This window comes from Dietzia massiliensis (assembly GCF_018390595.1).
GTDB classification, from domain to species: Bacteria; Actinomycetota; Actinomycetes; order Mycobacteriales; family Mycobacteriaceae; genus Dietzia; species Dietzia massiliensis.
In genome coordinates this window covers 1-57671 of the sequence record NZ_JAHBAV010000004.1, presented here as the reverse complement: position 1 = coordinate 57671, position 57671 = coordinate 1, and the positions used below count along the sequence as shown (strand labels likewise).

Sequence of the window (57671 nt, the reverse complement as noted above, 5' to 3'; positions counted from 1 at the left end):
GGACCTCCATCATCAGGTCGACCCACTCCCGGCCGAGCCGCGCGTTGCGGGTGCTGCCGTAGTGGCGCTCGATGAGGTTCTGCGAGCCGATGAAGCCGTGGTGGCCGTCCACGATGAGCATCTTGCGGTGATTGCGCAGGTCAGGACGTCGGAAGCGGCCGCGGAACGGGTTGACCGGCAGCATGAGGTGGACCACCATGGGGGTCTTGCGGAGCTTCCGCCGCAGCCTGGTGAACCCCCGGTAGCGCAGGGACCCCAGGTGGTCCACCAGGACCCGCACCGCGACGCCCCGCTCCGCCGCCTCGACCGCGGCCGTGAAGAACTCGTCGGTCTCGCCGTCCCACGACTGCGCGTAGAACTCGATGTGCACGTGGTCGCGGGCCGCGCGCACCGCCTCCGTCATCGCCGCGAGCGACCGGCTGTAGTCCGAGTGCAGGGCCACGAAATCCCCGGACATCGCGGGGATCGCGGTGAGGGTCCGGTTCATTTCCAGGATGGTGCGCACGCCCGGCGCGACGCCCACGCCGTCGGGGACGGTGGGCCGCTGCCTCAGCGCGTCGGCGTACAGCCGGTTGGCCTCGGCCTGGATGACGTGACGCCGGCCGGTGATGTACGGGTTGCCCAGGAGCAGGAACAGCGGCACGCCGACGACCGGGATGAACAGGATCGCCAGCAGCCAGGCCTGCGACGAGGACGGCTGCCGGTTCTCCGGCACCATCCCCAGCGCGAGGATCTTGATGACGTACTCGGTGATGAGCAGCGCGGAGGTGACACCCTCGGGGAAGGGGAGGAACGCGAGGCGATCGACGGCGGGGTTCACGCCGTCGGACGGGTCAGGACCGTGCCGAACGCCAGGGCTCGGGGGTCGATGACCGCGCCCCCGCGCATCGTCCACCGCACCACGCCCGCCAACGCACGCTGCGCGTACACCGAGTCCGCGGAACCCAGCTCGCGGGCCCCGGGCAGCACGACGAACGCCTCGTCGTCGGCGACCGCGGCGAAGTCCGCCCGCAATCCCTCCCGGATCTCCCCGCGGTCGCGCAGCCCCACCACCTCCGCCGGGCTACCGGCCATCCAGCGCGCGACGTCCGCCAGATCGAACCCGCGGCGCCGCGCCTCGGTCCACACCACCGACAGCCCCAGCCGGGCCGAGGCCACCGCGTCGATGGTGCCGTCCCGCAACGCGCCCCACAGCAGCTCGCGGTTGGCGGCGTCGCGGATCGGCGGATCGAGCCGCGCCACCGCCGATCCGCCGTGGGTGACCTCCGAGACCAGCGCCAACATGTGGGGGCTCGTCGAGGCCGTGACGGCCAGGCCCTCCGCCCGGGCGTCCCGCAGCAGGGGCAGCTCCTCGTGATCGGCGACCGCGCGCACGTGCAGACGACCGCCGGTCCGGCGGCACACCTCCAGCAGCCCGGACAGATCGTCCACCCCGGCGTCCACCGCGAAGAGCCCGCCGTGTGCGGCGACCTCCTCCGCGGCCGCGACCAGCTGCGCGTGGTCCAGCGTCGGCGCGCCCTCCACGCCCTTCCCAGCGGCCACGGCGGACACCCCGAACGCCCCGCGGTCCAGCAGGTCGCCGAGCCGGCCCAGGTTGTCCGGCACCGCCGCGCCCCACAGCCCGACGTCGACGGTCGACTCTCCGGTGACCTCGTCGCGCCAGCGATCCACGTCCTCCGGGCGGATGGCGACCGGGTCGCCGTCGGTGCCGTAGTCCACGACCGTGGTGATCCCGCCCTGCGCCGCCGAGCGCGTGCCGACCGCGACGTCCTCGGTGCTCACGTGCGGGTCGACGAGACCCGGCATGAGGACGACGTCGTCTCCCAGGTCGATCGTGTGGTCACCGGCCAGGCCGATGTCCCGCGCCTCCGAGCCCGTCCGCACCGACGAGATGACGCCCCCGTCCACCGTCACCGCCGCCTGCTGGATGCGGCCGTCGACCACCGCGCGTCGGGCGTGGATCAGGAGTTCGTACTGGGCCACGGAAGGCTCCTTCCGGTTTCTCGGACGATGACGGGCACCCTTGATGTGACCATTGTCCCCCACCGGCACGCTCCCACGCGGCGGCGCGGCCGGATAGCGTTACCCCGACAGACCACCGCCCAGGAGGACCGCATGACCGACACCCCCGCCGGATTCATCCCCACCGCGGACCTCGTCGACGAGATCGGCGAGGACGTCCGCAGCTGCGACACCCAGTTCCGTGACCTCGGCGGACGCACGGAGTTCTCCGGCCCGATCTCGACCGTGCGCTGCTTCCAGGACAACGCACTGCTCAAGAGCGTCCTGGGCGAGCCCGGCGAGGGCCGGGTCCTCGTGATCGACGGCGGCGCGAGTGTGCACACCGCGCTGGTGGGCGACATCATCGCCGAGCTCGGCCGCTCGAACGGGTGGTCCGGCGTCGTGGTGAACGGCGCCATCCGCGACTCGGCGGTCATCGCCGGGATGGAGTTCGGCTGCAAGGCCCTGGGCACGAACCCGCGCAAGTCCACCAAGACCGGCGAGGGCGAGCGGGACGTGACCGTCAGCTTCGGCGGGGTCGACTTCGTCCCCGGCGAGATGCTCTACGCCGACTCCGACGGGATCGTGGTGCGCTGACCGCGGATCAGGAGGCGCCCGCGAGGCTCCCGATGGGGATCAGGAGGATCTCGCCCAGCGACGCCTCCGGTCCGTAGCTCCCGAGCGACCCCGGTGCGTACGAGCCCGTCGCGTTGGGCACGTCCACCGACAGGGCGACCGACCCGGTGTTGATGAGCCCGGAGAGCAGGTCCATGAGGGACCCCGTGCCCAGCGAGCCGTAACCGATGCTCCCGATCGCTTCACTCACGGCGGGCGACAGAAGCGCGCTGCGGATCGTTCCAGAGCCCTCTGAATCCTCGGGCTCCTGCGCCGTGGCGGCGCCCGCTCCCGTCAGCAGGGCTGCCGCGGCGAGCGCCGAAACGGTGGCGGCGAGGGTGGTGGCGCGCATGGGGTTCCTCCGAGGTCATCGCCCCGCCCTCGGCGGGTGCGTTCGCGGGTCATGATATCGGCGGTGACACCGACCGTGGCGCGCTCCGGGCGCATGCCGCGCTGTCCGCCGATCAGGCCTCGCGGCGGATCCAGCGCAGCAACGGCCCGAGCGAGACCCGATCGGTGAGGTCCAGACCGCCCAGTTCGAGCATGGCCTCCTCCTCCGGGGTGCGGTCGGTCTTGCGCCGCAGGGCGGCCAGCGCGGTCTTGATCCCGAGCCGCTGCCGGAAGCCGAGCTGGTCCGGCGTGACCACGCCGCGGAGCTGGAAGAGCTTGAGGTCGCGCAGCTGATCGGACGAGAACTCGCTCGACATCAGCTCGATCCGGGCGTCGTCGGTGACCGGGGTGGGCCCGACCATGACGACGGCGACGCGGCGTCCGGCCTCGACGAGGGCCTCCCAGTTGTCGCGGATGAACGCCGAACCGCCCAGCCCACCACCGGGGCGCATCCCCGTGACGAGGACGACCGTCCCGGCGACCACCAGCTCGGCCGGATCGGCCGCGTCGTGATGGGTCGCCCGGGTGTCGAACTCCTCGGCCAGCCACGTGGCGTACCGGGTGGCACCGGGGTCGTCGTCGTGCAGCACAACCGGGGCCTGCACGGGCCCCCGTGAATCCTCAGCCATCAGGTCGCGTCCCGTCCCTCGCGGGCGACGACGCGCGCCGCCCGGCCACCGATCTCCACCACGTCACCGTGAACCAGGCCGCGGCCGCGCCGGGTGTCGACCTCCCCGTTGACGCTCACCGCGCCGGAGGCGACCGCGTCCTTGGCCTCGGCCCCGGAGTCCAGCAGCGAGGCCAGTTTGAGGAACTGGCCGAGCGTCAGCTTGCTGCTCAGGTCACAGTCGACGTCGTCGACGGGCGGACCGGCCGGAGGAGGGGTCGCCCGGGCGACCCGTCCCCGTCCTGCGATGTGGCGACTCATACCGCCGAGCCTATCGGGCGCGGCGTCACGCCACCGGATCCGTCCTCGGTGGCTGCTCGTCGAGCGGTTCGCCACGGCCGCGGCGGGTGACCAACGCCAGTCCCGTCCCGCCCGCCACGAGCACCGACGCCGCCAACACGAGCGCGACCGTCTGCACCCCGGACATGCCGAAGACCCGGGTGCCCTCCGGCTCGTCCACGACGGGCTGCCCGCCCTCGGTGGGCAGCGGCGGCAACTCGCTGAGGACCGGCAGTTCCGTGACGACCCCCCGGACCGCCGGGCCCGGCGGCTGCGCCGACGCCGCCGGCACGCCGACCAGCGCGACCGTCGCGCTGAGCGCGGCGATGACACTGGCGGGGCGACGGCTGACCATTGGTGCCTTCCATGACGGAGGCCGGATGGCCTGGAGACATAGTAGACCTGATCTTAGGTTCCATTAAGGTCAGGCGCCACGGTTGACCTTCAGCGCTGGGCCACATCCGTCGGCCGGACCGGCGCCGGCAGGGCCGTCTCCCCCATGAGGAACCGGTCCACCGAGGCGGCGGCCGCACGTCCCTCCGCGATGGCCCACACGATGAGCGACTGGCCGCGCCCCATGTCGCCGGCGACGAACACGCCCTCGACGTTGGTGGCGAAGGCGTCGTCACGACCGACGTTGCCGCGGTCGGTGAACTCCACCCCGAGGTCCGAGCACAGCCCGGACTTCTGCGCGCCGGTGAAGCCCATCGCGAGCAGGACCAGGTCAGCCGGGTACTCGAAGTCCGTACCGGGCACGGGCTCGAAGCGGCCGTCGACCATCCGCACCTCGGAGCCCTTCAGCGCGGTGACGTGTCCGCCCTCGCCGACGAACTCCGCGGTGGACACGCCGTAGACGCGCTCGCCGTTCTCCTCGTGGGCCGAGGCCGTGCGGAACATCAGCGGGTACATCGGCCACGGAGTCGACGCCGCGCGGGTGGCCGGCGGCCGGGGCATGATCTCGAACGACTTGACCGATTTCGCGCCCTGACGGGTCGCGGTGCCGAGGCAGTCCGCACCCGTGTCGCCGCCGCCGATGATGATGACGTGCTTGTCGCGCGCGTGGATGGCGGGCAGGCCGTCGGCGTCCACGACCGGGTCGCCGACCGCGGCCTTGTTGGCCAGCGGCAGGTACTCCATGGCCTGGTGGATGCCGTCGAGCTCACGACCGGGCACCGGCAGGTCGCGCCGCATGGTCGCGCCACCGCACAGGACGACGGCGTCGAACTGGGCGCGCAGCTGCGACGCGGTGATGTCCTTGCCGACGTTGACGCCGGGACGGAAGACCGTCCCCTCCGCCTCCATCTGCGCCAGGCGACGATCGATGACCGCCTTCTCCATCTTGAACTCCGGGATGCCGTAACGCATGAGCCCGCCGATGCGGTCGTCGCGCTCGAAGACGGTGACGGAGTGCCCGGCGCGGGTGAGCTGCTGGGCCGCCGCGAGGCCCGCGGGGCCCGATCCCACGACCGCGACGGTCTGCCCGGTGCGGAACGACGGGATGACCGGCTCCATGCCGCCGTCGGCCCACGCGGCCTCGGCGATCTCCACCTCGACCTGCTTGATCGTCACCGGCGGCTGGTTGATGCCGAGGACACAGGACCCCTCGCAGGGGGCCGGGCAGAGCCGACCGGTGAACTCCGGGAAGTTGTTGGTCGCGTGGAGCCGGTCCACCGCGTCGTCCCACTTGCCCCGGTGCACCAGGTCGTTCCACTCGGGGATGATGTTGCCCAGCGGGCAGCCCTGGTGGCAGAACGGGATACCGCAGCCCATGCAGCGGGACGCCTGGGTGCGGATCGAATCCTCGGGCAGGACCGTGGACTCGTAGACCTCTTTCCAGTCCATGATCCGTAGGTCGACGGGGCGGCGCCTGGGCAGCTCCCGCTCGGTGTGCTTGAGAAAGCCCTTCGGGTCAGCCATTTGCGGCCTCCATGATCGCCTCGTCCACGTTGCGTCCGTCCTTCTCCGCCTGCTCGATGGCCAGCAGCACGCGCTTGTAGTCGCGCGGCATGACCTTGGCGAAGTGATTCACGTTCTGGGCCCAGCCACCGAGGATCTCCCGGCCCCGGGCCGAATCGGTCTCCTCCACGTGGCGCTCCACGATCCCGTGGAGGAACTCCACGTCCTCGCTGGTGAGTTCCTCGGTGTCGACGAGCTCGGCGTTGAGGTTCTCCGCGAGGACACCGCGGGGATCGTAGAAGTAGGCGACGCCACCGGACATCCCGGCCGCGACGTTGCGGCCGGTCGGGCCCAGCACGACCACCCGTCCACCGGTCATGTACTCGCAGGCGTGGTCGCCCACGCCCTCGACCACCGCGGTGACGCCGGAGTTGCGCACGCAGAAGCGCTCCCCCACCATCCCGCGCAGGAACACCTCACCGGCGGTCGCGCCGTAGCAGATCACGTTGCCGGCGATGATGTTGTCCTCGGCCACGAAGTCGGGGGCCGCGTCCTCGGCCGGACGCACCACGATGCGTCCACCGGACAGTCCCTTGCCCACGTAGTCGTTGGCGTCGCCGAACACGCGCACCGTGACGCCCCGGGCGAGGAACGCCCCGAGCGAGTTACCGGCGGACCCGGTGAAACTCAGGTCGATCGAGCCGTCCGGCAGGCCGGTGGCACCGTGCGCCTTGGAGATCTCGTGGCTGAGCATCGTGCCGACCGAGCGGTTGACGTTGCAGATCGGGTAGCTGCCCGTGAACGGTCCCGCCGCCGGATCAGCGATCACGGCGCGGACGTCCTCGATCAGCGTGCGGTCCACGACGCCCTCGAGCTTGTGGTCCTGCGACTTGGTGCGACGCAGGTCCTGGTGCATGAAGGGCGACTCGGCCTGCGCGAAGATCGGCTCCAGGTCGAGCTTGGCCACCCGCTTGTTGTGGGCGAAGGCCCGCGACTTGTCCAGGCACTCGGTGTGTCCGATCGCCTCGTCGAGCGAGCGGAAGCCCAGCTCGGCGAGGTACTCGCGCACCTCCTCGGCGATGAACTCCATGAAGTTCACGACGTACTCGGCCTTGCCGTTGAACCGCTCGCGCAGCACGGGGTTCTGGGTGGCCACGCCGACGGGGCAGGTGTCGAGGTGACACACGCGCATCATGACGCAGCCGGCCACGACGAGCGGCGCGGTGGCGAAGCCGAACTCCTCGCCGCCGAGCAGCGCGGCGACGATGACGTCACGTCCCGTCTTGAGCTGACCGTCGACCTGGACGACGATGCGGTCGCGCAGACCGTTGACGAGCAGCGTCTGCTGGGTCTCGGCCAGGCCGAGCTCCCACGGGCCACCCGCGTGCTTGAGCGAGGTCAGCGGCGACGCGCCGGTGCCGCCGTCGTGGCCCGAGATGAGGACGACGTCGGCGTGCGTCTTGGACACGCCCGTCGCGACCGTACCGACGCCCTGCTCGGCCACGAGCTTGACGTGGATCCGCGCGTCCGGGTTGGCGTTCTTCAGGTCGTAGATGAGCTGCGCCAGGTCCTCGATCGAGTAGATGTCGTGGTGCGGCGGGGGCGAGATGAGTCCGACGCCCGGCGTCGAGCCGCGGACCTCGGCCACCCACGGGTAGACCTTGCCCGGCGGGAGCTGCCCGCCCTCACCCGGCTTGGCGCCCTGCGCCATCTTGATCTGGATGTCGGTGCAGTTGGCCAGGTAGTGGCTGGTCACGCCGAACCGGCCGGAGGCCACCTGCTTGATGGCGGAGCGACGCCAGTCCCCGTTCGGGTCGGGGTCGAAGCGGTCGACGGCCTCCCCGCCCTCGCCGGAGTTCGAGCGCGCCTGCAGGCGGTTCATCGCGATCGCCAGCGTCTCGTGCGCCTCGGCCGAGATGGAGCCGTAGCTCATCGCGCCCGTGGAGAACCGCTTGACGATCTCGGAGACCGGCTCGACCTCCTCGATCGGCACGGGCGGACGGTTGCTCTTCAGGTCGAACAGCCCGCGCAGCGTCGCCAGCCGCTCCGACTGGTCGTCGACGAGGCGGGTGTACTCCTTGAAGATCTCGTAGCGGCCCGTGCGCGTGGAGTGCTGGAGCTTGAACACCGTGTCCGGGTTGAACAGGTGGTACTCGCCCTCCCGGCGCCACTGGTACTCGCCGCCGATCTCGAGCTCGCGGTGCGCGGCCTCCTCGGGCCGGGGCAGGAACGCGAAGCGGTGCCGAAGGGCCACGTCCTCGGCGATCTCGTCCAGGCCGATGCCGTCGATGGGGCTGACGGAGCCGGTGAAGTACTCGTCGCACAGCTCCTGCGACAGGCCGGTGACGTCGAACAACTGGGCACCGGTGTAGGAGGCGAGGGTGGAGATGCCCATCTTGGACATCACCTTGAGCACGCCCTTGGCGGCGGCCTTCCGGTAGTTGTCGCAGGCCTCGGCGGTGTCTACCCCGATGAGGTCGCCGTTCTTGACCAGCTCGTCGATCGACTCGAACGCCATGTACGGGTTGATGGCGTTGGCGCCGTACCCGAACAGGACGGCCATGTGGTGGACCTCGCGGGCGTCACCGGACTCGACCACCAGGCTGACGCGGGTGCGGGTCTTCTCGCGCACCAGGTGGTGGTGCACCGCTGAGGTGAGCAGTAGCGAGGGGATGGGCGCGTTGCGCTCGTCGGACTCGCGGTCGGAGAGCACGATGAGGGTCGCGCCGGCCTGGATGGCCTCGGACACCTCCCGGCGGATGCGCTCCAGGGCGATCCGCAGGCCGCGGCCGCCGTGGGCGACGTTGTAGAGCCCGCGGACGACCACCGACCGCAGGTTCGGACGGGCCTCCCCGGCCTCCAGCAGCGTGGCGAGGTCGGAGTTGCCGAGGATCGGGTTGGCGACCTTGACCTGCCGGCACGACTCGGGGCCCGGGTTGATGAGGTCGCCCTCGGGACCGAGCGTCACGCCGTAGCTGGTGACGAGCTCCTCGCGGATGGCGTCGAGCGGCGGATTGGTCACCTGCGCGAAGCGCTGCGCGAAGTAGTCGAACAGCATGCGCGCACGCTGGGACAGCACCGGTAGCGGGGTGTCCGTGCCCATCGACCCGATCGCCTCGGCGCCACTCCCTGCCATCGGGGAGATGAGGATGCGCAGTTCCTCCTCGGTGTATCCGAAGACGCGCTGACGCAGCACCACGCGCTCGTGGGCCATGTAGGGCTTCTCGACCCGGGGCAGGTCCTCGAGCCGGACCAGGCCCTCGTCGAGCCACTGCTGGTACGGGTGCTCGGCGGCCAGCTGCGACTTGATCTCCTCGTCGTCGATGATCCGCCCCTCGGCGGTGTCGACGAGGAACATGCGACCGGGCTGCAGTCGGGTCTTGGTGACCACCTTGTCCTGCGGGATGTCGAGCACGCCCACCTCGGACGCCATCACGACGAGGCCGTCGTCGGTCACCCAGATGCGGGAGGGGCGCAGGCCGTTGCGGTCCAGCACGGCGCCGATCACGGTGCCGTCGGTGAACGTGATGGACGCCGGGCCGTCCCATGCCTCCATGAGTGAGGCGTGGTACTCGTAGAACGCCCGCTTGGCCGGGTCCATGGTCTCGTGGCGTTCCCACGCCTCGGGGACCATCATGAGCACGGCGTGCGGCAGGGTCCGACCGGCCAGCGTCAGCAGCTCGAGCGCCTCGTCGAAGCGCGCGGTGTCCGATCCGCCCGGGGTGCAGATCGGCAGCGCCGCGGACAGGTCCTCGATGCGGTCGCTGGTCATGAGCGCCTCGCGGGCCCGCATCCAGTTCTCGTTGCCACGCGCGGTGTTGATCTCACCGTTGTGGGCGACGTAGCGGAACGGGTGGGCCAGCGGCCATGCGGGGAACGTGTTTGTGGAGAAGCGCGAGTGGACGATGCCCATCGCGGACTCGACGCGCTCGTCCTGCAGGTCCAGATAGAAGTCGGGGAGCTGCTTCTCGGTGAGCATGCCCTTGTAGACGAAGGTGCGCGGGCTCAGCGACGGGAAGTACACCGTCTCGGAGCCCAGGTCGCCCTTCCCGGCGCCCTTCGAACCGAGCTCGTGCTCGCACCGCTTGCGCACCACGAAGCACTTGCGCTCGAGCGCCAGGCCGGTCAGGAGCTCCCCGCCCGGGCCCGCGGCCTTGACGAAGATCTGGTTGATGGTGGGCTGCGCGTCACGCGAGATCGCGCCGACCGTCGAGTCGTCGACCGGAACCTCGCGCCAGCCGATCACGGTCACGCCCTGCTCGGCGGCGATCCGCTCGACCATCCGCATGGCGTCCATCGCCAACATCCGGGACTGGGGGAGAAAACAAAGGCCGGTTGCATATGCACCGGCCTCTGGCAGTTCCACGTTCTGCTCCTCACGCATCACCTCGCGGAGGAACAAATCCGGTACCTGGATCAACAAGCCCGTGCCGTCGCCGGTGTTGGCCTCGGCGCCCACGGCGCCGCGGTGCTCGAGGTTCACCAGCGCGGCGATCGCCTTCTCGACGATGTCCCGGGACTGGCGTCCGTACATGTCCACCACGAACGCGACACCACACGAGTCGTGTTCGTATTCAGGGCGGTACAGGCTTCTGGGGCCGGGAGTCGTCATCATGTGTTCGCCTTCGCTTGTCGACGGGCGGACTCCGTGGTGGCTGGAGCACCCGTACTCAGAGGACCGAGGTCCTCCGGCCCGGAAATCATATGGGCAAGGGGGGCAGGTCACACAACTCGGAGAAGTCAAACCGCAGAGCCTGACGTGGGAAGGCGATTCCACCTTGTGAGATTTCTCTCAGCGTCGTCTCCAGCCGACCCGCCGAGACGACGCAGTTCCCGCCCCCGCACGGCAGCGGGGGCGGGAACTCTCTCAGGGTTCTCACCGAATGAACGGCAGGGGTGGTAGTGCCACCCCGTCCGGAAGGACCACGTGGTAATCCCCCAGCGAGCCGGTGGTGACCACGACCGCGTTCACCCCGACCGCGGCCCCACCGCCGTCGGCCATCACGCCCGGCTCACCTCCGCGCCCGTTGGGCACCGACGGCCCGGGCGCGGGCGGAGCCTCTCCCACGACCGCGCCGACGGCGACCGGCGCCGGGGACCCGGGTAGCGGCGGGAGTGCGATCCCCAGATCGGCCGCGACCTGGACCATCATCGGCCCGGCGGCGACCGACCCGCCGATCGCCGCGGCCGGCACCAGGAGCGGAAGGGACCCGGCCGCCGAACCCAGCGGCAGGGACCCGAGGGGCAGCGATCCAACCGCCGAACCGAGAGGTGCCAGCGACGCGGTCAGTGACCCCGACGGCGCGAGTGACCCCTCCGCGGAACCCGGCTCGAGGGAGCCCGAGGGGAGTGCCCCCCCCGCGGACCCCGGCTCGAGCGACCCGCCGTTCTCGCTGCCCACGGGTAGTGAGCCTCCGGGGAGAGACCCCTCGCCCGAACCAGCCTCGGACCCGATCGACAGCATCAGTAGGAGGCTCACCAACGACCCCGTCTCCAGCGACCCGGGGGGTAGGGATCCGCCCGTCGACCCGGATCCCAGCGACCCGGGTTCGAGTGAACCAGTCAGCGACCCGGGCTCGAGCGAGCCCTCGAGCGACCCCGCCCCTGCCCCCAACGACCCCGTGAGCGAACCGGACTCCAGCGACCCCGTCAGAGAACCGGGCTCCAGCGACCCCTCTCCCGACCCCATCTGCGAACCCATGGACACCATGACCAGCAGGCTCACCAACGACCCGGCCTCCATCGACCCCGGGCCCGCCGAGCCGGGCTCCAACGAGCCCGGATCCAGTGAGCCCGGTTCGAGCGACCCCTCGGTCGAGCCTTCCGCCGAGTCCGGGTCCAGCGAGCCGGGACCGGAAGACCCGGGCAACGAGCCCGGATCCAGAGAACCCGGGTCAAGCGAGCCCGGTTTGAGCGACCCCTCGGTCGAGCCTTCCGCCGAGTCCGGGTCCAGCGAGCCGGGACCGGAAGACCCGGGCAACGAGCCCGGATCCAGAGAACCCGGGTCAAGCGAGCCCGGGCCAAGCGAGCCCGGCTCGAGGGATCCCCCGACCGAGCCGATCGGCGGCAGGGACCCGGCGTCGACCGAGTCCGCACTCAGCGAGCCCGGGTCGAGCGAGCCCGGGTTCAGCGACCCTGCGTCCACCGCGCTGTCCGAGCCGAGTGCGAGTTCGAGGTTGAGGGCGAGCTCGGCGGCGAGCTCGGCGGAGCCGGTCTGGGCGTGCGAGACGCCGGCCGTCCCGGCGATCGTCAGGGCGGCGGCGCCGCCCACGGCTGCCAGTCGCAGTGGCAGTGGGTGATGTGAACTCATGGACGTTCTCGATTCCCCCGAGGCTCCCGCACGGCGCGGAAGCCGATGATGAACTAACACTCACCCTCAGGGTACTGTTATCTAGATCACAGTTCCACCCCTAATTCCGGACACCCCTAGGCTCACGCGGGTGACCACCACCTCCCGACCCGGCGGCCCGACCGCGCTGCTGCGGCGCATGGCCGACGGCACCGTCAAGCAGGTCAATCCCTTCACCGGCACCCAGGTGTGGACGGTCCCCGGCCGGGCGCACCGACCGATCGAGCACGCGCCCGGCAGCGTCGTCGCGGTGGACCCGGCCGAGCCGGAGGCGCACTGCGCGTTCTGCACGACGCGCCTGCGCGAGACCACCCCGGAGAAGGCGCGCCTCGTCCGCGAGGGGGACGCCTGGGCCGTCCTCGACGAGGTCCCGGCCGACCGGCTCGACGCCACCACGCCCGAGTTCCGCCTGATCGGCAACCTCTTCGAGATCCTCTCCCTCGACTACTGGAGGTCGGTGCACGGCTACCGGATCCCCGACCGCGCCGCCGACCATCAGGCCGCCTATCTCGCGTCCCCGGCCGGCGCCGAGCACGTCCGGGCCCTGGTCCGCACCCGCGTCGCCGCCGCGCAGGGCGACCCGGCGACCGCCGACGCCATGGACACCGCCGCCCTCGCAGAGCACTCGGAGAGCTTCTTCGGCGGGTGCCACGACGTGGTGGTCGCGCGCCGCCACCTCGTCGACGGCGCAGCCTCCAGCGACCGCCACGCGTCGTCGGGGGAGCTGACGCCGGAGGAGCACGAGCAGTACGTCGCCTTCACGGTCCGTGCCATGCGGGGGCTGTACCGCGACAATCCGCACGCCGCGTACGTGTCGGTTTTCCAGAACTGGCTCGCGCCGGCCGGCGCGTCGTTCGCGCACCTGCACAAGCAGCTCGTGGCGATCGACGAGGTCCCCGCCAAGACCTCCCGGGAGATGGCGGCGCTCGCCCGCGAACCGGATCTCTACTACACGGCCGGGATCGATCACGCGGTGGCCGAGGGCCTGGTGCTGGCGGCCAACGAGCACGCCGTCGCGGTGGTCGGCGTCGGTCACCGCCACCCGGCACTGGTGGTCTACTCGAGGTCGCGGGCCGGCCGGCCGTGGGAGCACTCGGCGGCCGAACTGCGCGGGGTCTCCGATCTGCTGCACGCCTGCCACGCCGCGACGGGGCCGCTGGTGCCGTCCAACGAAGAGTGGCACACCCTGCCGCCGGGCTCGGCGGGGGACGGCGCGGCGATGCCGTGGCGGATCGTGCTCAAGTGGCGCATCTCGACGCCGGCCGGGTTCGAGGGCGCGACCGGGATCCACGTCAACACGATCGACCCGTGGAGCCTGCGCGACCGGGTGGCCCCGCGCCTGGCGGGGCTCCGCGCGGACGGCCGTATCGCCGACATGGCGTTGGGGGCCGAGTGCGGGGACGTGCGGGGAGCACTGCGCTACGCGCGGTGACGACGACGAGGTGCGCCCGGCCCGGCCGGCGGGCGTGGCCGGTCAGAGGCCGCGGGAGCCGGTCCTGCGGGGCGACCCGATCGCGGGGGTGGTCGCGGGCGCGGGAACCGCGCAGATCTTCGTGATCGGGGTGATCGTCTGCGTAGAGGTGATCGGCGCGGCGGTCGCCTCACGGATCCCCGGCACGGAGGCGGGGATCACCACGGGCGTCGTCAGTGTCGGATCGAGCACCACGGCGGTGGGCGTCTCCTCGGAGCCGCCGTTGATCGTGCAACACAGCTCGTAGGCGTCCTCGTCGCGCCAGATGTTGACCCAGTGGACCTCGAGGCCCTCGCGGCTGGCCCGGCGGCGCAGCGCCGCCGAGTAGGGGCAGCCCGGCCGCCACAGCACCACGACCGCGTGCCCGGCGGAGGTCAGGGCGCGCACGGCCTTCAGGGGCTCGTGACCCGTGGCGCGCAGCGGCGAGTTCCACAGCGCCACGGACAGTGTCCCGACGAGGACCACGGCCGCCAGCAGCGCACCGTGCCCGAAGCCGACGAGCGTCCACGCGATCGCACAGCCCAGCGCCATGACGGCGGCGGGGCCGAACCAGCGGCCGGGCACGAGCTCCCGCCCGGCCCGTGCGAAGGGGTGGGTCACGCGCACGACCATACGCCCCTCGTTTCGGTGCGTGGGGCGCGCTTCCCCAGAATTGTGATCTGACAACGACTCTGCTCTCAGGTCCAGGGCAGTGGTCCCAGTTCGCGTTCCGCCCACCGGCGGACGGCTTCGCCGTCGCGGACGTCGAGCCCGACGGTGCCGACCTCGATCGCCTCCGGCCACGCCGCCGGGCCCGCCAGCTGGTCGTCGAGCACCTCGATCGTGGCCTCGGACGGGTCCGTCCCCGCGCGCGCCCGCTCGGTGATCCGCCGCACCAGCTCGTCGCGGGGCGCGGTGCACGAGATCTCCACCAGCTCGGCGTGCGCGTCGGCGGCCACGGTCTCGGCCTCGGCCCGCCGGCGCGGCTCGAGCCACGTGGCGTCCAGCACCACGCTGCGGCCCAGGGCGAGTGACGCGGCCGCGCGGTCGAGCAGCTCGGCGTAGACGGCCCCGACCGCCTCCTCCGAATACCTGTCGCTCCCCCGGGCCGCCTGCGCGCGCACCACGTTCGAGCGCACCACATCCGAGCGCAGCAGCTCCGCGCCCAGCGCCTCGGCCAGCGGCGCCGCGAGGGTGGACTTCCCCGACCCCGAGACGCCGCCCACCAGCACCAGTCGCACCCTCCCACGCAGCAGCGAGTCGACGGCCAGGTCCGCCAGCTCGAGGGCGCGTCGCGCGTCGCCGAGGCCCCCGTCGCCGTCGGCCGCCTGCTCCGCGCGGATCGCGGTGACCTTCGACCGGACGATGGCCCGGTACCCGATGTAGTGGTGGACGAGCGACGGCGGCGCGTCGTCGCCGGAGGCCTCCCGGTAGGCCCCGAGGAGGACGACGGCGAGGTCCCGCGCCCCCGACGCGTCGAGGTCCATCGCCAGGAATCCGATGTCCAGCACGGCGTCCCCGTAGCGGAGCAGGTCGTCGAACTCGAGGCAGTCGATCACCCTCGGCCCGTCGTCGAGCAGGTAGACGTCGGCGGCCAGCAGGTCCCCGTGCCCGTCGACGATCCGACCGTCCGCCACGCGGGACTCCAGCAGGGGCGCGCGCCCGCGCAGGTAGTCGGTGGCGAGCGCCTCGATGTCGTCGACGATCTCCGGCGCGCCCCGGCCCACCTCGAGGCGGCGCAGGTGATCGAGGGACCGCTCCCACAACCCGGCCACCGCCGCCGGGGTGCCCGCCGCGTCGATCTCCTCCGAGCGTGGGCCGGCGGCGTGCAGGTGCGCGATCTGCCGGGCCACCTTGGTCAGGCCCACCACGATGTCCGTATCGCCGCCCCCGGGCCCGCCGTCGGCCCGGAGGCGGACCAATGAGGCGAGGCTCCTACGCGCCGGCAGCCGGCGCATCCGCACGACGTGATCGACCACCTCGCCGTCGGGCCCCCTCACCTCCAACACGCCCCTGTACACGTCCGGAGTGAGCCGACTGTTGAGCTCGACCTCGCGCCGGCTCTGCTCCCCGCGGGCCGCGGCGGTGGTGTTGTCGAGGAAACCGAGGTCGACCGACTTGCGGACTTTGTGAGCCTCGTCACCCCAGAGGAAGATGAGCGCGCTGTGCGTCTCCACCACGACGGGCGGGCCGGGCGGCGGCGGATCGACGGCTGCGGAAGCGTCCATGCACCCAGCCTAGGCAGGCATGACGCGCGGCACACCGGTCGCGCAGGCGCCGCGTGAGAAACCTGAAATGCCCCCGTGACCGGGTTGTTACGTCAAGGGATGCTCAGGTTCCCGACCTCTTGCGGAACTCCGGTGCGCTTGTAGGGTCGCCGATGCACTCCGCTCCGACCGGGGTGTCCGCGATGAGATTCATCGGGGTCGATGCAGATCGGAGAGTTCCTCTATGACGAACACCCACCGCAAGACCACCAACCGCACCACCGCGAAGATCGCCGCCGTCGGCGCGTTCGGCATCGGTGCCGCCATCGCGTTCCCGGGCCTGGCCGCTGCGGAGACCGACGCCCCCACGGATCCCACCGCCAGCCTGGCCGAGGCCACCGGCGAGGACGGCAGCCTCGAGGGCGCCCTCGGCACGGACCTCGGCATCGACCTGGGCAGCCTGAGCTTCAACCTCAACCTCGACGCCGAGACGCCCAACCCGGGCTCGATCGAGTTCGGCAGCCTCGGGGTCTCCCCGAACACCGGCAGCGAGGCCATCGACGGAGGCGGCCCTGCCGCGGACTCCGGCTCCCTCGGCTCCGGTGAGGGCGACACCCAGACCGGCGCCGTGACCGGCGAGGCCGACTCCGGCTCCCTCGGCTCGCTCGGCAGCAGCGAGGAGCCCGCCGATGACACCGCCACCGATGAGACCACCCCCGGTTCGCTCGGCTCGGGTGACGAGGCCACGGACGACACCGCGGCCGCCGCCGACGAGTCCGGGACCGGCTCGCTGAGCGGCTCGCTCGCCGGCCTGAGCTCCGGCGCCGAGGGTGACGCCGCCGACGAGACCGTCGAGGCCGGCGTCAACGCCGACGTCGGCATCGCCGCCGGCTCGCTGGGCTGATAACCCCCGGCTGACACGCGGCGCAGCGGATGCGCCTTCCTGGCCCGGGACCGCGACCCTCCCCCGTCGCGATCCCGGGCCGTCGTGTGTCGCCGGACACTCATAGGGGATGATGCAGGCGTGACGATCGTCGTGGCCTGCGGGGCCTTCAAGGGCTCACTCACCGCTATCGAGGCGTGCCGTCACGCGGCCGAGGGTGCCCGGCGGGCGCACCCCGAGATCGACGTGGTCGAGCGCCCGGTCGCCGACGGCGGGGGCGGCAGCCTCGAGGTGATGGTCGCCGGCGGCGCGCGCCCCGTGCCCGTCACCGTCTCCGGACCCACGGGCGAGACGGTGGAGACGTCCTTCGCCGCCATCGATCCGGACACCGCGTTCGTCGAGATGGCCGACGCCTGCGGCCTGCTCCGCCTACCCGGCGGTGAGCCTCGCCCTCTCGAGGCGTCGAGCCGCGGCGTCGGCGAGGTCATGCTGGCCGCGCTCCGCTCCGGCCGCGGCAACATCCACCTGGGCATCGGCGGCAGCGCCTCCACCGACGGCGGCACCGGCATGCTCTCCGCCCTGGGCGCGCGGTTCCTCGACGCCTCGGGTGCCGAACTACCCGACGGCGGCGGCGCGTTGATCAATCTGGACCGCGTGGACCTCGACGGTCTCGACCCGGCCGTCCGGGCCGCCCGGATCCTCGTGGCCTGCGACGTCGACAATCCGCTGCTCGGTCCGCTGGGCGCGGCCCGCGTCTACGGCCCGCAGAAGGGCGCCACCGACGAACAGCTGGACGAGCTCGAGGCCGGCCTCGCCCGGCTCGTCGAGGTCCTGCGCGCCCAGGGGCTCGACGTGGACCCCGACGCCCCCGGCTCCGGCGCCGCCGGCGGTGTGGGCTTCGCCGCCCGCGAACTGCTCGGCGCCTCGCTGGATCCCGGCTTCGAGGTGCTCGGCACGCTCACCGGCCTGGAGGACATGCTCTCCGCCGCCGACCTCGTGGTTACCGGCGAGGGGCGACTCGACGACCAGACCATGCACGGCAAGACGCCGATGGGCGTGGCCGCCCTCTGCCGGTCGCACGCGGTGCCGGTGGTCGCGGTCTGCGGACGCCTGGATCTCGAGGCCGACCGGGTCGCCGAGGCCGGGTTCGTCGCCGCCGCCGCGTTGACCGAGCGCGAGCCGGACCTCGAGCGCTCGATCGCCAACGCGGGCCCGCTGCTCGAGGACGTCGCCGCCGACGTCATCTCGCGTATCCTGCCCTGATGCCAGCGGCGCCCGGTAGGCATGATGGGGGCAGCTCCCGACCACACCCCACAGCCCCCGCCCCCTTGGAGGTCGACATGCGCAAATGGCTCCTCGGCGCGCCGCTGGCCGCGCTCGCGGCCGTCGCGGCCACAGATATGCGACAGACCCGCTACCCGATCCTGCGGACCTTCCCCGTCCTCGGCCACGCCCGGATGGCACTGACCGCCATCGGCCCCGAGCTGCGGCAGTACATCGTCGCGGGCAACGACGAGGAACGCCCGTTCACGCGCGACCAACGCGACTGGGTGTACGAGTCCGCCGAGACCCGGGCGACCACGTTCGGTTTCGGCACGGACAACGACATCGAGTTCCTCGAGGGCTACCCGATCGTCAAGCAGCGCACCTTCAGCGACGTCACGCTCTCCGCCCGCCCGCACGCCGGGCAGCAGCTCCCCCTCCCGCCCGCCAAGGTGCTCGGCGCGGCCCGGGGCCGCGCCCGCGCGTACCGACCGGAGTCGCTGGTCAGCATCTCGGCGATGAGCTACGGTGCGCTCTCCGCCCCGGCTGTGGAGGCGCTCAACCGAGGCGCCGCCCTGTCCGGGGCCCTGCACAACACCGGCGAGGGTGGGCTGAGCCCGTACCACCAGAACGGCGCGGACCTGGTCTTCCAGATCGGCACCGCGTACTTCGGTGTCCGGGACGACGACGGCCGCTTCGACATCGACAAGCTGGTGGCCCTCACCGAGAAGCACCCGATCCGGGCCATCGAGATCAAGCTCAGCCAGGGCGCCAAGCCGGGGCTCGGCGGGCTCCTGCCGGCGGCCAAGATCACCGAGGAGGTCGCCGCGATCCGCGGCATCCCGATGGGTGAGGACTGCGCGAGCCCCTCCCGCCACACCGCGTTCCACGACGTCGACTCGATGCTGGACCTGGTCGAGGAGATCGCGGACCGCACCGGACTGCCCGTCGGCATCAAGTCGGCGGTCGGCGACATGAGCTTCTGGGAGGATCTCGCCACCGCGATGGTCCCGCGCGACCGGGGCGTCGACTTCATCACGATCGACGGCGGAGAGGGCGGCACCGGAGCGGGCCCGCTCGTGTTCACCGACGCCGTGTCCCTGCCCTTCCGCCTGGGCTTCCCGCGCGTCTACTCGGTCTTCGCCGAGGCCGGGCTGACCGACGACGTGATGTTCATCGGCTCCGGCAAGCTCGGCATCCCGGAGAACGCGGTGGTCGCGCTGGCGCTGGGGGTCGACATGATCAACGTGGCCCGCGAGCCGATGCTGTCGGTGGGCTGCATCCAGGCGCAGAAGTGTCACACCGGGGGATGCCCCACGGGGGTCGCCACCCAGAACCCCTGGCTCGTCCGCGGTGTCGATCCCACGGCGATGGCGGTGCGGTGCTCGAACTACATCCGGTCACTGCGCCGCGAGCTCGTCAAGGTCGCCGGCGCGGTCGGGGTCCCGCATCCCGGTCTCATCGGGCCGACCGACGTCGAGCTCGCCCGCGGGACCCGGGACGCGCACACGCTGGCCGACATCTACGGGTACCGGGACGGCTGGGGGCTGCCGGGCGAGGACGACGCCCGCGCCATCACCGAGTTCATGGTCGCCTCCGGCGTCGCGGAGTACACGGCCGCGGTCACGCCGCCGGGAATCCCCCCGCGCGCAGGAGCCCCAGCTCGCGGTTGAGGTTGGCGTGGGCCTGCTTCTCCCACAGATCGCGGCCCGCCCGCGTGAGGAACACCGAGCGCCGCTCGAGCAACCCCTCCAACGCGCCGATCCGCCCGGCCACGAACCGCTCGCCCGGCACGTGGGCGTACTCGTGGCGGACGTCGCGGGCGTAGGTGTCATACGTGTCGGGGTCGGCGCCGAGCACGGCGAGGTCGGCGTCGGAGAGGACCGCACCGTTGAGGTCCCCCGGCTCGACGCGGTGCCCGCCCATGAGCCGGACCAGCCGCGCGACCTCGGCGGCCGGAGCGGCGGAGTCGAGCACGCGCTCGGCCAACGCCGCGGACTTCTCGGTGTTCTCCGAGCCGGTGGGATCGAACACCGCGGCGTGTAGCCACGCGGCCAGGCGGACCTCGGTGTCGTCGAACGACTCCCCGTCGGCCTCGAGCGCGTCGATCGCCCGCAGGACGGCCCGCAGGTGCGTCTCGTTGTGGTACCGCCGCTGCGGCTCGTTCCAGCGTTCGAGCAGGTCAGCACGCAGCTCGGGGGTGAGGAACTCGACGGTGGCGTCGAGGGGGTCAGCGGAGGCCGTGCGGTCCGTGTCCATGGTCGGACTCTACCGCCGTGCCCGCTCCGGGCAGACCGGATCGGCCGGTCCCGGCCCCGGACGCCGCCCCACCCCTACACGTCCAGGTCCGCGCCCGTCGGCGGCGGGAACTCCTCGAGGGCGGCGAGCTCGCGCTCGTCGAACGTGCGGGCCCGCGACAGGAACCGCTTCCCGGTCGGGTTCTCGAGACTGAACCCCGAGCCCCTGCCCGGGACGGCGTCCACCACCAGTTGCGTGTGCTTCCAGGTCTCGAACTGTGAGCCCGAGATCCACACGCGTACCCGGAGACCGACCGACGCCCCGGGGGCGCGCGCCTCGTCGTCGTCACCCAGGTCCAGTTCCCCCACCAACACGTCGCGCTGACCGACCCGGAACTCCCCGTCCGGGTAGCACATGGGCGCGGACCCGTCGCAGCACCCGCCGGACTGGTGGAACATCACCGGCCCGTGCGGGCCGACGAGCTCGCGGAGGAGCTCGACGGCCGGCTCGGTCGCCACCACGCGCGGCGGCAGGTCGTCGGGCGCACCCTCGGGCGCCGCGGCGCGCGCGGCGATCCGCACGCTCCCACCCGAGGGCAGCCCACACACGTCGTCCATGCTGCTCACGCCCGGCTCAGAAGAAGCCCTGCGGCTTGCCCGAGTAGCTCACGAGCAGGCACTTGGTCTGCTGGTAGTGGTCGAGCATCATGAGGTGGTTCTCGCGGCCGATGCCGGACTGCTTGTAGCCGCCGAACGCCGCGTGCGCCGGGTACTGGTGGTAGGTGTTGGTCCACACGCGGCCGGCCTGGATGGTGCGGCCGGCGCGGTAGGCGGTGGTGCCGTTGCGCGACCACACGCCCGCGCCGAGGCCGTAGAGGGTGTCGTTGGCGATCATCATGGCGTCGTCGAAGTCGGTGAACGAGCTCAGGGAGAGCACGGGCCCGAAGATCTCCTCCTGGAACAGCCGCATCTTGTTGTGGCCGCGGAACACGGTGGGCTGCACGTAGAAGCCGCCGGCCAGGTCGCCGTCGAGTTCGGCGCGCCCGCCGCCGGTGAGCACGTCCGCGCCCTCCTGCTTGCCGATGTCGATGTAGGACAGGATCTTCTCCAGCTGGTCGGTGGAGGCCTGCGCGCCGATCATCGTGTCGGTGTCCAGCGGGTTGCCGGTCTTGATGCGGTTGGTGCGCTCGATCGCCAGCTCGGTGAACTCGTCGAAGATCGACTTCTGGACGAGCGCGCGCGAGGGGCACGTGCACACCTCGCCCTGGTTGAGGCCGAACATCGTGAAGCCCTCGAGGGCGGCCTGCCGGAAGTCGTCGTCCGCGTCCATGACGTCTTCGAAGAAGATGTTGGGGCTCTTGCCGCCCAGCTCGAGGGTCACGGGGATGAGGTTCTCCGAGGCGTACTGCATGATCAGCCGGCCCGTGGTGGTCTCGCCGGTGAACGCGACCTTGCGGATGCGCGGGTTGGAGGCGAGCGGCTTGCCGGCCTCGGTGCCGAAGCCGTTGACGACGTTGACCACGCCCGCCGGCAGCAGGTCCCCGATGAGCGACATGAGGTAGAGGATCGAGGCGGGGGTCTGCTCGGCGGGCTTGAGGACCACGCAGTTGCCGGCGGCCAGCGCGGGCGCGAGCTTCCACACCGCCATGAGGATCGGGAAGTTCCACGGGATGATCTGCCCGACCACGCCGAGCGGCTCGTGGAAGTGGTAGGCCACGGTGTCGGAGTCGATCTGCGAGATCCCGCCCTCCTGGGCGCGGATGGCACCGGCGAAGTAGCGGAAGTGGTCGATCGCCAGCGGGATGTCCGCGTTGAGGGTCTCGCGGATCGCCTTGCCGTTGTCCCAGCTCTCGGCCAGCGCCAGCTTCTCGAGGTTCTCCTCCATCCGGTCCGCGATCCGCAGCAGCACGAGCGAGCGCTCGGCGGCGGAGGTGGCGTTCCACGCGGGCGCGGCGGCCCACGCGGCGTCGAGCGCGGCCTCGATGTCCTCGGCGGTCCCGCGGCCCACCTCGCAGAACACCTGGCCGGTGATGGGGGTGACGTTCTCGAAGTACTCGCCCTTGGCCGGAGCCTTCCACTCGCCGCCGATGTAGTGCTCGTAGCGGCTCTCGTAGGACATCACCGCGTCGGCGGAACCTGGCTGGGAGTAGACGGTCATGTCGGGCACCTCTCGTCTGCGCGCGCCGGCCCCGACGGCCGGCGACTGTGATGCAGGACACTAATCGCGGGAGGGTTGCACGGACGTTGCACGCCGCGCGGAGCGGCGAGGGCGGCCAGGGGCGGCCACGGGCGGCGTGGGAGGAACCGGGGCGACGACGACGAGGCGCTCAGGCCCCCAGGCGGTCGTCCAACACCCGGTGCACGGAGCGGGCCGAGGACCTCGCCGCCGGGGAGAGGTCGGGCAGCGACCCCAGGGCCCGCCAGGCGTCGGGGTCCTCGCGACCGGGGCCGGCGGTCCAGGCGCGCAGGGCCCGCACCGATCCCGCGCCCAGCGCGGCGGCGCGGACCCGGGCGTGCAGCTCTTCCCGCAGGTCGGCGACGCCCGGCGCGTCGGAGGTCGGCAGGAGCGGGCCGGGGTAGGCCGCCACGGCGGCGTCCACGTCGGTGTCGAGCAGGGCGACCACCCGGTCGGCATCGGTCTCCACGGCCCCGGGCGCCAGCCGGTACGGCCGGGAGCCGATGACCTCGGGCCCCAGGACGCGGCGCAGCCTCGACATCTCGGCGCGGACGCTGACGTCGCCGAGCCGGCCCTCGGCGAGGAGCTCGGCGAGCGCCCCTCCGGACAGGCCGCCGGGGTGGGCGGCGAGCAGGACGAGGATCTCGGCGTGCCGGCCGGTGAGCGGGCCGTGGCCGGAGAGCCCCGGGCGGGCGGTTCCGAGGACCTCGAGGAGGCGCGGCCCGGTCGCCGTCGCCTCCGCCGCCCCCGCCGTCCCGGGCACGAGCACGCCGGCCGGGGTCGACCGCAGCTCGGCCTCGGCGAGCAACGCAGTGGCCCTGACCAGGGCGAGCATCTCGTCGGAGGCCGCGGAGTCGTGGCCGGTCACGTCGATACCGCCGACCACCCGCCCTGTCACGGGGTCATGGACCGGCGCAGCCGAGCAGCTCCACGAGTGGGCGGGCGCGAGGAAGTGCTCCGCGCCGCGCACCCGCACCGGGACGTCGTGCCGCAGCGCGAGGCCCGGCGCGTTCGCCCCCACCGCGTCGTCGCTCCACAGCGCCCCCGGCACGAACGCCATCCGCTCCGCCCGGGACCTCACCCCGCGGTCCCCGTACAGCCACAGGAGCCGGCCGTCGGCGTCGGCCACCGCCACGAGGTGCCCGCTGGTCACGACCCCGGACACCAGGACCTTCTCGACCATGGGCAGCACCGCCGCCATCCGGTGCGCGGCCAGGTGCTCGGACAGGGCGGGGCCCTGCAGGTCGACCGGCGGATCCGCCCGATCCGGGTCGATCCCCCGTCGCCTGCTGCGCTCCCACGACTGCGCGACGATCGCGCTGGCCACGGCTGGCCTCCCCGCCGACATGTCATCAGTGTAACGGGAATCACAAAACATGACGGCAGCCTCATAAGCGAATCCGAATAAGCGGCGCTAGCCACGGGATGCGGCCGACCCCTCTACAATCGTCAGTGATGCAAGCCACACATGACCTAAGGACCGAGATGACGACCGAGTTCGCCACCCCGCCAGCCGCCAAACCCTTCCCCGTCGAGAACCTGTCGAGACTCGTGTTCAAGAACGCACAGGAGGCGCCGAACGACGTCGCCGTGCTGCGCCTCGTCGGCGGCGACTGGAAGGAGGTCACCTGCGCCCAGTACCTGGAGGAGGTCAAGGGCGTGGCCAAGGGCCTCATCGCCCGGGGCGTGAAGCCCGGCGACCGACTGGCGATCATGAGCCACACCCGCTACGAGTGGTCGCTCATCGCCTGGGCGGCCTGGGCCGCCGGCGCGGTCACCGTGCCGATCTACGAGACGTCCTCGTCCGCGCAGTGCGACTGGATCCTCACCGACTCCGGGGCGACCGTCGCGGTCGTCGAGAACCTCGAGCTGCGCGAGGTGCTGACCGGCGGCACCGACTGGTCCGGCGACATCCTGGTGATCGAGGGCGACCTCGTCGCCCAGCTCACCGAGGCGGGCGCCGGCGTCTCGGACGAGGATCTCGAGAAGGCCTCGCTCGCCGCGGGCCACGAGGACCCCTGCGCGATCGTCTACACCTCCGGCACCACCGGCAACCCCAAGGGCTGCGAGATCGCGCACGGCGGGTTCGGCGGCGTCGTCGTGTCGGTCGAGGAGCAACTCCAGGACGCGTTCGTCCCCAACAGCCGCACCCTCATCTTCCTGCCCCTGGCCCACGTCCTCGCCCGCATCCTGGAGGTGTCCTGCTTCTACAAGCGCGTGGCCGTGGCCCACGAGCCCGACACCACCAAGGTCATCGAGCGCCTCGGCGAGATCCACCCCACCTTCCTGGTGTCGGTGCCGCGCGTGCTGGAGAAGGTCTACAACTCCGCCGCGGCAAAGGCCGAGAACGCCGGCGGCGCCAAGGCCAAGATCTTCAAGGCCGCCGTCCAGACGGCCATCGACTACTCCAAGGCCCTCGAGAACGGCGGTCGGCCGTCGGCCGCGCTGAAGGTCAAGCAGAAGCTCTACTCGAAGCTCGTCTACTCGAAGCTGCACGACGCACTGGGCGGCGAATGCGACCGCATCATCTCGGGCGGTGGGCCGCTGGGCGCCCGCCTGGGCCACTTCTTCCGCGGCGCCGGGTTCGACCTGCTCGAGGGCTACGGCCTGACCGAATCCTCGGGCGTGCTCACCGTCAACCCGACCAACCGGGCCAAGATCGGCACCGTCGGCACGCCGATCCCGGGCGTCACAATCCGCATCGCCGAGGACGGCGAGGTCCTGGCCAAGGCCAAGACACTGTTCAAGGGCTACTGGCGAAACCCGGAGGCGAGCGAGGCCGCGTGGACCGGCGAGTGGTACCACACCGGTGACATCGGCGAACTCGACTCCGACGGCTACCTGTCCATCACGGGTCGCAAGAAGGACCTCATCGTCACCGCCGGCGGGAAGAACGTCTCGCCGTCACAGCTCGAGGACCTGCTCACCTCCGACCCGCTGATCAGCCAGGCCGTCGTGGTGGGCGACAACCGCAGCTACATCGCGGCGCTCGTCACGATCGACCCGGAGACGTTCCCCGCGTGGCGGGACAGGCACGGCAAGACCGGCGAGGTCTCGGACCTGCTGCAGGACGGCGACCTGGTCGGCGCGGTCCAGGACGCGGTGGACCGGGCCAACAAGTCGGTCTCCCGCGCGGAATCCATCCGCAAGTTCAAGATCCTCGCGGCCGAGTTCTCCGTCGAGTCCGGCGAACTCACTCCCACCCTCAAGCTCAAGCGCAACGTCGTGCACGACCGGTTCGGCAGCGAGATCGAGTCGCTGTACACCGACGCCTGATCCGCCGATCGTGGGAGCGCCCGGGCCCGGACGGGTTCCGGGCGCTCCCACATCCGCCCGATCAGGCGTACATGCCCTCGATCTGCTCGGCGTAGTGCTGCTCGACCACGTGCCGCTTGACCTTGAGGGTCGCCGTCAACTCGCCCGAGTCCTCGGTGAAGTCGCGGGGCAGTACGACGAACTTCTTGACGCCCTCGGCGTGCGAGACCTGCCGATTGGCATCGTCCACGGCGGCCTGGATCTCGGCGCGCAGCGCGGGGTCGGTGACCAGGTCCTCGGCCGGCCGGCCGCCGTGATCGTTCTCTTCCGCCCAGTTCTTGAGCTCGTCCTCATCCACCGTGATCAGCGCGGAGACGAACTTGCGGGCCTCACCGATGAGGACCGCGTGGCCGACGAGCCGATGCGCCCGGATCGCGTCCTCGATCTGCCCCGGCGAGACGTTCTTACCGCCGGCGGTGACGATGATCTCCTTGGCGCGACCGGTGATCGTCAGGTAACCGTCCGGGTCGAGCGAGCCGAGGTCACCGGTGGCGAACCAGCCGTCGCGGACGGCCTCGGCGGTGGCCTCCTCGTTGTTCCAGTAGCGGTCGAAGATCAGCTCGCCGGCCAGTTCCACCTCACCACTGTCGGCGATCCGGACGCTCGTCCCGGCCACGGGTCGCCCGACGGTGCCGATGCGCTGGCAACCGGGGCCGTTCACGGTCGCGGCGGCGGTGCTCTCGGTGAGCCCGTAGCCCTCGTAGACGGGCACGCCGGCTCCGCGGAAGAAGTGCGAGATGCGGTCAGGCAGGGCGCCTCCGCCGGAGATGGCGTACTCACAGCGACCGCCGAGCGCCGCGCGGATGGCCCTGTACACGAGCAGGTCGAGAGCCTTGTACCGGGCGGCGTGCAGGAGCGAGGGCCGGCGCGCGTCGTCCAGTCCGTCGTTGCCGCGCAGACGGCTATCCTCGATGGCGACCGCTTCGGCGCGCTCGAAGATCCGCCTCTGAACCGCGCCCTTGGCGGCGGCCTTCGTGGCGATCCCGTCGCGCACCTTCTCGAAGACGCGGGGGACCCCGAGAATCATGTGCGGCCGGAAATCGGCGAAGCGCGGGAGGATGGTGGAGGTGTCGTCCCAGAAGTCGACGGTCGCGTCACCGAGGTAGACCGTGTAGGTCACGGCGCGGGCGAGCACGTGGGCCAGTGGCAGGAACATCAGGACCTTCTTGCCCTGCTGCGCCATCGACCCGATGGGGTGGTCGAGCAGCGCGTGACACTCCGACAGGAGGTTGCGGTGGGTGATCACGCAACCTTTGGGCCGTCCGGTGGTGCCGGAGGTGTAGATGATCGAGGCGGGGGTGTCGAGCTCAAGAGTGGCCACCGCGGCGTCCAGGGTCTCGGCCTCGACGGACTCGCCGTCGGCCTCGAGGGCCTCGAGCCCGCCGTCGTCCAGGTAGAGGATCCGGGTGCAGGTGTCGGGGACGGTCGTGTCTCCGACGACGACGACGTGTTCATCGTTCTCGGCCACGAGAACCTTCGCCGCGGAGTCGGCGAGAATCCATTCGAGTTGCCCCGCCGAGGATGACGGGTAGATCGGCACGGTGATGGCTCCGGCGGTCCAGACGGCGAGATCGACCAGCACCCATTCGAGGCGGGTTCCGGCCATGAGCGCGACCCTGTCCCCGGGCTCGACGCCGGCCGCGATGAGTCCGGCCGCGATCCTGTCCACGCGCTCGACGAGTTCGGCGTTGGAGACGGATCGCCACCGGCCGTCGACGTGATGGTCGAACGGGACCGCCCGCGGCGCCGTGGCGGCGCGCCCTCGCGCCACCACCGGGATCAGGTCGGAACGTATGAAGTTTCGCTGGGCGGGGACGGTGATCTCGCGCATGCCGGAGGCGGCCTTTCGGGCGACGATGAAAATGGAGCGCAGTCGATTATCGGCCCGACGGGCGCTCGTGGCAATCAGGGGACCATTCCCTGGCCACACCCTCGTGCCATCTCGACCTATCGCGTACACTCGCGAATAGACAGACCTGTTCATTCTTCAGAACGGAACACACCATGGCGCAGATCTACTCCGACATCTCTGAGACCATCGGCAAGACCCCGCTGGTCCGTCTCAACTCCCTGACCGAGGGACTGCAGGCCACCGTCCTGGCCAAGCTCGAGTCCGCCAACCCGGCCGCGAGCGTGAAGGACCGCATCGGCGCGGCGATCATCGACGACGCGGTGGCGTCGGGCGGCCTCAAGCCCGGTGGCACGATCGTCGAGGGCACGTCCGGCAACACCGGTATCGCGCTGTCCATGGTCGCGGCGGCCCGCGGTTTCAAGGCCGTCATCGTCATGCCCGACACCATGTCGGTCGAGCGCCGCGCCGTGATGCGCGCCTACGGTGCCGAGCTCATCCTCACGCCGGGCTCCGAGGGCATGAAGGGTGCGGTGGCCAAGGCCGAGGAGATCGCCGCGACGCGTGAGAACGCCGTCCTGGCGCGCCAGTTCGCCAATCCCGCCAACGTGGACGTCCACCGCCGCACCACCGGCGCCGAAATCTGGGAGGACACGGACGGCGACATCGACGTGTTCGTGGCCGGCATCGGCACCGGCGGCACCATCTCCGGCGCGGGCAACTACCTGCGCTCGCAGAAGTCGGACCTGCACATCGTCGCCGTCGAGCCCAAGGACTCGCCGCTGCTGACCGAGGGCAAGGCCGGACCGCACAAGATCCAGGGCCTGGGCGCCAACTTCGTGCCCGAGATCCTCGACCGCGAGATCTACGACGAGGTCATCGACGTGACCCTCGAGGACTCGCTGGAGATCGCCAAGCGGCTCGGCAAGGAGGAGGGCATCCTCGCGGGCATCTCCTCCGGCGCCAACGTGTGGGCCGCCCTCGAGATCGCCAAGCGCCCCGAGAACGCCGGCAAGACCATCGTCGTCATCGTGTGCGACTACGGTGAGCGCTACGTCTCCACGATGCTGTTCGAGGACTACCGCGACTGATGACGCCGACGTCCGATCGCCCGGTGGGGTTCTGGCGCACGCTGCGCGAGGACCTCGCCGCGGCGCGCGCCCATGACCCCGCCGCCCGGGGCGACGTCGAGAACGCCGTCGTCTACTCCGGCCTCCACGCCATCTGGTTCCACCGGCTCTCGCACCGGCTATGGAACGCCGGCGGCGCCGGCCGGACCGCCGGGCGCGTACTGTCCCAGTTCGCCCGGTTCCTCACGGGGATCGAGATCCACCCCGGCGCCACCATCGGTCGGCGGTTCTTCATCGACCACGGGATGGGCGTCGTCATCGGCGAGACCGCCGAGATCGGCGACGACTGCATGATCTACCACGGCGTCACTCTCGGCGGCGTCTCGCTCAAGCAGGTCAAGCGGCATCCGACGCTCGGGGATCGCGTGACCGTGGGTGCCGGGGCCAAGATCCTCGGACCCGTGGAGATCGGGGACGACTCGTCGGTGGGCGCCAACGCCGTCGTCGTCAAGAGCGCCCCCGCGAACTCGATCGTCGTAGGCGTCCCCGGTGAGGCCCGCCCGTCCAAGTCGACCAAGGAGGAGCTGCGCGACGCGCAGTTCTACATCGACCCGGCCATCTACATCTAGCCGGGCCGCCCGGCGGCGCCCACGCCCTGCCGACCTCGCCGCGCCGGCCCCGCCGTGCCGTCGAGAAGACAGTTCCGCACACATCGCCCGAGTGGATGCGTGCGGAACTGCCTTCTCGTCGAGTTCGGGACGACCGACGCGTCGGCCGCGCCCATCTCGGGGCGGTGGCGGAGTGACGGACTCCCCCCCCCCCGCGCCGACGAGGGCTAGGCTCTGCCACTGTGCGAGTGCTTCCCACCACCTACTGGCTGCGCGGACCACTGGCCCTGCTGGCGCTGGCGTCGGTGGTCATGGTCCTGCGCGCACCCGACGAGCGGACCCCGTGGTGGGGGATCACCCAGAGCTTCCTGGACGCCCACGTCTACCGGTGGGGTGCCGAGGCCGTCCGGTCCGGCACGCCTCTCTACGAGGGCCTGCTCTGGGGACCCAACGCCCGCTTCTTCGCGGAGATGCCGTTCACCTACCCGCCGTTCTCCGCGTTGCTCTTCCAGCCGCTGCCGCTGCTCTCCGAACCGCTCATGATGGCCGGCTGGACGGCCCTCACCCTGGGGCTGTTGTACCTGGTCATCCGGATGTCGTTCCGCGCGCTCGACTACGCCCCCGACACCGTCACCCGGCAGGTGTCCCTGTGCCTGGCCCTGATCAGCCTGTCGCTCGAGCCGGTGCGCACCACCGTCTGGCTGGGCCAGATCAACATCATCCTGCTGGCGCTCGTCCTCGCCGACCATCTCCTGTCCCGGATCGGCACTGACCACCGCTTCTCCCGGTGGCGCCACATCGCCGGCATCGGCAGCGGACTCGCGGCGGGGATCAAACTGACGCCCGCGTTCTTCTGGGCGCACTGGGTCGTCACCGGGCGGTGGCGCCTCGCCCTGGTCTCCGTGGCCACCTTCCTCGCGACGGTGGCGGTCGGCTTCCTCGCGATCCCCTCGGACGCCGCCCGCTACTGGTCGGGCACGGTCTTCGAGTCGGGCCGCATCGCCCAGGACTCGGTGGTGTCCAACCAGTCGCTACGCGGGGTCCTCGCCCGGGTCCTCGGCGTCGACGCCGCTCCCACCGCCGCCTGGCTGGCATTGGCGGCGGTGGCCGCGGTGGTCGGGCTAGCGATGGCGGCCCTGCTGCACCGGGCCGGCCACCAACTCCTTGCGTTGACGCTGTCCGGGATGACGATGTCGGTGGTGTCGCCGTTCTCGTGGGGCCACCACTGGGTCTGGTTCGTGCCGCTGCTGGTCATCGCGGTGCACCACGCGATCGTCGGCCGTCGCTGGTATCTCTGGCTCCTGCCGCCGCTGCTCTGGGCCGCCACGGCCGCCTGGGTGCAGAGCTTCCCCAACCCCGACTTCCCCGACGACCGGTGGGTGGCGATCGGGTTGTTCATGCTCGGGGGCGACATCCCCCCGGTGGTCTTCGGGGTGATCACGAACATCTACCCGCTGCTCTGGCTGGTCACGGTGGTGCTGGCGGCGGTGCTGGTCCGACGCTCACGCTCGGACGGCGCTAGGCTGCGCGGATATGGGACGACGGACGACTCGTCACCGGGCGCAGCGGGTTCTGGCCGGGGGTGACGCACGGCGGGAGGTGACGACCCTCGCCGTCGAGGAGCCGCTCGAGATCCGGGTCGGCGGCCAGCCGTTCGTCGTCACGATGCGCACCCCGGGCGACGACATGGATCTCGCCGCCGGGCACCTGGTCTCCGAGGGGGCGGTCTGGCACCGCGATCATCTGCCCGAGATCTGCTACTGCACCACCGTCAGCGGTCGGGCCGAACAGGACTACAACACCCTCACGGTGACCCTCTCGCCGGACATCCCGGCACCCCGGTCCGCGCGGGCCACCACGATGAGCAGCGCCTGCGGGGTGTGCGGCATGGACTCGATCGACGAGGTGCGGCGCTCGACCCACTTCCCGGCCGAGCCGGTGGAACCCCTCGTCGACGCCGAGGTGCTGCTGGCGCTGCCCGAGCGGCTCCTCGACCACCAACGCCTGTTCGGTAAGACGGGTGGCGTCCACGCGGCGGGGCTCTTCTCCGCCGCCGGCGAGCTGTTGTGCCTGCGCGAGGACGTGGGCAGGCACAACGCCGTGGACAAGGTCGTGGGCTGGGCTCTGCGCGAGGGGCGACTGCCGCTGCGGGGAACCATCCTGCAGGTGTCGGGCCGGGCGTCGTTCGAGCTCGTGCAGAAGGCGTCCATGGCCGGGATCCCCGTGATGTCGGCGGTGAGCGCCCCGTCGTCGCTCGCCGTGGACCTGGCGGAAGAGGCCGGCGTGACCCTCGTCGGGTTCAGCCGGGGCGACCGGGCGACGGTATACGCCCATCCCGAGCGCATACGGGACTGAGCGCGCCGCCCGCAGGCCTCCGGTGCCAACTACACCTGACCCACCGGGCGTCGCGGCTCGGCGGCGGCCTCGGCACGCTCGCCGTACGGCACGTACCCGCGGCCGGGTGCGACGACCAGCAGGACCAGAGGGGCGCCCGCGGCGACGAGCCCCAGCGCGAGCAGGGCGTCGGCGATGCCGGAGGCGAAGATCTCGGCCGCGGCGTCGACGATCGGCTGCGCCGCGGGACCGGCGACCTCGCCGAACTCCACCGCGCCGGCGAACGATCCGGCCACCGCCTCACGGGCGGGCCCGGGGACGCCCGGCAGGACGGCGCCGATGTCGGCGGCGTACCGGCCGGCGAGGATGCTGCCGGAGATCGCGATGCCGATCGCGGCGCCGACCTCGCGCATCGCGTCGTTGACCGCGGCGGCCACGCCCTGCTCGTCGACGGGGATGTCCGAGACGATCGCGGACGTCGCGGGCGCGGTGGACAGGCCCAGGCCGACACTGGCGATGACCATCGGCCACAGGGTGTCCCAGTAGCTCGAGTCGACGCCCAGCCGGGAGAGGAAGACCATCCCGGCGGCGATCGCGCCCACGCCCACCACGGACACCGCCCGCAGTCCGACCACCGCGGTGAGCCGGGGCGAGAGCAGGGAGAACACCATGACGGGCACGACCATCGGCGCCAGCGACAGTGACGCCCCGATCGCGTCGTAGCCCTTGACCAGCTGCAGGTACTGCACGATGAGCAGGAAGAACCCGAAGATCGTGAGGAACTGCATCCCCACCGACACCGAGCCGGCCGAGAAACCGCGGCGCCGGAAGTAGCGCACGTCGAGGATCGGGTCGTCTGCGCGGAGTTCGACCAGCACGAAGGCGGCCAGGCTCACGGCGGAGGTGATGAGAGCGACGACGACGGGGGCCGCCGAGAAGCTGGTGTGCGCCCCCTCGATGAGCCCGAACACCACCCCTCCGACGGCCAGTGCGGAGAACACGGCGCCGGCGACGTCCGGCCGACCACGCCGGGACGCGACGGATTCGCCGATCGTGAACGCCGCGACCAACACGACCAGGCCGATCACCGAGTAGACGAGGAAGATCGACTTCCAGGACCACACCTGCAGCATGAGCCCGGAGCCGATCAGTCCGACGATCCCACCGATGCCGGCGAAGCCCGCCCAGGTGCCGACGGCGGTCCCGCGGCGTTCGGGCGGGAAGCTCGCGGTGAGCAGCGAGAGCGTCGACGGCATGACGAACGCGGCGCCCACGCCGGCGACCGCGCGCAGGATGATGAGCCAGAGCGGCGAGTCGAGCCACTGCGGCAGCGCGGAGGACAGGGTGAACAGGATCAGCCCCACGATGAGGGTGGCGCGGCGGCCGAAGCGGTCGCCCAGCGCACCGGCGGTGAGCACGAGCGCGGCCAGCGCGAGCGTGTAGGCGTCGACGATCCACGTGAGCTCGGCCTGGGTGGCGCCGATGGCCGCGGCGATGTCGGGCAGCGACGTGTACAGCGCGGACATGGTGGCCACGACCAGCGAGACCGCGACGACGTTGACGAACAACAGCCAGCGGCGTCGTCCGGTGGACAGTTCCAGCACCGAGCCTCCCGGGGAGCGGTACGGGAAACAATACCGGCGGTATCGTTCGTCCCCGCCACCGTAACGTACGACCCTCCCGGCACGGGGGGCCACAATGGGGGTCATGCCCACGCCGACCGACCCCCGCCGTGCCCGATCCCGGGGCAAGCTCCTCGACGCCGCGGCGGACCTCCTCGTCTCGGGCGGCGCGGCTGCGGTGACGGTGGAGGCGGTCACCCGGCTGTCGGGGGTCGCGCGGACCACGCTGTACCGCAACTTCCCGTCGACGGACTCGCTCATCGCGGCCGCGTTCCGCCGACTGCTGCCCGCCCCGGAGCCGCCGCCGGCGGAGGCCCCGCTGCGCGACCAGCTGCTGCACCTGTGCGCGTCGATGACCCGCCTCATCCAGGACGCGCCCCTGCAGCAGTCGATGCTGGGGTGGTTGGCGATGGGCCGCGGCGCCTCGGAGGACGACGAGGTCGGCCAGCTCCGCCGCGGGGTCGTGGACTCCTACACGGCGCCGCTGCACGCGGTGCTCTCCTCCGCGGAGGCCGACGGCACCCTCGTCCCCGGCGACCGCGACCTCGCGGTGGCGCAGCTCGCCGGGCCGGTGGTGCTGGCGCGGATGATCGGCCTGCGCGCGTTCACCCCGGACGATGTCGAGCGGCTGGTCGACGACTTCCTCCGCGGCCGACTGGCGGACCGGACGTGACCGCCGTCGGAGCGATCGTGCTGGCCGGCGGGCGCGCGAGCCGCCTCGGCGGCGTGGACAAGGCCCGGGTCACGGTGGCGGGGCGGCCGATGATCGAGAGTGTCGTCGGCGCCGCCCGGGCCGTGGCGGGCCCCGTCGTCACCGTGGGCCCCGGTGGCGACACCCGCGAGGATCCGCCCCACTCCGGGCCGGTCGCCGCGATCGCCGCGGGGCTGGCGGGACTGCCGGGGGCGGTGGAGCTCGTCGTCGTCGTCGCCTGTGACCTCCCCGACCTCGACGCGGCCACCCTCCGCGCCCTCGTCGCCGCGCTGCGCCGCCCCGCCGCATCGACCACCGGCGCGGGCGAGGTCACCGCCCCGCGCGTCGCCCTCGCCGTGGACGCCGCGGGGCACGACCAGTACCTCCTGGCCGCGTGGGACCGCCGAGCCCTCGCCGCGCGCCTGGCCGCCCTGGAGGCCTCCGGCGGCGTGGGCGGGCGCGCCGTCCGGGCCCTGTACGACGACGACGAGGAGGTGGTGGTCCGCGTCCCCGTCGGCGACCCCGCGCGGGACGTCGACACGTGGGCCGACCTGGCCGGACGCGGACCCGTGGCCCTCGCGCACGTGGGGGCCGTCCTGCGGGCGGGGCTGGCACCGCTACCGGCGGTCGGGCGCGCGCCCCTCGACGCGGTGGGGGCGGTTCTCGCGGCGCCACTGGTCGCGGCGGACCCGATGCCGAGGGGCCCCGTCTCCGCGATGGACGGCTACGCGCTGGCCGGGCCCGGGCCGTGGCGGCTGACCGGGGCCGCCCGCCGCGCCGGGGACGGCTCTCCCGCCTCGCTGGCCGCGGGGACGGCGGCGCGGATCGCGACGGGTGCGCTCGCCCCGCGCGGCACCGACCGCGTGCTGCGGCACGAGTTGGTCGAGGTGCGCGGCCCGGGCTCCGGCGACGCGGCGGTCCCCGGCGACACCGTCGTCACCGCGTCGGCCGGCGCCGACGGGGTCGACGACCTGCGTCCGGTCGGCGAGGACTGGCCTGCCGGGCACGCGCTGGCCGCGGACGGCACGGTGCTCGACGCGGCGCTGGCCTCGGCGGCCCTGTCGGCGGGGGTCGAGCGGGTGTCCGTGCGCGGTCCGGTGCGGGCGACGCTGGTGACCACGGGCGACGAGGTCCTGCCCGCGGACACGCCCTCCCCCCTTCCGCCGGGGCGGATCCGCGACACCGTGGGGCCCCTGCTGAGCGGGCCCGCCGGGGTCCTGGCGCGGGCGGGGTTCGGGGCGGTCGACCCGCCGCGGCACTGCCCGGACACGGCCGAGGCGGTCGACGATCTGCTCGGCGGGTCTGTTGCCGGGTCTACTGCCGGCTCGGACGTGCTCGTACTGGTGGGCGCGACGGGCCGCGGCGTCGCCGATCACCTGCGGTCGGCGCTCGAGCGGGTGGGTGCGCGCGTCGTGATCGACGGGGTCCGTGTCCGCCCGGGCGGCTCGCAGCTCGTCGCGGCACTGCCCGACGGGCGCGTTCTGCTGGCGCTGCCCGGCAATCCGCTGGCGGCGGTGTGTGCGGCCGCCACCACGGGTCGTGCCCTGGTCGACGCGCTCACCGGCCGGCAGCGCACGCCCGTGACCGCCGATCTGCCGGGGCTGGCGGACGTGGCGAATCCGGGCCGCGCGCGGATCCTGCCCGCCTGGCCCGACGGTGCCGGGGGCTGGCGGCTCGCCGACCGCGTCCGCACCGCCCATCTCGCCGACCTCGCGGGCGCACCCGCCCTGGCCGTGGTGCCCGAAGGCGGGGACGCGGGTGCGGGTGCGAGTGCCTACTCAGGCCTCGGCTCGGGCTCGGACACGGGCGGCCGCGTGGAGCTCGTCGACTGGATCTGACGCCGAGAGCGGGCCGGGCGGGAACGTGGGGCCGGGCGCGGGCTGGCCGATCTCGCCGGGTCAGCGCTGTCGTCAGCGCCGCCGGTTGCGCATCTTCCCGACGAACTCGCGGGCCTTGCGCTGGTTCTCCGGCTTCGAGGCCTCGCGTTTGACCACCTGAACGGCCTTGAGCGCCACTCCACTCCGCAGTGCGTTGCGTAGGAATCCCATCGTGCACCTCCATGATCGGCGGGGCACCAGCCTACCGCTGTGCTGTGGTCCCGGCCTCCGGTCGCGGGCTCTGCGGAAGCCCACACAGCCGCCCCTGCCGATGGCGTCTCGCGCGCACCGCGGGGCGGGCCAGACGCCATACTCAGGGGCGGCTGCAGATCGAGCGGACAGGGACGGGAGCGAGACGCCAGGGACGGGAGCGGCTGCACGGAGCGCGCGAAGCAGGGGCGAGAGCGAGACGCCAACTGCGGGAGCGAGACGCCAGGGGCGGGAGCGGCTGGCGGGCCGGGAGCGGATGGCGGACGGCGGGAGGCCTCTCCGTGGGACGTTCCCGCAGGTGATGCGGCACGGTAAATGCCCAGCTCAATAGGTATTTGAGATCACCCGTGACAAATGCGCCGGGGCGAGTCGCAATATGGCACGCTCGGCGTTGTGCAGTTGTCCCGGTCTTCCGATCTCGCGCTCCGCGCCCTCATGCGTCTCGCCGTCGCCGACGAGCGCGAGGAGCGGATGACCGCTGCGGTGATCGCCGAATCGGTCGAGGCCTCTGTGAGCCACGTGGCCAAGATCGTCTCCCGCCTGGTCGAGTTGGGCCTGGCGGAGTCGCGGCGCGGCCGCGGCGGCGGGCTGGTCATCACCGAACTCGGCCGGCACGAGTCGGTCGGGCGGCTGCTGCGCCGACTGGAGGGCCCAGGCGAGGTTGTCCAGTGTGAGGGCCCGACGCCCTGCCCGCTCGCGGGCAACTGCGGGCTCCGACGCGCGCTGGTGGACGCCCGCGAGGCGTTCTTCGCCACCCTCGACCCGCTGACGGTCGACGGGATCGTCCGCACGCCCACCCGCCAGGTGTCGCTCAGCCTCGGCGCCCGCCCCCGGACCGGCCCGGGACCCTGACCGCCCGGTCGGTGACACCCGCCGACCCTCGCCCTCCACCCACACGCAGTCCGACCCACCTGGGGCTCGGACGGCCCCGTCGCGCCCCGACACGTCCGTCGCTGTCCCGGCGCTCTCGCAGAAGGAGTACCCGTGACCACCTCGATCACCACCCTGGAGTCGATCCTCGCGCATCCCCGCGAGCTGTCCGACGAGCACGCCGCCGTCGTCCGCGAGACCCTGCCCGTGATCGGCGCCCACATCGACGAGATCACGCCGGTCTTCTACCGGACGATGTTCGCCGACAATCCGGAGCTGCTGCGCGACACGTTCAACCGCGGCAACCAGAAGCTCGGCGCGCAGCAGCGCTCGCTCGCCGCGTCCATCGCCACGTTCGCCACCCTGCTGGTGGACGGCCGGAGCCCGGTGGACATGCTCTCGCGGATCGGCCACAAGCACGCGAGCCTGGGCATCACGCCCGACCAGTACCAGGTGGTCCACGACTACCTCTTCGGCGCGATCGTCGAGGTCCTGGGCGAGGCGATCACGCCGGAGGTCGCAGCGGCGTGGGACGAGGTCTACTGGATCATGGCCGCCGTCCTGGTGGACTTCGAGAAGGCCCTCTATGACGAGGCGCAGGTCGAGCCGGGTGACGTGTTTCGCACCGCCACCGTGGTGGCTCGCGAGGACGTCACGGACTCGGTGGCCGTCTTCACCCTCGGCGGCCCGGACGGCGAGCCGCTGCCCGACTTCCGACCCGGCCAGTACACCTCGGTCGGCGTGGTCCTGCCCGACGGCGCCCGCCAGCTGCGCCAGTACTCGCTGTCCACCGCCCCGGGCGACGGCACGTGGCGGATCGGCGTCCGCCGCGTCGACGCGGACGGCGAGGCCTCCCCTGCCGGCGAGGTCTCCGGGTGGCTGCACGCCAACGCGACCGTCGGCACCACCATCCAGGTCACCCTCCCGTTCGGCGATCTCGTCCTGGACGCCGCCGGGACCGCGGAGGACCGGGAGGACGCCCCGGTCGTCCTCTGCTCGGCGGGCATCGGCATCACGCCCATGCTCGGCATGATCGCCCACCTGGCGGCGACCGAGGACCCCCGCCGGGTGCTCGTCCTCCACGCCGACCGGAGCCGGGCCGATCACGTGCTCGCCGACGAGGTGGCCGGTGAGGCCGCGATGCTCGCGGACGCCGAGGTCCACACGTGGTACGAGCAGGCCCCCGACACCGACGCCGTCTCCGGCCCGGGCACGGTCCACCGCGGCCTCATGGACCTGTCGTCGGTCCCCCTCCCCGAGGGTGCGCACGTCTTCCTCTGCGGCTCCACCGGCTTCCTCCAGTACCTCCGCCGGCAGTTCCTCGACGCCGGAGTGCCCGAGGACCGCCTCCACGCCGAGCTGTTCGCGCCCAACGACTGGCTGGTCTGATCCCGCCGCCGTGGGTCCGGTGCGTCGCCGCCCGGGCCCACGGCCGATTTACCGCCGCGAATTAGCGGAGATATCAACCAATTGGTGGTCAATTCCCTTTTCGCCCCTTATCCCGAGACATTATCCGCGGTCATTTAGGGCGTTTTCTCCGCGCCAATTCCCTTAAAAACCCTAAATACTCAGTGCGGAGTGTATTTAGCCGATAACAAAGTGCCCCAAGGCGCGAGAAGCGCGGATAGCGCGATCTACGATTACACACACTCAGGTTCGGGCCCGCCCACGACCGAGCGGACCCGCCGCAGCGAGAATCAACGTGAAAGGACCTCCGGTGGCCTCAGGCCCGAACTCCCCACAGACAGGGCCCGCGTCTCCGCCGCCGGCGGCCCCACAGCCCGCGGCCGCCCGGTCCGAGTCCCCGGCCACGCCCGACCCGAAGCAGGCGAACATCGCTCTGGCCCTGTGTTTCTCGGGCTTCCTCCTCACGTTCTGGGCGTGGGCGCTCATGGGCCCGCTCGGGGCGACCTACAAGGACCAGCTCGGGCTCAGCTCGTTCCAGCAGTCGCTCGTGGTGGCGCTGCCCGTGGTGGTCGGGTCGCTCGGCCGCATCCCCGTCGGGGCGCTCACCGACCGCCTGGGCGGTCGTACGATGTTTCCGCTGATCGCGGGGTTGACGATCATCCCCACCCTCTTCGTCGGGTTCGTCGACGGCAGCTACGTCGCCCTCCTCATCGGCGGGTTCTTCCTGGGGATCGGCGGCACCTCCTTCGCCGTCGGCGTTCCCACCGTCAACTCGTGGTTCCCGCCGCACCGGCGTGGCACGGCCATCGGCATCTTCGGCGCCGGCATGGGCGGCACGGCGATCGCGGCCTTCACCACCCTGCGGCTCCGCGACGCCTTCGGCGACCGGGCGCCGTTCATCCTGGTGGCGATCCTGCTCGCCGTGTACGCGGTCGTCGCCCGGGCACTGCTGAAGAACTCGCCGGCGTGGGCCCCGGCCCAGGGCAACTGGGTGGTCAAGGCCGCCAGGACGCTCGCCCGCCCGGTCACCCTCAAACTCGCCTGGCTGTACGCGATGGGCTTCGGCGGGTTCGTGGCGTTCTCCGTCTACCTGCCCACCTACCTGCACAACTTCTACGAACTGGACATGGAGGACGCGGCCCTGCGCACCGCGGTGTTCGTCGTGATCGCGGTGGCCTGCCGGCCCCTCGGCGGCGCGCTGGCCGACAGGTTCCCCGGCGCGTGGGTGCTCATCGTCAGCTACATCGTCACCGGGCTGATGGCCGCCGCCGCGACCGAGCGCATGCCCCTCATCAACACGGAGGGCGGCACCCTCTACCCGCTCGGCACGGTCGTGTTCCTGTTCATGGGCGCCTCCCTCGGCGTCGCCTCGGGTGCCGTCTTCGCACTGGTGGCCGAGCTCGTCGAGCCGTCGGCCGTCGGGTCGGTGACCGGCATCGTCGGCGCGGTCGGCGGTCTGGGCGGCTTCGTCCCACCCCTGCTCCTCGGCTACTTCTGGACCGCCCACGGCAACTACCGCATCGGTCTGCTCCTGCTGTTCGTGCTCTCCGCGGCCACCGCGGTGCTCACGTGGCTGTGGTTCCTCCGCTCCGGCCGTAGCGCCTCCCCCGCGACTGAAAGGACGTCGGCATGACCAGCGTCGACTCGCCCAGCTCGTCGTCGTCACCCTCGGACGGCGGGAACGCTCCCACCGGTTCCGGGCGGCTCGACGGCCCCGTCACCGACGCCATCCTCCGCACCGGGCGGTTCTTCCGGCGCGGCGAGGCCTCGGAGGACCTCCGCACGGTCACCCACACCGGCGGCCGCGACGCCGACGTGTTCTACCGCGACCGCTGGAGCCACGACAAGGTGGTCCGCTCCACCCACGGCGTCAACTGCACGGGTTCCTGCTCGTGGAAGGTGTACGTCAAGGAGGGCATCATCACGTGGGAGGCCCAGCAGACGGACTACCCGGACATCGGTGACGACCTGCCGGCCTACGAGCCCCGCGGCTGCCCGCGCGGCGCGGCCTTCTCCTGGTACACCTACTCCCCCACCCGCGTGCGCTACCCGTACGTGCGCGGCGTGCTCATGCAGATGTGGCGCACCGCCCGGGCCGTGCACTCCGACCCGGTGGACGCGTGGGCATCGATCGTCGAGGACCCGGTCCTGAGCGCCCACTACAAGGCCGCGCGCGGCAAGGGCGGGCTCGTCCGTTGCCGCTGGGAGGACGCCCTGGAGATGGCGGCCGCCGCGCACGTGTACACCGCCAAGACCGTGGGCCCCGACCGCGTCGCCGGGTTCTCCCCGATCCCCGCCATGTCCATGGCCTCGTTCGGCGCCGGTGCCCGCTTCATGCAGCTCTTCGGCGGCTCCATGCTCTCCTTCTACGACTGGTACGCCGACCTGCCCGTGGCCTCGCCGCAGGTGTTCGGCGACCAGACCGACGTGCCGGAGTCCGCCGACTGGTTCAACTCGACCTACCTGGTGATGTGGGGCTCCAACGTCCCCGTCACCCGCACGCCGGACGCGCACTTCATGGCCGAGGCCCGCTACAAGGGCCAGAAGGTCGTGGTGGTCTCCCCCGACTACGCGGACAACACCAAGTTCGCCGACGAGTGGATCCACCCGCACCCCGGGACGGACGGCGCGCTGGCGATGTCGATGGTCCACGTGGTGCTCACCGAGTTCTACGCCCGTCGAGACACCCCCGAGTTCACCTCGTACGCCAAGACCTACACCGACCTGCCGTTCCTCGTCACCCTGCGCACCCGCGCGGACGGCACCGTGGTGCCGGACAAGTTCCTCACCGCCGACGCCGTGCGCCTCGACGTGGATCCGGGCGAGAACGCCGCCAGCAAGACCGTGATGCTCGACGCCGTCACCGACCGCGTGGTGGTGCCCAACGGCACGCTCGGCGACCGGTTCGGCGAGCAGGGCAAGGGCCGCTGGAACCTCGACCTGGGCGAGATCGACCCGGTGCTGAGCCTGCACGGGAGCGGCGGGGACACCGCCGAGATCGTCCTGCCGCGCTTCGACACGCCGCGCGGGGAGGCCGACACCGTCACGCGCGGCGTGCCGGTCCGCACCGTTGTGCTGGACGACGACGACGAGGTCATCGTCACGACCGTGTTCGACCTCATGATGGCGCAGTTCGGCGTGGCCCGGGACGGCCTGCCCGGTGACTGGCCGACCGGATACGACGACCCCGCCCCGTACACCCCGGCGTGGCAGGAGGAGCACACCGGCGTACCCGCCGCCCAGGCCGAGCGCTTCGGCCGCGAGTTCGCCCAGAACGCGCTGGACTCGGGCGGCCGCTCGATGATCCTCATGGGCGCGGGCACCAACCACTGGTTCCACTCCGACCTCATCTACCGGGCCTTCCTGTCCCTGACCATCCTCACCGGCTGCCAGGGCGTCAACGGCGGCGGCTGGGCACACTACGTAGGCCAGGAGAAGGTCCGCCCGCTCACCGGGTTCCAGCAGGTCGCGAACGCTCTGGACTGGTCGCGCCCGCCGCGCCAGATGATCTCCACGGCCTTCTTCTACCTGCACACCGGGCAGTGGAAGTACGACGCGTACGCGGCCGACGTGCTCACCTCCCCGACCGGCGACGGCCGCTTCGACGGCATGAGCACCCCGGACCTGGTGGCCATGTCCGCGCGGCTGGGCTGGATGCCCTCGTACCCGACCTTCTCCCGCAACCCGCTCGACCTGGGCGACGAGGCCGCCGCGGCGGGCGTCCCCGCCGGCGAGTACGTGGTGGACCGCATCAAGGCCGGCGACATGCGGTTCGCGGCCGAGGACCCCGACGGCCCCGGCAACGCGCCCAGGATCCTCACCGTGTGGCGGTCCAACCTCATCGGGTCCTCCGCCAAGGGCGACGAGTACTTCCTCAAGCACCTCCTGGGCACCGACAGCTCCCTGCGCGCCGATCAGGCGCCGGAGGGCCACCGCGGCCGCGACGTGGTGTGGCGCGAGGAGGGCGACGCCACCCCGGACGGCAAGCTCGACCTGCTCATGACGCTGGACTTCCGGATGACGTCCACCACGCTGTTCTCCGACCTCGTGCTGCCGGCGGCCACGTGGTACGAGAAGCACGACCTGTCGTCGACCGACATGCACCCGTTCGTGCACTCGTTCAACGCCGCGATCAACCCGCCCTGGGAGACCCGCAGCGACTTCGACACGTTCAAGATGCTCGCCGAAAAGGTCTCCGAGCTCAGCCACGGCCACCTCGACGCGCGGACCGACGTGGTGGCGGTGCCGCTCGGCCACGACACCCCGGACGCGATCGCCAACCCGGGCGGCAGGGTAACCGACTGGAAGGACGGCTCGTGTGAGCCGGTGCCGGGGAAGAACTTCCCCAAGATCGCCACGGTAGAGCGCGACTACCGGCTGATCGGCGAGAAGTTCGGCTCCCTCGGCCCGCTCGCCGAGTCCGCCGGCATGCCGGTCAAGGGCCTCAACCTCAAGCCCACCGAGGAGATCGCGGCGTTGCTGCGGCACAACGGCGAGACGCGCACGGGCGTCGGCAAGGGCCGCCCGCGGCTCGACACCGACATCCGGATGTGCGAGGCCATCCTGTCCCTGTCCGGCACCACCAACGGCCGCCTGGCCACCCAGGGCTTCGAGCAGCTCGAGGAGCGCACGGGCCGCGAGCTCGCCGACCTCTCCCGCGGCGAGGAGGGCAAACGCATCACCTTCTCCGACACCCAGTCGCGGCCGCAGCCGGTCATCACCTCGCCCGAGTGGTCGGGGTCCGAGCACGGCGGGCGCCGCTACAGCGCGTTCGTCATCAACACCGAGCGGCTCAAGCCGTGGCACACGCTCACCGGGCGGATGCAGTTCTTCATGGACCACGACTGGATGGCCGAGATGGGCGAGCAGCTGCCCGTGTACCGGCCGCCGCTCAACATGCATGAGCTGTACGGCGAGCCCAGGCTCGGCCACGACGGCGGCGCCGAACTCACCGTCCGGTACCTGACCCCGCACAACAAGTGGTCGATCCACTCGGAGTACCAGGACAACCTGCTCATGCTCAGCCTCGGCCGCGGCGGACCGATGGTGTGGATGAGCGACGCCGACGCCGCGCTCATCGGGGTCAAGGACAACGACTGGATCGAGGCGGTCAACCGCAACGGCGTGATCGTGGCGCGCGCCGTGGTCTCGCACCGCATGCCGGCGGGCACCGTGTACATGCACCACGCCCAGGACCGCACGATCGACGTCCCGCTGTCCGAGACCGATGGCAAGCGCGGCGGTATCCACAACTCGGCGACCCGGATCATGGTCAAACCCAGTCACCTGATCGGCGGGTACGCCCACTTCAGCTACGCGTGGAACTACATCGGTCCCACGGGTAACCAGCGCGACGAGGTGACGGTCATCCGCCGTCGCTCCCAGGAGGTGCAGTACTGATGCGGGTCATGGCACAGATGGCGATGGTGATGAACCTCGACAAGTGCATCGGATGCCACACCTGCTCGGTGACGTGCAAGCAGGCGTGGACCAACCGCGCCGGCACCGAGTACGTGTGGTGGAACAACGTCGAGACCCGGCCCGGGCTCGGCTACCCGCGCACCTACGAGGACCAGGAGCGCTGGAAGGGCGGCTGGGAACTGGACCGGAGGGGGCGCCTGCGGCTCAAGGCCGGCGGGCGGGCCAAGAAGCTCATGCAGATCTTCTCCAGCCCCACCATGCCGTCGATCGACGACTACTACGAGCCGTGGACCTACGACTACGACACGCTGGTCTCCGCGCCGCTGCAGCAGCACACCCCGGTCGCGCGCCCGTACTCGCTCATCAGCGGCGAGCCCATGAAGATCTCCTGGTCGGCCAACTGGGACGACAACCTGGGCGGCTCGCCCGAGCACCTGGCGAACGACCCGATCGTCAAGAAGGTCGGCGCCGAGGTCAAGGCCGAGTTCGAGCAGACGTTCATGTTCTACCTGCCGCGGATCTGCGAGCACTGCCTCAACCCGTCGTGCGCGGCATCGTGCCCCTCCGGCGCGATCTACAAGCGCGTCGAGGACGGCGTGGTGCTGGTGGACCAGGACAAGTGCCGCGGCTGGCGCCAGTGCATCACCGGCTGCCCGTACAAGAAGGTGTACTTCAACCACCGCACGGGCAAGGCCGAGAAATGTACGTTCTGCTTCCCCCGCATCGAGGTGGGCATCCCCACGGTGTGTTCGGAGACGTGCGTCGGCCGGCTGCGCTACATCGGCCTGGTGCTCTATGACGCCGACAAGGTGGCCGAGGCCGCGTCCACCCCGGACGAGAAGGACCTGCTCGCCGCCCAGCGCGCGTGTTTCCTCGATCCCGACGACCCCGAGGTGATCGCCGCCGCGCGGGCCGAGGGCATCCCCGAGGACTGGCTGGACGCCGCCCGCCGCTCACCGATCCGCCGGCTGATCCACGACTACGAGGTGGCCCTGCCGCTGCATCCGGAGTACCGGACCATGCCGATGGTCTGGTACATCCCGCCCCTGTCCCCGGTGATCGACCGGATCGCCGCCGACGGTGGCGACGGCGAGGACCCGGACATCCTGTTCTCCGCCATCGACCGGCTCCGCATCCCGCTGGAGTACCTCGCCGAGCTGTTCAGCGCCGGCGACGTGGACGTGGTGCAGGGCGTGCTCAACCGGCTGGCCGCCATGCGCACCTACATGCGCGACATCAACCTCGGGCGCGAGCCGCGGGGCGAGCTCTGCGAGGCCGTCGGCATGACGGAGGAGGAGATGTACGAGATGTACCGTCTCCTCGCCCTGGCGCACTACGAGGAGCGGTACGTCATCCCCACCGCGCACCAGGAGCAGGCCCACGACCTCGAGGAGCTCGTCACCGAGTGCAGCCTCGACTTCGACGGCGGCCCCGGCATGGGCGGGTCCGGCCCGTTCGGCGAGGGCTCGGGCGACCACAACGTGCCGATCGCCGTGGAGAACTTCCACGCCCTACGGGACCGGCAGACCGCCGACACCCCCGCCTCCCCGGAGGGCAAGGACCGGCGGATCAACCTGCTCAACTGGGACGGCAACGGGCGTGCGGGCGGCCTGTTCCCGGGGAAGAGGTAGACCGGTGGCCGCAGACTTCTTTACCGGCGACCTGTTCGCCCGCGTCCGCCAGGCCGTACGACCGGGCCGCACGCCCGTCGTGGGCCGCGGCGCGCCCACCGACCGCGCCATCTACCAGGCGGCCTCGCTGCTGCTGGACTACCCGACGACCGAGCTCGTCGAGCAGGTGCCCACCATGCGAGCGCTGGTCGACGAGCTCGGCGGTCCGGCTCGGTCCCTGCTCCCGCTGCTCGACAGGCTCGAGAGCGAACCGCTGACCGACCTGCAGACCGAGTACGTCGAGACCTTCGACATGCGCCGGCGCTGCTGCCTATACCTGACGTACTACCAGCACGGCGACACCCGCAAGCGTGGCTCCGCCCTGCTCGCCTTCGTCACCGCCTACAAGCTCGCCGGCGCCGTGATGTCGGCCCGGGAGCTGCCCGACCATCTGGGCGTCGTCCTGGAATTCGGCGCCCAGCACGACCTCGACCGCTGTCGCGGCCTGCTCGTCAACCACCGGCCGGGGCTCGAGACGCTGCGCATCGCGCTCACCGATCGCCGGTCGGAGTGGGCAGGGGTCGTCTCGGCCGTCACCGCCACCCTCCCGCCGATCGACGGCGAGGGTCACGAGGCGGTCCGCAAGCTCATCGCTCAGGGCCCGCCCGACGAGGACGTCGGCCTGGAGGCGTTCACCTCATCGTCCTACCTGGAGAGCGGGGCCCACCCATGACCGATGTGACCTGGATCGACGTGTTCCTGTGGATCGTCCTGCCGTATGTGTGTCTGGCGATCTTCGTCGTGGGCCACTGGTGGCGGTACCGGTATGACAAGTTCGGCTGGACCACCCGGTCCTCGCAGCTCTACGAGTCCCGCCTGCTGCGCTGGGGTAGTCCGCTGTTCCACTTCGGCATCCTCTTCGTGGTGGGCGGCCACATCATCGGCCTGGTGATCCCCAAGTCGTGGACCGAGGCCGTGGGCATCACCAACGAGATGTATCACTGGATCGCGGTGATCACCGGCGCGATCGCCGGCTTCTGCACGGTCGTGGGCCTGGCGATCCTCATCTACCGCCGCCGGACCGTCGGGCCGGTCTTCTCGGCGACGACGCTCAACGACAAGGTGATGTACGTCTTCCTCGCGCTGACGATCTTCCTCGGCATGGCCAACACCGTCGTCGGCAACATCCTCAGCCACTACGACTACCGCGAGGACCTGTCCGTGTGGTTCCGCGGCATCTTCTGGTTCCAGCCGGACCCCGCCCTGATGGCGGATGCGCCGTTCAGCTTCAAGGCCCACGCGATCGTCGCGTTCCTGCTGTTCGCGATCTGGCCGTTCACCCGGCTCGTCCACGTGTTCTCCGCGCCCGTCGGGTATCTGTGGCGCCCGTACGTCGTCTACCGCTCGCGGCCCACCGACCAGTTCGGCAACCGGCACTACCGCCGCGGTTGGAGCCGCGAGGACGTGGCCGACGTCAGCCGGACCGTCGGCACCAAACGGTAGCCGCGTACACGACCGGCGTCCCGACACCCACATGCGGCCTCACACCCTCCCGACACCCGCACGACTGTCCCCGGGGTACTTCGCCATGGTCATGGCGACCGGGATCGTGGCCGTGGGCGCCGGTCAGCGGGGCTGGCAGACGTTGTCGGTTCTCCTCACCGTTCTCACTGCGGTCGAGTACGCGGTCCTCGTGCTCCTCACCCTGTGGCGGCTGATCGCCTACCGGACCGAGGTCGTCTCCGATCTCCACGACTCCCGCAAGGCATTCCTGTTCTTCACATTCGTGGCGGGGACCAACGTCCTCGCGGTGGCGCTCGCCGGCCATGGCCTGCTCGCCGTGCCCGCCGCGCTCTTGTGCGTCGCGGCGGTCGCCTGGATCATCCTCGGCTACACGGTCCCGTGGGTCGCGGTCCTCTCCCGGGACGAACGGCCGGTGGTCGCCGAGGCCAACGGCACCTGGTTCATCTGGGTGGTCGCCAGTCAGTCCGTGGCCGTCGCGGCGGCGACTCTGGAGCCCCGGGTCGAGTCCGCTCGCGACGCGCTCGCCATAGTGGCCGTGACATCGTGGTCGGTCGGTGTGGTGCTCTACGTGGCGAGCGCGGTGTTCGTCTCCCTCCGCCTCATGCTCTACCCGCTGGACCCCACGGAGCTCGATCCCCCGTACTGGGTCTCCATGGGAGCGGTGGCGATCACCGTGGTCGCCGGTGCACGGATCGTGGAGATGGCCAGCGCTCCGATGGTCGACGCGGTGCGGGGCCTGGTCGCCGGCCTCGTGGTGGTGTTCTGGTGCTTCGCCACCTGGCTCATCCCGGTGCTGGTCGCGGTGGGGGTGTGGCGCCATAAGGTCCGGCAGGTGCCCTTCCACTTCGAACCCACCTGGTGGTCGATCGTCTTCCCGCTCGGCATGTATGCCGTCGCGGGAATGTACCTGGGCCGCGCTGACGACCTGCCCATCGTCGCCTGGATCGGCGAGGCGTGGATGTGGGTGGCGGTCGCGGCATGGCTCATCGCGGTCGTCGGGATGGTCCGGTCCCGACTCCCGCAGGTGGCGACGGCATCCACCTGAGAGGGATCAGTCAGTCCCGACGCCGACCTGGATGAGCGTGCCCCACGGGTCGTCGACCCGGAGGACGCCGCCGTCGTGGCGGGCTCGGAACCCGTGGTCGGTGAGGCGCTGCTGGAGCGCGTCGACGTCGTCGGCGGTCGGCAGCTCGATGTTGACCTGCCCCAGCCCGAGGGCGGCCGCGCGCGGGCCCGCCCCGGCGGTGCCCCACGTGTTGACGGCGATGTGGTGGTGATACCCGCCGGCGGCGATGAACAGGGCCGAGCCGACATCGCTCATCACTTCGAATCCGAGGGCGTCCACGTAGAAGTCCCGCGCCACAGCGATGTCGCCGACCTGCAGGTGGACGTGGCCGAGGGTCGCGCCCGGCGGGGTCGCGGACGCCTCGGACAGGTGGGTTCGCAGGAAGGCGTTGGGATCCAGCGGGTTGGTGGCCACCTTGAGCAGACCGTGCGGCTCGGTGGCCCAGGTCTCGCGGGGGCGGTCGGCGTACAGTTCGACGCCGTTGCCCTCGGGGTCGTCGAAGTAGAACGCCTGGCTGTACAGGTGGTCCGAGCTGCCGGTGAACGACCGGGGCGCGTACCGGGCGACCGAGGCGACGGCAGCGGCCAGCGACGACTCGTCGTCGAACAGCACGGCCGTGTGGAACAGACCGGCCTCACCGAACCTCCGCGGCGGCAGGTCGGGCATCCGGCGCATCCGCACGAGCGGGCTTCCGGCGCGGCCGAGCACCGCGGTCTCGCCGGACTGCTCCAGCACCTCCAGGCTCACACCCTCGGAGTAGAAACCGATCATCGCGTCCAGGTCGCGGACCAGCAGCTCGACGGCTCCCATGCGGGTGTCCGGCGCGAGGAGGTCGTCGGCGGGCCGCTCGACGAGGCTGCGGGGGTCGGGGTTCTGGACGTAGACGGGCATGGCACGCTCCTGGTTCGTCGGGTCGATCAGTCGGTCGATGCTATTTGATGTGTCATCTATACCAACCGGTGCGGCCCCTCGTCTATTCCGTGACGCGTCAATCGCCCCCGGCCGGGCGCGAGATCGGGCGCGGGATCAGGCGGAGGCGCCGGCCCGACCAGCGGAGGCATTCCCGCCGGGACGAGCATTCCGGCATCACAAGCCCGCCAAGATGCGCTGCCTCTCCGGCTTATGCTGGCCGATTGGACCGATCCACCAGCACAACCCTCGCCCAAACGTGCAGACACGCAGCACAGGCCGAAGAGGCAGCGCAATCGAGGCCGGATGCGCTGACTCTCTGCCCGGTGCCGCCGCCAGCGCCCGTCACTGCCGCCGCCAGCGCTCGCCCGATGCCGCCGTCGGCGGGTGGCGGGTGGCGGGGCGGTCAGCCGCTCACGTCGAGGAAGCCCGTTGCGCCCTTCTCCGCGTCAGCGAACGCGTGGTCCACGAAGACGTAGCGACCGGGCTCGGCCGGCGTCATCTCGACGAACCCTCCCTGCGACGGCGCCAGGTCCAGCGCCTGCGCCCCGCCGCCACTCCCGCCGAACGCGTCGCGTCCGTCGCGGAGCCGGTACGCACCCTCCTTGTACACGGTGTCGAACTGCCCACCCACCACGTGGAAACTCGTGCCGTCGCTCGGGCCGGCCGCGACCACCCAGATCCGGACGGTCTCGCCCACCCGCGCGGTGAGCGGGTCGCGCCGGTACTGCGTGGCGTGGCCGTTGAACATCACCAGGTCGGGCCGGCGGGCGGCGATCTTGTCTATGTCGAACGGCTCGTCGTCGCCGCCGAGATACGCCTCCGACTGCACCAGGACGTACTCGCGGTCCACCTCCGGCAGCTCCGGCGGGTCCACGATGAGCGCCCCGAACATCCCCGCCGCGACGTGCCCGCTCATCGGCGCGGTGGCGCAGTGGTACAGCCACGCGCCCGCCCGCTTCACGGTGAACCGGTATTCCAACTCCTCGCCGGGCGGGATCGTGCGCATGACCTCGTCGGGGCTCACGTCACCGGCGTGGAAGTCGATCGAGTGGCCGATCGTCCCCTCGTTGCGGAAGGTCACGACGAACGTGTCCCCGACCCGGCCCCGCAGGGTCGGCGCGGGCACACCACCGTTGTAGGTCCACACCGGCCGCACCACCCCGGGCGCCAGCTCGTCGGTGGTCTCCTCGACCGTGAGGGTGATCCGGTGCTCACGGCCCGGCGGCGCGGGCGGGAGGACGGGGTCACGGGTCACGACATCGTCCGATGGCGGGGAGAGGACGTCGATCGCGTCGGTCGGGGACGCCGCACCACCGACACCACCGCCGGACCCGCCGCCGGCGGGATCGCCCCCCTCGACCCGCACATCGAAGGTCATGCCCATCGCCTTGTGCCCGGCGATCGTGCACCAGCCCTCGACCGGGCGGCCCACCACGCCGACGTCCACCCGCGCCGTCTCACCCGGCTCCACTCTGCCGGTCCCGACCCCGTTGGCCAGGTACAGGTCGTGAACCGTCGTCTCGTCGTCGTTCCTCAATTCGATCACCAACCGGTCACCGACGGGGACGGTCACGGTGCTCGGCTCGAACCTCATCCCCACCGCGACCACCTCGACGGTCGTGGTGTTGCCGGTCGGGGTGACCACGGCCGACCCGTCGGTGCGGCGCAGCGGAGAGGACGGGTCGACGACGAGGGCGGTCCCCGTCGCCAGGGCCGCCACCAGCAGCGCCGCCAGCGCACCGACGAGGTTCCGCCGCCGACCGGGGGCGATCTCCGCGCGGGCCGTGTCCGCCGTGACCCGGGCGGGCTTCTCCCCGGCCTCCCGCGCCGCTGCGGCCGCGCGGATCACCCGCAGCTGAGCGCGGACGGCGCGGATCATCACCGGCAGGAACAGCACGAACCCCACGAACGCCAGCAGCGAGCCGACGACCCGCGTCCAGCTGGTCCCGCCGGGCGCGAGGAAGACGATCAGCCCGACGTTGACCAGGACCAGGCGGAACGCCGCGAGGCGGTTCATCTCGACCATCCCCGCGCGCACGGCCGCCGGCCCCCCGCGCATCACGGTGGGCATGAGGAAGCTCATGGCGCCGAACAGGATCTGGGCGGCGGCGCCGGCGAGCAGCGGGGCGGTCACGTCGCCCAGGTCGGTCATCCGGCCGGTGGCGACGAGCCACGTGGCCCATCCCAGCGCGATCGGCAGCCACACCAGCCCGCAGGCGATGCTCATCGAGGCGAACTCCCGCGGCGGCGCGCTGCGTGCGGCGCGGACCAGGTACACCAGGTGCCACAGCACGGCCAGCAGGTACCCGCCCAGCGCCCCGGCGATCACCGGCTCCGCCCCCGCGAGCGAGGCTCCCGCCGCCGCGACGACGGCCGCCGCCATGACGGCCAGGGAGCGGGTCGCAGCGGCGTCCTGGCCCGGCGCCATCGGGGTGCGCAGGACCGTGGCCCAGAAGGTGACCAGCGTGGTGAGGACCGTGATGCCGACGAATCCCAGGACGTTGACGGCGAGATGGAACGCCCGCAGGCGCACGCCCCACTCCTCGCCGACGCCGACCCCCATGACCGCGCCCGCCACCGCCCCGGCCGGCAGGAACGCCGCCGCCACCGCGTAATACCGCACGATCGGCCGGAACCGGGTGGGAGCGGCCGCGCGGATCTGCCGGACGAGATCCACCACGTACCAGGCGACCGCTCCGCCGACGACCGTCGCGCCGGCGACGATCGCGATCGGCCACGCCCCGATCATCCCCGCGACCAACGCCACGATCCCCGCGTTGAGGACCATGATCCTGCGCACCTGGACCGCCCTCGACTCCTCCGCGGGCCGCTGGTGCAGCAGCGTCTCGGTGAAGTGCTGGCCCCAGACGAGGATCGAGTTGGTGAGCAGGCCCAGCGTGAAGACGTGGATGATCGTCCACGTGGACGCCGGCACCCACCGGTGCACCACGCCCAGCACCACCAGCGCGATCATCCACAGCTGCACCGGCCGGGTCGCCCGCCGGTGCCACGACCCCGTCCGCCGGGACGGGGAGCGGGGCGCGGAAGTACTCATACCGCCGAGTCTAGGCCCGGCCAAATACCCTCCCGACGTGGGGATTTTCCGCGGCCGACGGGGGGATTTTCCGCGCTCACTGCGGCAGCGGGTCCAGTCCGGAGTTCTCGAGGGCGCGCCGGCCCCGATCGGAGACGACCAACTCCAGGAAGTCGTCCGTCGCCGCGCGCTCCCCCTCCGGGTCGGCCCCCTCCTCGCCGCGCACGACCCTGGCCACCGAGTACCGCGTGGTCCCCGCCGCCTGGGCGAGCTCGTGGTCCCGCTGGTCGACCTCGGCCTGCGCGACCCAGCCGTGCGAGGCGGCGACGTCGGTCCGGTAGACGATGCCCACGTCGATGTCGTTGTCGGCCAGGCGCGCGGTGAGGGCGCGCGAACCCGAGTCCCGCTCGACCCCCGGCGGCTCTACGCCCGCCGCGGACAGCAGCGTCTCCGCGGCCTTCCCGCACGGCACGTCCATCGCGCACAGGCCGACCCGCAGGTCCGGGCGTTCGAGGTCGCGTAGCCCGGTGATCCGGCGCGGGTTCCCGGACGGCACGGCCACCACGACGTGGTTGCGGGCGAAGACGCGGGGATCGACGGCCACGCCGGCGTCCACCACCTGCTGCATGGCGTCCTCGCTCGCGGAGGCGAAGATGTTGATGTCGTCACGCCCCGGCAGCCCGGCGGCGATCGTGTCCGACCGGCCCAGCTCGAGGCTGACGGTGACCCCGGGATGCTCGTCCTCGAGGATGTCGATCATCTCCGTGAACGCCGCGGACAACGACGGGGCGGCCGCGATACCGATGGTCATGGTCTCGTCCTCGGGATCCTCCGGAGCGCAGGCACCGACCACCGTGCACGCCAGGGCGACCGTCAGCACACCGACCCCCCGGCTCCGGTTCATCGCTCAGCCGCCGGCGAACGGGGGCAGTACATCGATGGCGGAGACGCCGTCGATCGGGGTCTTCGGATCCCGGGTGGTCTCGTCGCCCACCAGGAAGGAGGACACCGTGACGATGCTGGCGAGCGGCTCACCGTGCCGCTCGCACACCTCCCGCGCCAGCTCCCCGACGGTGGTGGCGTGGGTGTGCAGTCGTTCGCGGGCGGTACCGGCGGCGTCCTCCGCCGCGGCGTAGTAGCCCACGGTGATCACCCGCGGCGCTCGTCCCACATCCGGTGTGCTGCTCACATCATCAACTCTATCGCTCGACACTGACACGTCAACCACCAATAGCTCCCATCGACCGCCGCGGCCTGTGGAAGGCAGTACCGCCGATCCCGTGCCCGGCCTGCTTGCCCCACATCGCGCCCCGCCAGATCTCCGCGACCTCGGAGTCCGGGGCGCCCGAGCGCAGCACGCCGAGCACGTCGGTCTCGTCGTCACTGAACAGGCACGACCGCACCGTTCCCTCGGCGGTGAGCCGGGTACGGTCGCAGGCCGCGCAGAAGTTGCGGGTCACGGTCGCGATCACCCCGACCGTAGCGGGCGCGCCCCCGACCGTGTGGCCGGCGACCCGCCACAGCTCGGCCGGCGCGGACGGGTCCTCGCGCCCCGCGGGGACCAGCTCGAACCGGGTCCGCAGGGAGTCCAGCACGTCGGCGGCGGTGACCATCTCCGCGCGTGACCAGGTGGCCTCGGCGTCGAGGGGCATCTCCTCGATGAACCGCAGCTGCACGCCCTCGGCGAGCGCCCACTCCAGCAGGTCGGGCGCGCCGTGCAGGGTCGCGCGCAGCGGCACCGCGTTGACCTTGACCGGATCCAGCCCTGCCTCGACGGCGGCCCGCACGCCGCGCAGGACCGAGGGCAGCCGGTCGCGGCGGGTCAGCTCGGCGAACTCGGCGCGGTCGACCGTGTCCAGCGAGATGTTGATGCGGTCCAGCCCGGCCTCGACGAGCCGACCGACGCGGTGCTCGAGGCCGACCCCGTTGGAGGTCATGGCGATGGGCAGGTCCGGGCAGGCCTCACGGGTGCCGGCGATGATGCGCTCGAGGTCGGACCGCATGAGCGGCTCGCCCCCGGTGAAGCGGACCTCGTGCACCCCCAGCTCGCGGTGCGCCAGCGCCACCAACCGGATCACCTCGTCGGCCGTCATCCGCGCGGCGTCGGGGATCGGCGGCAGCCCCTCCTCGGGCATGCAGTACGTGCAGCGCAGCGAGCACTTCTCGGTCAACGAGACCCGCAGGTCCCGGGCGACGCGGCCGAAGGAGTCGACGAGCAGCGGCGTCGCGGGGCGTGTGTGCGGGCCCGCGCCCGGTGCGCGGCGGGTGTCCGGGACGGTCACGGCGGCCACCTCCCCTCTAAGGTGTAGGTGGCCCCGAGTGTAGGGGCCCGCGCCGTGCCCCGCTCACTCGTCCTCCGGCCGCCGTTCCAGCGCGGTGACGTCCGGGGTGGGCCCCAGCAGCGTGAGTTCGTGGATCTCGTCGCGCTCGGCCTGGCCGCGCAGCTGCGGCGCGATCGCCCGTCCCAGGTGGTAACCCAGGACCACCACCAGGGTACCCAGGGCGATGCCGCCGAGCTGGAAGTCGTCGGTGATCTGCAGGGTCGTGTCGCCGATCGCGATCACCACACCCGCCGCGACCGGCACCAGGTTGAGCGGGTTACCGAAATCGACCCGGTTCTCCTTCCAGATCTTGGCGCCGAGCAGGCCGATCATCCCGTAGAGCACCACCGTGATGCCGCCCAGCACACCGCCCGGGGTCGCGGAGATCACCGCACCCAGCTTGGGGGAACACCCCAGCACGATCGCGGTCAGCGCGGCCACCACGTACGCGGCCGTCGAGTACACCTTGGTCGCGGCCATCACACCGATGTTCTCGGCGTACGTCGTCGTCGCCGACCCGCCGAACGACGTGGCCAGCACGGTCCCGGCACCGTCCGCGGCGAGGGCGCGGCCCATCAGGCCGTCGGTCTCGGTCCGCGTGATCTCCCCGATCGCCTTGACGTGCCCGGCGTTCTCGGCGATGAGCGCGATGACGCCCGGCACCACCAGCAGCACGAACGCCAGCGAGAAGCTCGGCGCGTGGATGCCCACCACGCCGGCGGCCTCGTCGGTCATCGGCGGCAGGCCGAGCCACGGCGCGTCCCACACGCCCGACCAGTCGACGCGCAGGTGCTCCGTCACCTCGCCGGAGTCGGCGTCGAGGGAGGTGATCGGGCCGGTGGCCAGGTCCAGCACCCAGGACAGGACGTAACCGAAGATGAGGGCGAGGAAGATCGCGATCCGCCCCGCGAAGCCCTTGAGCCCGACGGTCATCAAGATCAGCACGACCATCACCGCCAGCGCCACCCACTGGTCCTGCGGCCAGTAGGTGTCGGCGACGACCGGCGCGAGGTTGAAGCCGAGCAGCATGACGACCGCGCCGGTGACCACGGGCGGCAGCACCGCCGTGACCACGCGGCCGCCGACGAGATGGACGACGACGCCCACGACCAGCAGCGCCGCGCCCGCCACCAGCATCGCGCCGGTGACCTCCGCGCTCGTGCCGCCCTGCGCGCGGATCGCCGCGACCGCGCCGACGAACGCCACCGAGGTGCCGAGATAGCTGGGGACCTGCCCCTTGACCACGGCGAGGAACAACAGGGTGCACACGCCGGAGAAGAGGATCGCCAGCTGCGGGTTGAGGCCCATGATGATGGGGAAGACGAACGTCGCGCCGAACATCGACACCACGTGCTGCGCGCCGATCCCGATGGTGCGCGGCCAGCTCAGCCGCTCCATGGGGGCGACCACCTCACCGGGTCGGATGTTCCTGCCGTCGCCGTGTACCGACCAGAGACCCACGTCTTCCCCACTCTCGCTGCGTCCGGCCGCACCCGCGCGCGCCGTAGGCACAGTACAACGCGGTTACCGTGGGGACATGAGTTCCCTGCCCGACCGGCCCGACCGTCCGTCCCCCGCCGAGTACCGCGAGCTGCTGCGCGCGCACCTGGCGCCGGTGTTGGAGCGGGCGGCGCGGAGCACGCACCTGCCGTTGGCGGCGTGCGCGGACTCGGTCCTGGCGGTGCCGCTGCGGGCGTCGGTGGATCTGCCGCTGTTCGTGAACTCGCAGATGGACGGCTACGCGGTGCGGTCGGTGGACATCGCCGGGGCGGGGCCGGACTCGCCGGCGCGGCTGCGGGTGGTCGGGGCGGTGCACGCCGGTGACGGTCGGGGTCACGGGGTCGACGACGACGAGGCCTGCAAGGTGATGACCGGCGCGCCCCTGCCCGAGGGTGCGGATTGTGTGGTGCCGGTCGAGGACACGAGGGTGAGCGACACCGACCCCACTGCGGTGCTGGTGGTGGCGCCGCGGTCGCCGGGCGAGTTCATCCGCCGCCCGGGGGACGACGTCCGCGCCGGCGACGTGGTGATCGACGCCGGGGTGCGGCTGGCGGCGCGCCACCTCGCGGCGGCCGCCTCGCTCGGGGAGTCGGGTCTCGATGTGCGGCCTCGCCCGCGGGTCGGCGTGGTGGCCACGGGCTCGGAGCTGGTCGCGCCGGGGCGGCCGCTGGGGCCGGGGCAGATCTGGGAGTCCAACTCCATCACCCTGGCCGCCGCCCTCAAGGCCTGCGGGTGCGAGGTCACCACCACAACGATCTCGGGCGACGACCGCGGCGAGTTCACCCCGGCACTGGACACGGCTGTCGGTGGTGCGGACCTCGTGGTCACCGCGGGCGCCGTCTCGATGGGCGACGCCGAGGTGGTGCGCCAGGTCCTCGCCGATCGCGAGGGCGCCCGCTTCGCGCCGATCGCCATGCAGCCCGGCGGACCCCAGGGCCTGTCGACCTGGCGCGGTACCCCGGTCGTGTGTCTGCCGGGCAACCCGGTCAGCGCGCTGGTGTCGTTCGTGGTGCTGCTGCGACCGGTCATCCTCGAGGCGGTGGGGCGGTCGCCTGTCCAACCGGTGCGGGCCCGGCTCTCGCGCGACGTCACCTCCCCCGCAGGGAAGGTCCAGTTCCTGCGGGCGGCGCTCGGCCCTGACTCCGGTGCTGGCATCCCCGTCGTCGAGCCGGTCTCCGGTTCCGGCTCACACCTGGTCGCCTCGATGGCGCGCGCTGACGTGCTGGTGGAGATCCCCGCCGACGTGACCTCGCTGGCCGCCGGGACCGAGGTCGACGCGGTGGCGCTGTAGCCGCCGATGCCCGCGGGCAGGCGACAGATCTGAGACCAGAAGGCACGTGACCGAGCACGCCTTTTTGCATCTACCCGATCGTCGGCATGGCGCTGACCACGGCCACGGTCGCGGTGATGACCCAGATGACAGGCTCGACCCCGATCTGGCAGATCATGGGCATGCTGCTGTTCTTCGGCGCCGGCCTGGGCCTGGTCATGCAGGTGATCGTGCTGGCGGTTCAGAACGCGGTCGACCCGCGCGAGGTGGGCGTGGCCACGAGCTCGAACAACTACTTCCGCGAGATCGGTGCGGCGATCGGCACCGCCTGGTTCGGTTCGCTGTTCACGGGTCGGCTGATCGACAACCTCACCGACACGGTGGCCGCCAACCCGGAGCAGGCGATCGCCTCGGGGTTGAACCCGGGCGCCGTCACGCCGGCCTTCGTGGCGAACCTCCCCGAGCCGCTGAACCAGGGGATCGTGGACTCCTATGCGGATGCGTTGGCTCCCGCGCTCTGGTTCGTGGTGCCGGTCCTCGCCGTCGCCCTTCTCTTCGCGTTCTTCCTCCCCCAGGTCACCCTCAGCACCGAGGCCGGCATGATCGCGCGCGGCGAGGCCGTGTGGGATGACGGCAGGGGCGAGGTCGTCGAGATTGACGGAGAAGACGTTCCCCGGGTCGACGACGACAACGCCACCACCGGGCGGGGTCGGCCGGGTCCAGCACCGGGTCGTCGAGCACGACGAC

The 57671-nt window shown here is 71.7% G+C and carries 45 protein-coding genes and 1 pseudogene (1 of these 46 running past the window's edge); 22 read left to right on the top strand and 24 right to left on the bottom strand.

The window, feature by feature from the left end:
- Together KHA85_RS02085 and KHA85_RS02080 are read right to left on the bottom strand one after the other, a co-directional pair.
- Positions 1-820 carry the 5' portion of a phospholipase D-like domain-containing protein gene (locus KHA85_RS02085; RefSeq protein ID WP_308936831.1) on the bottom strand. It extends 701 nt beyond the left edge of the window, so 820 of the gene's 1521 nt are visible here — the first part of the coding sequence; its start codon is at positions 818-820; its stop codon lies off the left edge, out of view.
- Complete coding sequence (locus KHA85_RS02080) at positions 817-1983, bottom strand: dihydroorotase (RefSeq protein ID WP_213184620.1); 1167 nt, start codon at positions 1981-1983, stop codon at positions 817-819. Before KHA85_RS02080 ends, KHA85_RS02085 begins: the two co-directional genes overlap by 4 nt.
- A gap of 132 nt (positions 1984-2115) precedes the next feature.
- Here KHA85_RS02080 and rraA point away from each other — a divergent pair, with 132 nt between their 5' ends.
- Complete coding sequence (gene rraA, locus KHA85_RS02075) at positions 2116-2598, top strand: ribonuclease E activity regulator RraA (RefSeq protein ID WP_007627338.1); 483 nt, start codon at positions 2116-2118, stop codon at positions 2596-2598.
- A gap of 7 nt (positions 2599-2605) precedes the next feature.
- Here the strand turns inward: rraA and KHA85_RS02070 are convergent, their stop codons facing one another.
- The 7 genes from KHA85_RS02070 to KHA85_RS02040 form a co-directional block, all read right to left on the bottom strand.
- Positions 2606-2968 (bottom strand): hypothetical protein, encoded by a 363-nt coding sequence (locus KHA85_RS02070; RefSeq protein WP_213184619.1) that lies wholly within the window; start codon positions 2966-2968, stop codon positions 2606-2608.
- Positions 2969-3080: 112 nt separating this feature from the next.
- Positions 3081-3611: a hypothetical protein gene (locus tag KHA85_RS02065; RefSeq protein WP_007627342.1), complete on the bottom strand. Its 531-nt coding sequence runs from the start codon at positions 3609-3611 to the stop codon at positions 3081-3083.
- 23 nt (positions 3612-3634) lie between these two features.
- A complete protein-coding gene (locus KHA85_RS02060; RefSeq protein ID WP_231889028.1) occupies positions 3635-3934 on the bottom strand; it encodes an RNA-binding S4 domain-containing protein in 300 nt (99 codons plus the stop codon).
- A 25-nt stretch (positions 3935-3959) separates the two neighbouring features.
- On the bottom strand, positions 3960-4307 hold the full coding sequence (locus KHA85_RS02055) for a hypothetical protein (protein WP_213184618.1): 348 nt from the start codon (positions 4305-4307) through the stop codon (positions 3960-3962).
- Positions 4308-4396: 89 nt separating this feature from the next.
- Entirely contained in the window at positions 4397-5869 is a 1473-nt protein-coding gene (locus tag KHA85_RS02050) for a glutamate synthase subunit beta (protein ID WP_007627348.1), read from the bottom strand.
- Positions 5862-10463, bottom strand: coding sequence for a glutamate synthase large subunit (gene gltB / locus KHA85_RS02045; RefSeq protein WP_213184617.1), 4602 nt, complete (start codon positions 10461-10463; stop codon positions 5862-5864). Before gltB ends, KHA85_RS02050 begins: the two co-directional genes overlap by 8 nt.
- A 261-nt stretch (positions 10464-10724) precedes the next feature.
- On the bottom strand, positions 10725-12158 hold the full coding sequence (locus KHA85_RS02040; protein WP_213184616.1) for a hypothetical protein: 1434 nt from the start codon (positions 12156-12158) through the stop codon (positions 10725-10727).
- A gap of 130 nt (positions 12159-12288) precedes the next feature.
- Between KHA85_RS02040 and KHA85_RS02035 the strand changes: the two genes are divergently transcribed.
- Positions 12289-13629, top strand: coding sequence for a DUF4921 family protein (locus tag KHA85_RS02035; protein ID WP_308936830.1), 1341 nt, complete (start codon positions 12289-12291; stop codon positions 13627-13629).
- Positions 13630-13671: 42 nt separating this feature from the next.
- Here the strand turns inward: KHA85_RS02035 and KHA85_RS02030 are convergent, their stop codons facing one another.
- Both KHA85_RS02030 and KHA85_RS02025 read right to left on the bottom strand, forming a co-directional pair.
- On the bottom strand, positions 13672-14268 hold the full coding sequence (locus KHA85_RS02030; RefSeq protein ID WP_308936829.1) for a thioredoxin domain-containing protein: 597 nt from the start codon (positions 14266-14268) through the stop codon (positions 13672-13674).
- A gap of 77 nt (positions 14269-14345) precedes the next feature.
- A complete protein-coding gene (locus tag KHA85_RS02025) occupies positions 14346-15875 on the bottom strand; it encodes a bifunctional aminoglycoside phosphotransferase/ATP-binding protein (RefSeq protein WP_213184614.1) in 1530 nt (509 codons plus the stop codon).
- Between the two features lie 223 nt (positions 15876-16098).
- Here KHA85_RS02025 and KHA85_RS02020 point away from each other — a divergent pair, with 223 nt between their 5' ends.
- From KHA85_RS02020 to KHA85_RS02010, 3 genes are all read left to right on the top strand, one after another.
- Complete coding sequence (locus KHA85_RS02020) at positions 16099-16758, top strand: hypothetical protein (protein WP_213184613.1); 660 nt, start codon at positions 16099-16101, stop codon at positions 16756-16758.
- A 120-nt stretch (positions 16759-16878) separates the two neighbouring features.
- Complete coding sequence (locus tag KHA85_RS02015) at positions 16879-18000, top strand: glycerate kinase (RefSeq protein WP_063973371.1); 1122 nt, start codon at positions 16879-16881, stop codon at positions 17998-18000.
- Between the two features lie 77 nt (positions 18001-18077).
- Positions 18078-19673 (top strand): FMN-binding glutamate synthase family protein, encoded by a 1596-nt coding sequence (locus KHA85_RS02010; protein WP_213184612.1) that lies wholly within the window; start codon positions 18078-18080, stop codon positions 19671-19673.
- On the opposite strand, the gene KHA85_RS02005 is transcribed toward KHA85_RS02010, so the two are convergent.
- The 4 genes from KHA85_RS02005 to KHA85_RS01990 form a co-directional block, all read right to left on the bottom strand.
- Positions 19624-20259: an HD domain-containing protein gene (locus KHA85_RS02005; protein WP_213184611.1), complete on the bottom strand. Its 636-nt coding sequence runs from the start codon at positions 20257-20259 to the stop codon at positions 19624-19626. The genes KHA85_RS02010 and KHA85_RS02005 overlap by 50 nt on opposite strands.
- 74 nt (positions 20260-20333) lie before the next feature.
- On the bottom strand, positions 20334-20855 hold the full coding sequence (locus KHA85_RS02000; RefSeq protein WP_213184642.1) for a DUF779 domain-containing protein: 522 nt from the start codon (positions 20853-20855) through the stop codon (positions 20334-20336).
- Between the two features lie 16 nt (positions 20856-20871).
- Entirely contained in the window at positions 20872-22395 is a 1524-nt protein-coding gene (gene exaC / locus KHA85_RS01995; RefSeq protein ID WP_131885742.1) for an acetaldehyde dehydrogenase ExaC, read from the bottom strand.
- Between the two features lie 169 nt (positions 22396-22564).
- A complete protein-coding gene (locus KHA85_RS01990; RefSeq protein ID WP_165928477.1) occupies positions 22565-23761 on the bottom strand; it encodes a helix-turn-helix domain-containing protein in 1197 nt (398 codons plus the stop codon).
- A 137-nt stretch (positions 23762-23898) separates the two neighbouring features.
- On the opposite strand from KHA85_RS01990, the gene KHA85_RS01985 reads away from it, so the two are divergent.
- A complete protein-coding gene (locus tag KHA85_RS01985; RefSeq protein ID WP_213184610.1) occupies positions 23899-25689 on the top strand; it encodes an AMP-dependent synthetase/ligase in 1791 nt (596 codons plus the stop codon).
- Between the two features lie 61 nt (positions 25690-25750).
- On the opposite strand, the gene KHA85_RS01980 is transcribed toward KHA85_RS01985, so the two are convergent.
- Positions 25751-27559: an AMP-dependent synthetase/ligase gene (locus KHA85_RS01980; RefSeq protein ID WP_213184609.1), complete on the bottom strand. Its 1809-nt coding sequence runs from the start codon at positions 27557-27559 to the stop codon at positions 25751-25753.
- A gap of 173 nt (positions 27560-27732) precedes the next feature.
- Here KHA85_RS01980 and cysK point away from each other — a divergent pair, with 173 nt between their 5' ends.
- The 4 genes from cysK (at position 27733) to fdhD (ending at position 31610) form a co-directional block, all read left to right on the top strand.
- On the top strand, positions 27733-28668 hold the full coding sequence (gene cysK, locus KHA85_RS01975; protein ID WP_213184608.1) for a cysteine synthase A: 936 nt from the start codon (positions 27733-27735) through the stop codon (positions 28666-28668).
- Positions 28668-29276: a serine O-acetyltransferase EpsC gene (gene epsC, locus KHA85_RS01970; protein ID WP_207913566.1), complete on the top strand. Its 609-nt coding sequence runs from the start codon at positions 28668-28670 to the stop codon at positions 29274-29276. Before cysK ends, epsC begins: the two co-directional genes overlap by 1 nt.
- Positions 29277-29497: 221 nt before the next feature.
- Entirely contained in the window at positions 29498-30841 is a 1344-nt protein-coding gene (locus KHA85_RS01965; RefSeq protein WP_213184607.1) for a glycosyltransferase 87 family protein, read from the top strand.
- Positions 30789-31610 (top strand): formate dehydrogenase accessory sulfurtransferase FdhD, encoded by an 822-nt coding sequence (gene fdhD, locus KHA85_RS01960; RefSeq protein WP_213184606.1) that lies wholly within the window; start codon positions 30789-30791, stop codon positions 31608-31610. Before KHA85_RS01965 ends, fdhD begins: the two co-directional genes overlap by 53 nt.
- A gap of 29 nt (positions 31611-31639) precedes the next feature.
- On the opposite strand, the gene KHA85_RS01955 is transcribed toward fdhD, so the two are convergent.
- Positions 31640-33193: an MFS transporter gene (locus KHA85_RS01955; RefSeq protein WP_213184605.1), complete on the bottom strand. Its 1554-nt coding sequence runs from the start codon at positions 33191-33193 to the stop codon at positions 31640-31642.
- Between the two features lie 103 nt (positions 33194-33296).
- On the opposite strand from KHA85_RS01955, the gene KHA85_RS01950 reads away from it, so the two are divergent.
- Together KHA85_RS01950 and KHA85_RS01945 are read left to right on the top strand one after the other, a co-directional pair.
- Positions 33297-33884: a TetR/AcrR family transcriptional regulator gene (locus KHA85_RS01950; protein WP_213184604.1), complete on the top strand. Its 588-nt coding sequence runs from the start codon at positions 33297-33299 to the stop codon at positions 33882-33884.
- Positions 33881-35740, top strand: coding sequence for an NTP transferase domain-containing protein (locus tag KHA85_RS01945; RefSeq protein WP_308936828.1), 1860 nt, complete (start codon positions 33881-33883; stop codon positions 35738-35740). Before KHA85_RS01950 ends, KHA85_RS01945 begins: the two co-directional genes overlap by 4 nt.
- Before the next feature lie 72 nt (positions 35741-35812).
- Here the strand turns inward: KHA85_RS01945 and KHA85_RS01940 are convergent, their stop codons facing one another.
- Positions 35813-35950: a hypothetical protein gene (locus KHA85_RS01940; protein WP_165001080.1), complete on the bottom strand. Its 138-nt coding sequence runs from the start codon at positions 35948-35950 to the stop codon at positions 35813-35815.
- 432 nt (positions 35951-36382) lie between these two features.
- Here KHA85_RS01940 and KHA85_RS01935 point away from each other — a divergent pair, with 432 nt between their 5' ends.
- From KHA85_RS01935 to KHA85_RS01900, 8 genes are all read left to right on the top strand, one after another.
- The gene (locus tag KHA85_RS01935; RefSeq protein WP_007627491.1) at positions 36383-36841 is read left to right on the top strand and encodes an RrF2 family transcriptional regulator; all 459 of its coding nucleotides are present in this window, start codon (positions 36383-36385) and stop codon (positions 36839-36841) included.
- A 132-nt stretch (positions 36842-36973) separates the two neighbouring features.
- Positions 36974-38248 carry a globin domain-containing protein gene (locus KHA85_RS01930; protein ID WP_213184603.1) on the top strand — a complete coding sequence of 425 codons (1275 nt, stop codon included), beginning with the start codon at positions 36974-36976 and terminating at the stop codon, positions 38246-38248.
- Positions 38249-38576: 328 nt separating this feature from the next.
- Entirely contained in the window at positions 38577-39899 is a 1323-nt protein-coding gene (locus KHA85_RS01925) for an MFS transporter (RefSeq protein ID WP_308936827.1), read from the top strand.
- Positions 39896-43666 (top strand): nitrate reductase subunit alpha, encoded by a 3771-nt coding sequence (locus KHA85_RS01920; RefSeq protein WP_213184602.1) that lies wholly within the window; start codon positions 39896-39898, stop codon positions 43664-43666. The genes KHA85_RS01925 and KHA85_RS01920 overlap by 4 nt, the downstream gene beginning before the upstream one ends.
- Positions 43666-45318 carry a nitrate reductase subunit beta gene (narH, locus tag KHA85_RS01915; RefSeq protein WP_213184601.1) on the top strand — a complete coding sequence of 551 codons (1653 nt, stop codon included), beginning with the start codon at positions 43666-43668 and terminating at the stop codon, positions 45316-45318. Before KHA85_RS01920 ends, narH begins: the two co-directional genes overlap by 1 nt.
- A 4-nt stretch (positions 45319-45322) precedes the next feature.
- Entirely contained in the window at positions 45323-46030 is a 708-nt protein-coding gene (narJ, locus tag KHA85_RS01910) for a nitrate reductase molybdenum cofactor assembly chaperone (protein WP_063973384.1), read from the top strand.
- Entirely contained in the window at positions 46027-46800 is a 774-nt protein-coding gene (narI, locus tag KHA85_RS01905) for a respiratory nitrate reductase subunit gamma (protein WP_063973385.1), read from the top strand. The genes narJ and narI overlap by 4 nt, the downstream gene beginning before the upstream one ends.
- Before the next feature lie 31 nt (positions 46801-46831).
- Positions 46832-47866, top strand: a complete 1035-nt coding sequence (locus tag KHA85_RS01900; protein WP_063973386.1) for a tellurite resistance/C4-dicarboxylate transporter family protein — start codon at positions 46832-46834, stop codon at positions 47864-47866.
- A gap of 6 nt (positions 47867-47872) precedes the next feature.
- Here KHA85_RS01900 and KHA85_RS01895 read toward each other — a convergent pair whose 3' ends face one another.
- The 6 genes from KHA85_RS01895 to KHA85_RS01870 form a co-directional block, all read right to left on the bottom strand.
- The gene (locus KHA85_RS01895) at positions 47873-48778 is read right to left on the bottom strand and encodes a VOC family protein (protein WP_213184600.1); all 906 of its coding nucleotides are present in this window, start codon (positions 48776-48778) and stop codon (positions 47873-47875) included.
- A 424-nt stretch (positions 48779-49202) separates the two neighbouring features.
- Positions 49203-51854 (bottom strand): multicopper oxidase domain-containing protein, encoded by a 2652-nt coding sequence (locus KHA85_RS01890; RefSeq protein ID WP_236885031.1) that lies wholly within the window; start codon positions 51852-51854, stop codon positions 49203-49205.
- A gap of 76 nt (positions 51855-51930) precedes the next feature.
- Positions 51931-52737, bottom strand: a complete 807-nt coding sequence (locus tag KHA85_RS01885) for a molybdate ABC transporter substrate-binding protein (protein WP_213184599.1) — start codon at positions 52735-52737, stop codon at positions 51931-51933.
- A 3-nt stretch (positions 52738-52740) separates the two neighbouring features.
- Positions 52741-53022, bottom strand: a complete 282-nt coding sequence (locus KHA85_RS01880) for a MoaD/ThiS family protein (RefSeq protein ID WP_236885030.1) — start codon at positions 53020-53022, stop codon at positions 52741-52743.
- A gap of 31 nt (positions 53023-53053) precedes the next feature.
- Entirely contained in the window at positions 53054-54124 is a 1071-nt protein-coding gene (moaA, locus tag KHA85_RS01875; RefSeq protein ID WP_061914252.1) for a GTP 3',8-cyclase MoaA, read from the bottom strand.
- 54 nt (positions 54125-54178) lie between these two features.
- Positions 54179-55552: a uracil-xanthine permease family protein gene (locus KHA85_RS01870; RefSeq protein ID WP_213184598.1), complete on the bottom strand. Its 1374-nt coding sequence runs from the start codon at positions 55550-55552 to the stop codon at positions 54179-54181.
- Positions 55553-55691: 139 nt separating this feature from the next.
- On the opposite strand from KHA85_RS01870, the gene KHA85_RS01865 reads away from it, so the two are divergent.
- A complete protein-coding gene (locus KHA85_RS01865; protein ID WP_213184597.1) occupies positions 55692-56945 on the top strand; it encodes a molybdopterin molybdotransferase MoeA in 1254 nt (417 codons plus the stop codon).
- Positions 56946-57031: 86 nt separating this feature from the next.
- Positions 57032-57671: pseudogene (locus KHA85_RS01860) on the top strand (MFS transporter); the annotation flags it as partial.

What these genes read in the sequence shown, in the direction of transcription:
- rraA (WP_007627338.1), top strand. Translation starts at nt 2,116, where the DNA reads ATGACCGACACCCCCGCCGGATTCATCCCCACCGCGGACCTCGTCGAC.
- KHA85_RS02070 (WP_213184619.1), bottom strand. Translation starts at nt 2,968, where the DNA reads ATGCGCGCCACCACCCTCGCCGCCACCGTTTCGGCGCTCGCCGCGGCA.
- KHA85_RS02060 (WP_231889028.1), bottom strand. Translation starts at nt 3,934, where the DNA reads ATGAGTCGCCACATCGCAGGACGGGGACGGGTCGCCCGGGCGACCCCT.
- KHA85_RS02055 (WP_213184618.1), bottom strand. Translation starts at nt 4,307, where the DNA reads ATGGTCAGCCGTCGCCCCGCCAGTGTCATCGCCGCGCTCAGCGCGACG.
- KHA85_RS02050 (WP_007627348.1), bottom strand. Translation starts at nt 5,869, where the DNA reads ATGGCTGACCCGAAGGGCTTTCTCAAGCACACCGAGCGGGAGCTGCCC.
- gltB (WP_213184617.1), bottom strand. Translation starts at nt 10,463, where the DNA reads ATGATGACGACTCCCGGCCCCAGAAGCCTGTACCGCCCTGAATACGAA.
- KHA85_RS02040 (WP_213184616.1), bottom strand. Translation starts at nt 12,158, where the DNA reads ATGAGTTCACATCACCCACTGCCACTGCGACTGGCAGCCGTGGGCGGC.
- KHA85_RS02025 (WP_213184614.1), bottom strand. Translation starts at nt 15,875, where the DNA reads ATGGACGCTTCCGCAGCCGTCGATCCGCCGCCGCCCGGCCCGCCCGTC.
- KHA85_RS02020 (WP_213184613.1), top strand. Translation starts at nt 16,099, where the DNA reads ATGACGAACACCCACCGCAAGACCACCAACCGCACCACCGCGAAGATC.
- KHA85_RS02010 (WP_213184612.1), top strand. Translation starts at nt 18,078, where the DNA reads ATGCGCAAATGGCTCCTCGGCGCGCCGCTGGCCGCGCTCGCGGCCGTC.
- KHA85_RS02005 (WP_213184611.1), bottom strand. Translation starts at nt 20,259, where the DNA reads ATGGACACGGACCGCACGGCCTCCGCTGACCCCCTCGACGCCACCGTC.
- KHA85_RS02000 (WP_213184642.1), bottom strand. Translation starts at nt 20,855, where the DNA reads ATGGACGACGTGTGTGGGCTGCCCTCGGGTGGGAGCGTGCGGATCGCC.
- exaC (WP_131885742.1), bottom strand. Translation starts at nt 22,395, where the DNA reads ATGACCGTCTACTCCCAGCCAGGTTCCGCCGACGCGGTGATGTCCTAC.
- KHA85_RS01990 (WP_165928477.1), bottom strand. Translation starts at nt 23,761, where the DNA reads ATGTCGGCGGGGAGGCCAGCCGTGGCCAGCGCGATCGTCGCGCAGTCG.
- KHA85_RS01985 (WP_213184610.1), top strand. Translation starts at nt 23,899, where the DNA reads ATGACGACCGAGTTCGCCACCCCGCCAGCCGCCAAACCCTTCCCCGTC.
- KHA85_RS01980 (WP_213184609.1), bottom strand. Translation starts at nt 27,559, where the DNA reads ATGCGCGAGATCACCGTCCCCGCCCAGCGAAACTTCATACGTTCCGAC.
- cysK (WP_213184608.1), top strand. Translation starts at nt 27,733, where the DNA reads ATGGCGCAGATCTACTCCGACATCTCTGAGACCATCGGCAAGACCCCG.
- epsC (WP_207913566.1), top strand. Translation starts at nt 28,668, where the DNA reads ATGACGCCGACGTCCGATCGCCCGGTGGGGTTCTGGCGCACGCTGCGC.
- fdhD (WP_213184606.1), top strand. Translation starts at nt 30,789, where the DNA reads ATGGGACGACGGACGACTCGTCACCGGGCGCAGCGGGTTCTGGCCGGG.
- KHA85_RS01950 (WP_213184604.1), top strand. Translation starts at nt 33,297, where the DNA reads ATGCCCACGCCGACCGACCCCCGCCGTGCCCGATCCCGGGGCAAGCTC.
- KHA85_RS01940 (WP_165001080.1), bottom strand. Translation starts at nt 35,950, where the DNA reads ATGGGATTCCTACGCAACGCACTGCGGAGTGGAGTGGCGCTCAAGGCC.
- KHA85_RS01920 (WP_213184602.1), top strand. Translation starts at nt 39,896, where the DNA reads ATGACCAGCGTCGACTCGCCCAGCTCGTCGTCGTCACCCTCGGACGGC.
- narH (WP_213184601.1), top strand. Translation starts at nt 43,666, where the DNA reads ATGCGGGTCATGGCACAGATGGCGATGGTGATGAACCTCGACAAGTGC.
- narI (WP_063973385.1), top strand. Translation starts at nt 46,027, where the DNA reads ATGACCGATGTGACCTGGATCGACGTGTTCCTGTGGATCGTCCTGCCG.
- KHA85_RS01900 (WP_063973386.1), top strand. Translation starts at nt 46,832, where the DNA reads ATGCGGCCTCACACCCTCCCGACACCCGCACGACTGTCCCCGGGGTAC.
- KHA85_RS01895 (WP_213184600.1), bottom strand. Translation starts at nt 48,778, where the DNA reads ATGCCCGTCTACGTCCAGAACCCCGACCCCCGCAGCCTCGTCGAGCGG.
- KHA85_RS01890 (WP_236885031.1), bottom strand. Translation starts at nt 51,854, where the DNA reads ATGAGTACTTCCGCGCCCCGCTCCCCGTCCCGGCGGACGGGGTCGTGG.
- KHA85_RS01885 (WP_213184599.1), bottom strand. Translation starts at nt 52,737, where the DNA reads ATGAACCGGAGCCGGGGGGTCGGTGTGCTGACGGTCGCCCTGGCGTGC.
- KHA85_RS01870 (WP_213184598.1), bottom strand. Translation starts at nt 55,552, where the DNA reads ATGGAGCGGCTGAGCTGGCCGCGCACCATCGGGATCGGCGCGCAGCAC.
- KHA85_RS01865 (WP_213184597.1), top strand. Translation starts at nt 55,692, where the DNA reads ATGAGTTCCCTGCCCGACCGGCCCGACCGTCCGTCCCCCGCCGAGTAC.